This is a genomic window from Amycolatopsis sp. NPDC102389 (assembly GCF_044765885.1).
Taxonomy (GTDB): Bacteria; Actinomycetota; Actinomycetes; order Mycobacteriales; family Pseudonocardiaceae; genus Amycolatopsis.
Genome location: NZ_JBIWKX010000017.1, coordinates 24,164 through 79,151 on the forward strand (window position 1 = coordinate 24,164; position 54,988 = coordinate 79,151).

Annotated in this window: 57 protein-coding genes (1 of these 57 only partly in view); 25 read left to right on the forward strand and 32 right to left on the reverse strand. The window is 67.9% G+C overall.

Going from position 1 to position 54,988, the window contains the following annotated elements; all coding sequences use genetic code 11:
- Positions 1–104: 104 nt before the first annotated feature.
- From ACIRGA_RS17050 to ACIRGA_RS17065, 4 genes are read right to left on the reverse strand one after another with little or no spacing between them, the layout of a single operon-like run.
- Positions 105–920 carry a carbohydrate ABC transporter permease gene (locus ACIRGA_RS17050; RefSeq protein WP_400942080.1) on the reverse strand — a complete coding sequence of 272 codons (816 nt, stop codon included), beginning with the start codon at positions 918–920 and terminating at the stop codon, positions 105–107.
- Positions 917–1,855, reverse strand: a complete 939-nt coding sequence (locus tag ACIRGA_RS17055; RefSeq protein ID WP_400942082.1) for a carbohydrate ABC transporter permease — start codon at positions 1,853–1,855, stop codon at positions 917–919. The genes ACIRGA_RS17050 and ACIRGA_RS17055 overlap by 4 nt, the downstream gene beginning before the upstream one ends.
- Positions 1,855–3,195 (reverse strand): ABC transporter substrate-binding protein, encoded by a 1,341-nt coding sequence (locus ACIRGA_RS17060; RefSeq protein ID WP_400942084.1) that lies wholly within the window; start codon positions 3,193–3,195, stop codon positions 1,855–1,857. The genes ACIRGA_RS17055 and ACIRGA_RS17060 overlap by 1 nt, the downstream gene beginning before the upstream one ends.
- The gene (locus ACIRGA_RS17065; protein WP_400942086.1) at positions 3,188–4,192 is read right to left on the reverse strand and encodes a zinc-dependent alcohol dehydrogenase family protein; all 1,005 of its coding nucleotides are present in this window, start codon (positions 4,190–4,192) and stop codon (positions 3,188–3,190) included. Before ACIRGA_RS17065 ends, ACIRGA_RS17060 begins: the two co-directional genes overlap by 8 nt.
- Positions 4,193–4,319: 127 nt before the next feature.
- Between ACIRGA_RS17065 and ACIRGA_RS17070 the strand changes: the two genes are divergently transcribed.
- The gene (locus tag ACIRGA_RS17070) at positions 4,320–5,300 is read left to right on the forward strand and encodes a sugar-binding transcriptional regulator (protein ID WP_400942088.1); all 981 of its coding nucleotides are present in this window, start codon (positions 4,320–4,322) and stop codon (positions 5,298–5,300) included.
- Between the two features lie 79 nt (positions 5,301–5,379).
- On the opposite strand, the gene ACIRGA_RS17075 is transcribed toward ACIRGA_RS17070, so the two are convergent.
- Positions 5,380–5,724, reverse strand: coding sequence for a winged helix-turn-helix transcriptional regulator (locus ACIRGA_RS17075; RefSeq protein WP_400942090.1), 345 nt, complete (start codon positions 5,722–5,724; stop codon positions 5,380–5,382).
- Between the two features lie 46 nt (positions 5,725–5,770).
- On the opposite strand from ACIRGA_RS17075, the gene ACIRGA_RS17080 reads away from it, so the two are divergent.
- Entirely contained in the window at positions 5,771–6,391 is a 621-nt protein-coding gene (locus tag ACIRGA_RS17080; RefSeq protein ID WP_400942091.1) for an NADPH-dependent F420 reductase, read from the forward strand.
- Between the two features lie 54 nt (positions 6,392–6,445).
- Complete coding sequence (locus ACIRGA_RS17085) at positions 6,446–7,084, forward strand: hypothetical protein (protein ID WP_400942092.1); 639 nt, start codon at positions 6,446–6,448, stop codon at positions 7,082–7,084.
- Here the strand turns inward: ACIRGA_RS17085 and ACIRGA_RS17090 are convergent.
- Positions 7,047–9,566: a DEAD/DEAH box helicase gene (locus ACIRGA_RS17090; RefSeq protein ID WP_400942094.1), complete on the reverse strand. Its 2,520-nt coding sequence runs from the start codon at positions 9,564–9,566 to the stop codon at positions 7,047–7,049. The two genes, ACIRGA_RS17085 and ACIRGA_RS17090, sit on opposite strands and share 38 nt — an antisense overlap.
- Positions 9,567–9,717: 151 nt before the next feature.
- Here ACIRGA_RS17090 and ACIRGA_RS17095 point away from each other — a divergent pair, with 151 nt between their 5' ends.
- The gene (locus tag ACIRGA_RS17095; RefSeq protein ID WP_400942095.1) at positions 9,718–10,962 is read left to right on the forward strand and encodes a primosomal protein; all 1,245 of its coding nucleotides are present in this window, start codon (positions 9,718–9,720) and stop codon (positions 10,960–10,962) included.
- 20 nt (positions 10,963–10,982) lie between these two features.
- Here ACIRGA_RS17095 and ACIRGA_RS17100 read toward each other — a convergent pair whose 3' ends face one another.
- Together ACIRGA_RS17100 and ACIRGA_RS17105 are read right to left on the reverse strand one after the other, a co-directional pair.
- Positions 10,983–12,191, reverse strand: coding sequence for an MFS transporter (locus tag ACIRGA_RS17100; protein ID WP_400942255.1), 1,209 nt, complete (start codon positions 12,189–12,191; stop codon positions 10,983–10,985).
- Positions 12,192–12,256: 65 nt separating this feature from the next.
- Positions 12,257–13,357: an adenosine deaminase gene (locus tag ACIRGA_RS17105; protein WP_400942097.1), complete on the reverse strand. Its 1,101-nt coding sequence runs from the start codon at positions 13,355–13,357 to the stop codon at positions 12,257–12,259.
- A 210-nt stretch (positions 13,358–13,567) separates the two neighbouring features.
- On the opposite strand from ACIRGA_RS17105, the gene ACIRGA_RS17110 reads away from it, so the two are divergent.
- Positions 13,568–14,656, forward strand: coding sequence for a PA containing protein (locus ACIRGA_RS17110; protein WP_400942099.1), 1,089 nt, complete (start codon positions 13,568–13,570; stop codon positions 14,654–14,656).
- A 454-nt stretch (positions 14,657–15,110) separates the two neighbouring features.
- On the opposite strand, the gene ACIRGA_RS17115 is transcribed toward ACIRGA_RS17110, so the two are convergent.
- The 6 genes from ACIRGA_RS17115 to ACIRGA_RS17140 all read right to left on the reverse strand — a co-directional run bounded on the left by ACIRGA_RS17115 (position 15,111) and on the right by ACIRGA_RS17140 (position 21,935).
- The gene (locus ACIRGA_RS17115; protein WP_400942101.1) at positions 15,111–16,391 is read right to left on the reverse strand and encodes a thymidine phosphorylase; all 1,281 of its coding nucleotides are present in this window, start codon (positions 16,389–16,391) and stop codon (positions 15,111–15,113) included.
- Positions 16,388–16,777 (reverse strand): cytidine deaminase, encoded by a 390-nt coding sequence (locus ACIRGA_RS17120; protein WP_400942102.1) that lies wholly within the window; start codon positions 16,775–16,777, stop codon positions 16,388–16,390. The genes ACIRGA_RS17115 and ACIRGA_RS17120 overlap by 4 nt, the downstream gene beginning before the upstream one ends.
- Position 16,778: 1 nt before the next feature.
- Positions 16,779–18,053, reverse strand: coding sequence for an ABC transporter permease (locus ACIRGA_RS17125; protein WP_400942104.1), 1,275 nt, complete (start codon positions 18,051–18,053; stop codon positions 16,779–16,781).
- Positions 18,050–19,138 (reverse strand): ABC transporter permease, encoded by a 1,089-nt coding sequence (locus ACIRGA_RS17130; protein ID WP_400942106.1) that lies wholly within the window; start codon positions 19,136–19,138, stop codon positions 18,050–18,052. The genes ACIRGA_RS17125 and ACIRGA_RS17130 overlap by 4 nt, the downstream gene beginning before the upstream one ends.
- Positions 19,135–20,718, reverse strand: coding sequence for an ABC transporter ATP-binding protein (locus ACIRGA_RS17135; protein ID WP_400942108.1), 1,584 nt, complete (start codon positions 20,716–20,718; stop codon positions 19,135–19,137). Before ACIRGA_RS17135 ends, ACIRGA_RS17130 begins: the two co-directional genes overlap by 4 nt.
- Before the next feature lie 77 nt (positions 20,719–20,795).
- Positions 20,796–21,935, reverse strand: coding sequence for a BMP family protein (locus ACIRGA_RS17140; protein ID WP_400942110.1), 1,140 nt, complete (start codon positions 21,933–21,935; stop codon positions 20,796–20,798).
- Between the two features lie 544 nt (positions 21,936–22,479).
- Here ACIRGA_RS17140 and sdhC point away from each other — a divergent pair.
- From sdhC to ACIRGA_RS17165, 5 genes are all read left to right on the forward strand, one after another.
- Positions 22,480–22,923, forward strand: coding sequence for a succinate dehydrogenase, cytochrome b556 subunit (gene sdhC / locus ACIRGA_RS17145; protein ID WP_073847418.1), 444 nt, complete (start codon positions 22,480–22,482; stop codon positions 22,921–22,923).
- A gap of 2 nt (positions 22,924–22,925) precedes the next feature.
- On the forward strand, positions 22,926–23,345 hold the full coding sequence (locus ACIRGA_RS17150; protein WP_007032045.1) for a succinate dehydrogenase hydrophobic membrane anchor subunit: 420 nt from the start codon (positions 22,926–22,928) through the stop codon (positions 23,343–23,345).
- Between the two features lie 28 nt (positions 23,346–23,373).
- Positions 23,374–25,128, forward strand: a complete 1,755-nt coding sequence (sdhA, locus tag ACIRGA_RS17155; protein ID WP_400942113.1) for a succinate dehydrogenase flavoprotein subunit — start codon at positions 23,374–23,376, stop codon at positions 25,126–25,128.
- On the forward strand, positions 25,128–25,898 hold the full coding sequence (locus ACIRGA_RS17160) for a succinate dehydrogenase iron-sulfur subunit (RefSeq protein WP_125691319.1): 771 nt from the start codon (positions 25,128–25,130) through the stop codon (positions 25,896–25,898). Before sdhA ends, ACIRGA_RS17160 begins: the two co-directional genes overlap by 1 nt.
- A gap of 158 nt (positions 25,899–26,056) precedes the next feature.
- Positions 26,057–27,025, forward strand: a complete 969-nt coding sequence (locus tag ACIRGA_RS17165) for a hypothetical protein (RefSeq protein WP_400942116.1) — start codon at positions 26,057–26,059, stop codon at positions 27,023–27,025.
- Between the two features lie 63 nt (positions 27,026–27,088).
- Here ACIRGA_RS17165 and ACIRGA_RS17170 read toward each other — a convergent pair whose 3' ends face one another.
- Positions 27,089–28,303 (reverse strand): M14 family zinc carboxypeptidase, encoded by a 1,215-nt coding sequence (locus tag ACIRGA_RS17170; protein ID WP_400942118.1) that lies wholly within the window; start codon positions 28,301–28,303, stop codon positions 27,089–27,091.
- A gap of 162 nt (positions 28,304–28,465) precedes the next feature.
- Here ACIRGA_RS17170 and ACIRGA_RS17175 point away from each other — a divergent pair, with 162 nt between their 5' ends.
- Positions 28,466–29,383 carry a hypothetical protein gene (locus ACIRGA_RS17175; RefSeq protein ID WP_400942120.1) on the forward strand — a complete coding sequence of 306 codons (918 nt, stop codon included), beginning with the start codon at positions 28,466–28,468 and terminating at the stop codon, positions 29,381–29,383.
- A gap of 350 nt (positions 29,384–29,733) precedes the next feature.
- Here ACIRGA_RS17175 and ACIRGA_RS17180 read toward each other — a convergent pair whose 3' ends face one another.
- Positions 29,734–31,149: a S8 family peptidase gene (locus ACIRGA_RS17180; protein WP_400942122.1), complete on the reverse strand. Its 1,416-nt coding sequence runs from the start codon at positions 31,147–31,149 to the stop codon at positions 29,734–29,736.
- Positions 31,150–31,227: 78 nt separating this feature from the next.
- Complete coding sequence (locus ACIRGA_RS17185) at positions 31,228–31,482, reverse strand: SCO4848 family membrane protein (RefSeq protein WP_125732324.1); 255 nt, start codon at positions 31,480–31,482, stop codon at positions 31,228–31,230.
- A gap of 43 nt (positions 31,483–31,525) precedes the next feature.
- Here ACIRGA_RS17185 and ACIRGA_RS17190 point away from each other — a divergent pair, with 43 nt between their 5' ends.
- Complete coding sequence (locus tag ACIRGA_RS17190; protein WP_400942125.1) at positions 31,526–32,764, forward strand: D-alanyl-D-alanine carboxypeptidase family protein; 1,239 nt, start codon at positions 31,526–31,528, stop codon at positions 32,762–32,764.
- Between the two features lie 25 nt (positions 32,765–32,789).
- Here ACIRGA_RS17190 and ACIRGA_RS17195 read toward each other — a convergent pair whose 3' ends face one another.
- Both ACIRGA_RS17195 and trpS read right to left on the reverse strand, forming a co-directional pair.
- Positions 32,790–33,812, reverse strand: a complete 1,023-nt coding sequence (locus tag ACIRGA_RS17195) for a YhjD/YihY/BrkB family envelope integrity protein (protein ID WP_400942127.1) — start codon at positions 33,810–33,812, stop codon at positions 32,790–32,792.
- Between the two features lie 41 nt (positions 33,813–33,853).
- On the reverse strand, positions 33,854–34,873 hold the full coding sequence (trpS, locus tag ACIRGA_RS17200; protein ID WP_400942129.1) for a tryptophan--tRNA ligase: 1,020 nt from the start codon (positions 34,871–34,873) through the stop codon (positions 33,854–33,856).
- A 163-nt stretch (positions 34,874–35,036) separates the two neighbouring features.
- Here trpS and ACIRGA_RS17205 point away from each other — a divergent pair, with 163 nt between their 5' ends.
- Positions 35,037–35,783 carry a S1 family peptidase gene (locus ACIRGA_RS17205; protein WP_400942131.1) on the forward strand — a complete coding sequence of 249 codons (747 nt, stop codon included), beginning with the start codon at positions 35,037–35,039 and terminating at the stop codon, positions 35,781–35,783.
- A 460-nt stretch (positions 35,784–36,243) separates the two neighbouring features.
- Here ACIRGA_RS17205 and ACIRGA_RS17210 read toward each other — a convergent pair whose 3' ends face one another.
- Positions 36,244–36,561, reverse strand: a complete 318-nt coding sequence (locus ACIRGA_RS17210; protein WP_400942133.1) for a hypothetical protein — start codon at positions 36,559–36,561, stop codon at positions 36,244–36,246.
- 400 nt (positions 36,562–36,961) lie between these two features.
- Here ACIRGA_RS17210 and ACIRGA_RS17215 point away from each other — a divergent pair, with 400 nt between their 5' ends.
- Complete coding sequence (locus ACIRGA_RS17215) at positions 36,962–37,849, forward strand: glycoside hydrolase family 19 protein (protein ID WP_400942135.1); 888 nt, start codon at positions 36,962–36,964, stop codon at positions 37,847–37,849.
- A 56-nt stretch (positions 37,850–37,905) separates the two neighbouring features.
- On the opposite strand, the gene ACIRGA_RS17220 is transcribed toward ACIRGA_RS17215, so the two are convergent.
- On the reverse strand, positions 37,906–38,409 hold the full coding sequence (locus tag ACIRGA_RS17220; protein WP_400942137.1) for a MarR family winged helix-turn-helix transcriptional regulator: 504 nt from the start codon (positions 38,407–38,409) through the stop codon (positions 37,906–37,908).
- A gap of 65 nt (positions 38,410–38,474) precedes the next feature.
- Between ACIRGA_RS17220 and ACIRGA_RS17225 the strand changes: the two genes are divergently transcribed.
- A complete protein-coding gene (locus tag ACIRGA_RS17225) occupies positions 38,475–38,975 on the forward strand; it encodes a cupin domain-containing protein (protein WP_400942139.1) in 501 nt (166 codons plus the stop codon).
- Here the strand turns inward: ACIRGA_RS17225 and ACIRGA_RS17230 are convergent.
- Together ACIRGA_RS17230 and ACIRGA_RS17235 are read right to left on the reverse strand one after the other, a co-directional pair.
- Positions 38,969–39,817, reverse strand: coding sequence for a hypothetical protein (locus ACIRGA_RS17230; RefSeq protein ID WP_400942141.1), 849 nt, complete (start codon positions 39,815–39,817; stop codon positions 38,969–38,971). The genes ACIRGA_RS17225 and ACIRGA_RS17230 overlap by 7 nt on opposite strands.
- 31 nt (positions 39,818–39,848) lie before the next feature.
- Positions 39,849–40,655, reverse strand: a complete 807-nt coding sequence (locus ACIRGA_RS17235; RefSeq protein WP_400942143.1) for an exodeoxyribonuclease III — start codon at positions 40,653–40,655, stop codon at positions 39,849–39,851.
- A gap of 45 nt (positions 40,656–40,700) precedes the next feature.
- Here ACIRGA_RS17235 and ACIRGA_RS17240 point away from each other — a divergent pair, with 45 nt between their 5' ends.
- On the forward strand, positions 40,701–41,444 hold the full coding sequence (locus ACIRGA_RS17240; protein ID WP_400942145.1) for an MBL fold metallo-hydrolase: 744 nt from the start codon (positions 40,701–40,703) through the stop codon (positions 41,442–41,444).
- 105 nt (positions 41,445–41,549) lie between these two features.
- Here ACIRGA_RS17240 and ACIRGA_RS17245 read toward each other — a convergent pair whose 3' ends face one another.
- Both ACIRGA_RS17245 and ACIRGA_RS17250 read right to left on the reverse strand, forming a co-directional pair.
- Positions 41,550–41,855, reverse strand: coding sequence for a hypothetical protein (locus tag ACIRGA_RS17245; protein ID WP_007032064.1), 306 nt, complete (start codon positions 41,853–41,855; stop codon positions 41,550–41,552).
- A gap of 190 nt (positions 41,856–42,045) precedes the next feature.
- The gene (locus tag ACIRGA_RS17250; RefSeq protein WP_400942148.1) at positions 42,046–43,269 is read right to left on the reverse strand and encodes an NADP-dependent isocitrate dehydrogenase; all 1,224 of its coding nucleotides are present in this window, start codon (positions 43,267–43,269) and stop codon (positions 42,046–42,048) included.
- Between the two features lie 246 nt (positions 43,270–43,515).
- On the opposite strand from ACIRGA_RS17250, the gene ACIRGA_RS17255 reads away from it, so the two are divergent.
- The 3 genes from ACIRGA_RS17255 to ACIRGA_RS17265 all read left to right on the forward strand — a co-directional run bounded on the left by ACIRGA_RS17255 (position 43,516) and on the right by ACIRGA_RS17265 (position 45,709).
- A complete protein-coding gene (locus ACIRGA_RS17255) occupies positions 43,516–44,025 on the forward strand; it encodes a hypothetical protein (protein WP_400942150.1) in 510 nt (169 codons plus the stop codon).
- Between the two features lie 82 nt (positions 44,026–44,107).
- Positions 44,108–44,692, forward strand: coding sequence for a hypothetical protein (locus tag ACIRGA_RS17260; protein ID WP_400942152.1), 585 nt, complete (start codon positions 44,108–44,110; stop codon positions 44,690–44,692).
- 21 nt (positions 44,693–44,713) lie between these two features.
- A complete protein-coding gene (locus ACIRGA_RS17265) occupies positions 44,714–45,709 on the forward strand; it encodes a DUF2203 family protein (protein ID WP_400942154.1) in 996 nt (331 codons plus the stop codon).
- Positions 45,710–45,712: 3 nt separating this feature from the next.
- Here the strand turns inward: ACIRGA_RS17265 and ACIRGA_RS17270 are convergent, their stop codons facing one another.
- Together ACIRGA_RS17270 and ACIRGA_RS17275 are read right to left on the reverse strand one after the other, a co-directional pair.
- The gene (locus ACIRGA_RS17270) at positions 45,713–46,567 is read right to left on the reverse strand and encodes an esterase/lipase family protein (protein ID WP_400942156.1); all 855 of its coding nucleotides are present in this window, start codon (positions 46,565–46,567) and stop codon (positions 45,713–45,715) included.
- Positions 46,568–46,688: 121 nt separating this feature from the next.
- The gene (locus ACIRGA_RS17275; RefSeq protein ID WP_400942158.1) at positions 46,689–47,303 is read right to left on the reverse strand and encodes a LysE/ArgO family amino acid transporter; all 615 of its coding nucleotides are present in this window, start codon (positions 47,301–47,303) and stop codon (positions 46,689–46,691) included.
- A gap of 66 nt (positions 47,304–47,369) precedes the next feature.
- Here ACIRGA_RS17275 and ACIRGA_RS17280 point away from each other — a divergent pair, with 66 nt between their 5' ends.
- Positions 47,370–48,245, forward strand: a complete 876-nt coding sequence (locus tag ACIRGA_RS17280) for a LysR family transcriptional regulator ArgP (RefSeq protein WP_400942160.1) — start codon at positions 47,370–47,372, stop codon at positions 48,243–48,245.
- 38 nt (positions 48,246–48,283) lie between these two features.
- Entirely contained in the window at positions 48,284–48,871 is a 588-nt protein-coding gene (locus ACIRGA_RS17285; protein ID WP_400942162.1) for an HhH-GPD-type base excision DNA repair protein, read from the forward strand.
- Here ACIRGA_RS17285 and ACIRGA_RS17290 read toward each other — a convergent pair whose 3' ends face one another.
- The 3 genes from ACIRGA_RS17290 to ACIRGA_RS17300 form a co-directional block, all read right to left on the reverse strand.
- Positions 48,872–49,438 (reverse strand): GNAT family N-acetyltransferase, encoded by a 567-nt coding sequence (locus tag ACIRGA_RS17290; protein ID WP_400942164.1) that lies wholly within the window; start codon positions 49,436–49,438, stop codon positions 48,872–48,874.
- A 104-nt stretch (positions 49,439–49,542) separates the two neighbouring features.
- Complete coding sequence (locus tag ACIRGA_RS17295) at positions 49,543–50,187, reverse strand: spermidine synthase (protein ID WP_400942166.1); 645 nt, start codon at positions 50,185–50,187, stop codon at positions 49,543–49,545.
- 22 nt (positions 50,188–50,209) lie between these two features.
- Positions 50,210–50,623, reverse strand: coding sequence for a TrmH family RNA methyltransferase (locus tag ACIRGA_RS17300; RefSeq protein ID WP_400942168.1), 414 nt, complete (start codon positions 50,621–50,623; stop codon positions 50,210–50,212).
- A gap of 207 nt (positions 50,624–50,830) precedes the next feature.
- Between ACIRGA_RS17300 and ACIRGA_RS17305 the strand changes: the two genes are divergently transcribed.
- A complete protein-coding gene (locus tag ACIRGA_RS17305; RefSeq protein WP_037332488.1) occupies positions 50,831–51,019 on the forward strand; it encodes a DUF1918 domain-containing protein in 189 nt (62 codons plus the stop codon).
- 3 nt (positions 51,020–51,022) lie between these two features.
- Here ACIRGA_RS17305 and ACIRGA_RS17310 read toward each other — a convergent pair whose 3' ends face one another.
- Positions 51,023–52,192 carry an MFS transporter gene (locus ACIRGA_RS17310; RefSeq protein ID WP_400942171.1) on the reverse strand — a complete coding sequence of 390 codons (1,170 nt, stop codon included), beginning with the start codon at positions 52,190–52,192 and terminating at the stop codon, positions 51,023–51,025.
- A gap of 177 nt (positions 52,193–52,369) precedes the next feature.
- On the opposite strand from ACIRGA_RS17310, the gene ACIRGA_RS17315 reads away from it, so the two are divergent.
- Both ACIRGA_RS17315 and ACIRGA_RS17320 read left to right on the forward strand, forming a co-directional pair.
- A complete protein-coding gene (locus tag ACIRGA_RS17315) occupies positions 52,370–52,684 on the forward strand; it encodes an ArsR/SmtB family transcription factor (RefSeq protein WP_400942173.1) in 315 nt (104 codons plus the stop codon).
- Between the two features lie 193 nt (positions 52,685–52,877).
- Positions 52,878–54,050 (forward strand): MFS transporter, encoded by a 1,173-nt coding sequence (locus tag ACIRGA_RS17320; protein WP_400942175.1) that lies wholly within the window; start codon positions 52,878–52,880, stop codon positions 54,048–54,050.
- Between the two features lie 4 nt (positions 54,051–54,054).
- On the opposite strand, the gene ACIRGA_RS17325 is transcribed toward ACIRGA_RS17320, so the two are convergent.
- The gene (locus tag ACIRGA_RS17325; RefSeq protein WP_005166510.1) at positions 54,055–54,354 is read right to left on the reverse strand and encodes a DUF3017 domain-containing protein; all 300 of its coding nucleotides are present in this window, start codon (positions 54,352–54,354) and stop codon (positions 54,055–54,057) included.
- Between the two features lie 118 nt (positions 54,355–54,472).
- Here ACIRGA_RS17325 and ACIRGA_RS17330 point away from each other — a divergent pair, with 118 nt between their 5' ends.
- Positions 54,473–54,988, forward strand: the 5' end (the start) of a protein-coding gene (locus tag ACIRGA_RS17330) for a glycohydrolase toxin TNT-related protein (protein ID WP_400942177.1). The gene runs 2,124 nt beyond the window's last position; 516 of the gene's 2,640 nt are visible here — the first part of the coding sequence; its start codon is at positions 54,473–54,475; its stop codon lies off the right edge, out of view.

The window sequence follows — 54,988 nt, forward strand, 5'->3', positions numbered from 1 at the left end:
CTCGGGGTGTGTCTGTATTGTGGGCGTTTTTGGGGGGGGGGGGTGTTGGGGGGGGTTTTTTTACACCCCCCCCCCCCCCCCCCCCCACCACCTGGACCCAGGCGTTACTTGACCGCGCCCATCGAAAGGCCGCGGACGAGGTGGTTCTGCGCGATCCAGCCGACGATCATCACCGGCAGGGACGCGAGCAGGGCGGCCGCGGAAAGCTGCGCCCAGTACAGGCCCTCGCTGGTGATGAACCCGACCAGGAACACCGGCACCGTCCCGGCCCGCGCGGCCGTGAGGTTGACCGAGTAGAAGAACTCGGTCCACGAGAAGATCACGCAGATCAGCGCGGTCGCGGCCACCCCGGGTGCGACCACCGGCATGATGATCTTCCGGAGCAGGATCGGCAGGGTCGCCCCGTCGATCCGGCCCGCCTCGATCATCTCGTGCGGCACCTCCAGGAAGAACGACCGCATCATCCAGATGGCCAGCGGCAGGTTCATCGACGTGTACAGGATGATCAGCGCCCACACGTTGTCCAGCAGCTGGGTGTTCTGCGAGATCACGTACAGCGGGATGATCGCCGCCACGATCGGCAGCATCTTCGTCGACAGGAAGAAGCCGAGCGCGTTGCTCGTCCCCTTCACCGGCGCCAGCGAGAGCGCGTACGCCGCCGGGATTCCCAGCAGCAGCACGAAAAGCGTCGAAACGACGGTCACGAACGCCGAATTCGACAGGTACGGCAGGAAGCCGCGGTCGAGTACGCCCGCGAACTGGTCGAGCGTCGGGGCGAAGAACAGTCGCGGCGGATCGGTGTAGGCGTCGGCCTCCTGTTTGAAGGCCGTGAGGATCATCCACAGCAGCGGGAACACGAACAGGATCGCGATCACCCAGGTCGCGACCGTCAGCGCGCCGGGGCCGAAACGGCTTTTCATTTCGCGCCTCCCTGTACCGAGAACGTGCGGAACATCAGCCGCAGCGCGAAGGTCGCGACGATCATCGTCAGGATCACGACGATCACGCCCATCGCGGACGACTGCCCGATGTCGAAACCCTGGAACGCCCGCTGGTAGATGTAGAACGGCAGGTTCGTGCTGGCCGTCCCCGGACCTCCTTGCGTCATCAGGAAGATCGCGTCGAAGCTGTTGACGATGTAGATCGCGCCCAGCAGCGTCGCCAGCTGCAGGAACCGGCTCAGATGCGGCAACGTGATCGCGGTGAACGTCCGCCAGCGGCCGGCGCCGTCGACCGACGCGGCCTCCAGCACGTCCTTCGGCTGGCTCTGCAGCCCGGCCAGGATCAGCAGCATCATGAACGGCGTCCACTGCCAGACGACCTGGGCCATCACCGCGGCCAGCGGGAATTCCGAGAGCCAGTCGACGTCGGTGCCGAACACGAAGTGCAGCAACCCGTACGTCGGGTCGAACATCGTGGTCTTCCACAGCAGCGCACCCGCCGCGGGCAGGATGAGGAACGGCGTGATCAGCAGGGTCCGGACCACGCCGCGGCCGAGGAACTTGCGGTCCAGCAGGATCGCCAGCCCCAGGCCGAGCAGCAGCGAGACGAACACGCACACCACGGTGAGCACGACGGTGTTCAGCAGCGCGCCGAGGAACGTCGAGTCGGCGAAGACGTCGATGTAGTTCCGCAGCCCGACGAAATGCCGCGAGCCCGGCCGCACCAGGTTCCACGACTGGAACGAGTAGAAGACCGTCAGCAGGAACGGCAACTGCGTCACGGCGACGACGAACAGCAGGGCGGGCAGGAGCGGCAGCCGTCGTTTGAACGGGGTGTCGGTGCCACGCTTCGAAGCCGCCGTCTTCTTGGCGTGGGCGGGCTCGGGGCGGGCAGGAGCGGAGATCGTGGACATCACTGCGCCTCCTGATACGACTTGCCGACGGTCTGCGCGTACTCCTGTGACTGCTCGAGTGCTTCGTCCACGGTGATCTGGCCCGCGATCGCCGCCGAAAGCTGCTGGCTCACGCGAGTGCCGAGATCCTGGAACTCGGGGATGCCGACGAACTGGATCCCGGGATAGGGCACCGGATTCGCCATCGCCTTGCGCTGGTCGGCGTCCGCGATGCCGTCCAGCGTCGGCTGCGCGTAGGCCTTGGCGGCCTCGCGGTACTGAGGGATGTCATAAGTCGATTTCCGCACGCCCGGCGGGACGCGGTTCCAGTCGCCGAATTCCTTGGCGACCCGCTGCACATACGCCTTGTCGGTCATCCAGGACATGAACTTGAAGGCGGCTTCCTTGTCTTTGGCCACCTTCGGGATCGCCAAAGCCCAGGTGTACAGCCAACCGCTCGCCTGTGTCTTCTCCACCGGCGCCGGGGCGTAACCGGACTTCCCGACGACCTTGCTGGCCGACGGATCCTCGTTCGTGCCGGCCATGACCGTGGCGTCGTACCACATCGCGGCCTGGCCTTGGGTGTACCGCGTTCCGCATTCGGAGAAGCCCGCGCTCGACGCGCCGACCTCGCCGTGGTTCCGTACGAGGTTCACGTAGAACTCGGCAGCCGCCTTGAACTCGGGGCTGGTCAGCTTCGCGTTCCAGTCCTTGTCGAACCATTGCGCGCCGAAGGTGTTGGCGACCGTGGTGAACGGCGCGAGGCTCTCGCCCCAGCCGGGCTTGCCGCGCAGGCAGATCCCGGCGACGCCCTTGGCCTTGTCGTCGAGTTTCGCGGCGTACTCGGCGATCTGGGTCCACGTCGGCTTGGCGGGCATGGTGATCCCGGCCCGCTCGAACAGATCCTTCCGGTAGGCCAGGAACGAAGACTCGCCGTAGAACGGCACCGCGTAGAGCGATCCGTTGTGCGACAAGGACTCCCTGATACTCGGGATGAAGTCGTCCGCGTCGTACGAGGGATTCGCCGCGATATGCGGACCGAGGTTTTCGAGCCAGCCGTTCGCCGCCCACTGCGGCGCCTCGTAGTTGCTGATCATGACGACGTCGAATTCGCCGCCCTCGGTGGCCGTCGACGCGGTGATCTTCGCGCGGGCCTGGTTCTCCGGCAGCGACACGAATTTGAGGCGGACGCCGGGATTCGCCTTCTCGAACTCGCCGGAAAGCTCGATGGCGTCCTTCATCTGCGGGTTCGCGACTATCGCGACGACGAGCGTCCGGTCGCCGGTCCCGAGCGCGCCCGCGCCGGCGCAACCGGTGAGGGTCAGCAGGAGAACGCCGAGCAGAGCGGCTGCTTTACGCACCTTCGCCTCCCGGTATGACCTGCACCTTCAGGCCGGCGCCGCTGCGCATGAGGGCGAGCGCGTCGGGGTACTGCTCCAGCGGCAGCGTGTCGGTGAGCAGGGCGCCGGTGTCGATGGCGCCGTCGGCGACCAGGTCGAGTGCGGCGCCGTAGCTGTTCATGACGGCCATCGAGCCGACGACGGTGATCTCGTCGTTGTAGATCCGGAACGGCGAAAGCGCGACGCGTGCTTCGGCGGGCGCGACCCCGAAGACCAACAGGCGGCCTCCGCGCTGAAGCGAGTCGAAAGCGGCCTCGATGGCGGGCGCGGCGCCGGTGCAGTCCGCGGCGGCGTCGAACTTCTCGTCGTCCAGGTCCTTCACGTCACCCGCGACCGCGACCGCGCCGAGGTCCATGGCCCGGCCGAGCCGTGCGGTGTTGCGGTCGACCACCGTGACGTGGGCGCCCGCGCGCTGCAGCAACTGCTGCATGATCAGCCCCATCGTGCCCGCGCCGACGACGAGGAACCGCTCCCCCGCCTCGACGCCGATCCGGCGCACGCCGTGGACCGCGCAGGAGACCGGTTCGACGAGGGCGCCCTGTTCCCAGGTCATCGTGTCCGGCATGCGGTAGCAGTTCGCGGATGGCACGGCGACATACTCGGCGAAAGCGCCGTTCACGGTGTCGCCGGTCGCGTTCCAGTTCTCGCAAAGATTGCCGCGACCGGACCGGCAAGGCTTGCAGTAGCCGCAGAACAGCGACGGGTCGACGGCCACCCGGTCGCCGATCTTCCAGCCGCCCGGCACGTCCGCGCCGAGTTCGACGATCTCGCCGGCGAACTCGTGGCCGGGGACGATCGGATAGGGCGTCGGCGGGAAATGCCCGTCGGCGATGTGGAGGTCGGTGCCGCAGATCCCGCAGGCACCCACCTTGACGACGACCTGGCGATCCCCCGGTTTGGGGTCGGGCACCTCGCCGACCCTGATCTCCCCGGGCTTGTCCACGATCGCGGCACGCATGCCAGCTCCTCTTCTCCGCTCAAATGAGCGGGACAGGCCTATGCTTCAGTCTGCATGTCCAGGCATGGTGAACTTTTTGCTGTTGTTACGTCAACCTTTCGGCAGGATTTCGCGGTATAGTGCTCATATGAGCGCGCATAAGCAGACTCCCGGCCTGGTGGAGTCGCTACGCCTGGCCGCGGTGGCCCGGCGGTTCTACGAACAGGGCGCCTCGAAGCTCGAGATCGCGGACGAGTTCGGGATCAGCCGGTTCAAAGTGGCGCGGATGCTGGACACAGCCAGGGAAAGCGGCATCGTCAAGGTCGAGTTCCACCTGCCCGCGCCGGTCGATCTCGCCCTGTCCGAAGAGATCCGCGCCGCGTACCGGCTGGATCGCGTCCTCGTGCTCGAACGAGCGCCAGAGCCGGAATCCCGCGAAGTGGCCCGGCGCAAGATCGGGACGCTCGCCGCCCGGCTCCTGGCCGAAATCGTCACATCCGGCGATGTTCTCGGCCTCTCGTGGGCACGTTCCGTGAACGCGATGACCGACGCGATCCAGTCGTTGCCGAAATGCCCGGTCGTGCAACTGTGCGGCGTGCAGGCGGGGATGGACATGCGCGACCGGTCGGTGGAGACGGTCAGCCGGGTCGCCTCGGTCTCCGGCGGGCAGGCGTACCCGATCTTCGGCCCGCTCGTCCTCCCCGACCGCCGCACCACCGAAACGCTGCGGAGGCAGCCAGGCATCGCGGAGACCTTCGGGCAGTTCAAGAATCTGACCAAGGCCGTCGTCAGCATCGGCGCGTGGAAACCCGAAGAGTCGACGGTGTACGACGCGCTCGACGAGGCCGAACGAAGCGCCATAGCGAAACGCGGTGCCAAAGCCGAAGTCTCCGCGCGCCTGTTCGACGCCGACGGGACCCCGATGTCCACCGGGCTTGCTCACCACGTGCTGGCCATCAGCGCCGAAGAGCTGCTGGCGGTCCCGGAGGTGATCGCGCTGGGCTACACGGAACCGAAGGCCGAAGCGATCGACGCCGTTCTGCGCTCCGGCATGGTCTCGACGCTGATCACCGACGCCGCCGCGGCCGTCCCGCTGCTCAGACTGGCCGAAGCCCGCCCGCCGATCTAGGTGTTGCTGAAGGACGCTTTCACCGCGTCTCATGCGGTGAAGGGCGCTTTCGTCTCATCGCATGCGGTGAAAGCGTCCTTCAGCTCCTCGCCTCGTCCTGAGCCGCCATCACCTCGTCGCCGTGCCGATGCGCCCACTCCCCGAAGGCTTCGATGGGCGCCAGCAGCGTGGTCCCGAGATCCGTCAGCGAGTACTCGACCTTCGCCGTCCTCCCGCAGTCGCGCCGGTGGACGAGCCCGTTGAACTCCAGCCGCCGGACCGTCTCCGTGAGCACCTTCGTGCTGATCCCGCCCAGCCGTCGCCGCAGTTCGGCGGGCCGCAGCGGTCCTTCGCGCAGGGCCCACAGCACGACCGGGTTCCACGTGTTCGCCATCAGGTCGAAGGCCAGCCGGGCACGGCAATCGGCGAGGAAGACGTCGTTCATCGGACCTCCGGTAACCATTCGGTACCCACGCGGCTTTCTACGGTCGGTGTCGTCACTCGATCTTAGGGAGCAGCACATGCGTATCGGTATCTTCGGCGCGGGCGGGATGGCGGAGGCGCTCGGCGGCCAGTGGGCCGAGGCCGGGCACGAGGTGATGGTCGCCGCCCGCGACCGGGCCAAAGCCGCCAGGATCTCCCCGCGGGTCGGGACCTGGGAGGAGACCGCCCGCGCCAGCGACGTGATCCTGCTCGCCGTTCCCGCCGCGTCGGTGACGGAAATCCTTGCCGCCGCTGGGAATCTCGCCGGCAAGGTGCTGATCGACTGCACCAACGCGGTCGGCCCCGGCGCCGTGCTCACGGTGCCCGATCAGGCGGAACGGATCGCCGCCGCCGCACCGGACGCGCACGTCGTCAAGGCGTTCAACCTGTGCCACGTGGACGTCTGGCGGATGACCCCGCCGGTGTTCGGCGGCCGTCCGCTCGCGGTGCCGATCTGCGGCGACAAGGTCGATGAAGTGAGCGAACTGGTCCGCGCCATCGGCTGCGTTCCGCTGGTCGCGGGCGGCCTCGACCGGGCCGCGCTCATGGAGGCGACCATGGCGTTCATGGTCGGGCTCTGGTTCGACGGCCACGACGCCCAGGCCTGCTTCCCGCCCCTTCCGGTGTGATTTCAGGGTCGTCCCCGATGCGCCGGGCCGGGCGGTCACGCGAGCCTGTCCGGCATGCGGATGAAGACCTGGCGACAGCTGACCGTGTGGCTGCATGTCATCACTTCGGTGGGCTGGATGGGGCAGGCCCTGGCGCTGTTCACCCTCCTGGCGATCGGCCGCGCGAGCGAGGACGGCGAGATCCGCCTCGCCGCGACGTCGATGGCGCACGAGATCGACACGTTCCTGCTGGCGCCGCTCGCCAACGCGTCGGCCTTCACCGGTTTCATGCTCGCCGCGGGGACGGCCTGGGGGTTCGCCCGGCATTGGTGGGTGCTGGCGAAGTTCGCGATCACGCTCGTCCAGCTCTACGCCGGGATCTTCCTGCTGTCCGGTGCTTTGCGGGATTCCGTGGGCAGTGATCAACCGCCCGTGGCGCTGGTCGCCGGGACCGCGCTGATGGCGAGCGCTTTGGCTTTCCAGGCCTGGCTTTCGGTGGCGAAACCGTGGGGCAAGGTCCGCTCCGGCGCGAGGCTGCCGACGGCGCCGACGTGGGTGTTCGTCGCCGCGGTCCTCGCGCCGCTCACCGACATCACCGTGGGCCTGCTCCTGGGCTACCCGCTGCCCGCGCTGTCGCTGATCTTGCTGGTCGTTCAGCTGGTCCGCCGCCGCGCCGTCACCCAGCAGACAGTCCCAGCTGGTCCACCGCCGTGATCCGGATGACCGCCGAGCCCGCCTCGTCCGAAGCCGCCAGGTCGACCTCCGCGCTGATGCCCCAGTCGTGATCGCCCGCCGGATCGTCGAAGATCTGCCGCACCCGCCAGATCTCCGCCTCCTGCTCGATGATCAGCAGCTTGGGTCCGCGCGCGTCCGGCCCGATGCCCAGGGTTTCGTGCTCGTCGAAGTAGTCCTCGATGGCGTCTTCCCACGCGTCCGCGTCCCAGCCCGACGCGGCGTCCAGTTCGCCGAGCGTCCCGTAAGCACGACGCGACGCCAGCTCCACCCGGCGGAACAGCTCGTTGCGCACGAGTACCCGGAACGCCCGCTCGTTCCGCGTGACCGCGGGCGGCTCGGACGGCGGCCGCGTCGAAACCGGGCCTTCTTCTTCGGGATGCCGCAAGGCTTCCCACTCGTCGAGGAGACTGGAGTCGACCTGGCGCACCAGTTCGCCGAGCCATTCGATGAGGTCCTGCAACCCCTCGTTCTTGGCCTCGTCGGGAACGGTGTGGCGCAGCGAGTCGTAGGTGTCGGTGAGGTACCGCAGCACCAGCCCTTCCGAGCGCGCCAGCTGGTAGAAACCGATGTACTCCACGAAGTTCATCGCGCGCTCGTACATGTCGCGCACGACGGACTTCGGCTTGAGCTCGTAGTCCTCGACCCACGGATGTCCTTGCCGGTAGCGGGAATACGCCGCCTCCAGCAGTTCCTCGAGCGGCTTCGGGTACGTGACGTTCTCGAGCAGCTCCATCCGCTCGTCGTACTCGATGCCCTCGGCCTTCATCGCCTGCACGGCCTCGCCGCGAGCCTTGAACTGCTGCTGCGACAGCACCGGACGCGGATTGTCCACAGTGGATTCCACAATGGACACGACGTCGAGCGGGTACGACGGCGACTCGATGTCGAGGAGTTCGATCGCGGCCAGCGCGAACGGCGAAAGCGGCTGGTTCAGCGCGAAGTCGAACTGCAGGTCGACGGTGAGCCGGACGATGCGGCCCTGCTCGTCGGGTTCGTCGAGGCGCTCCACGACACCGGCCGCGAGCAGCGCGCGGTAGATCGCGATCGCGCGCAGGATCAGTTTCCGCTGGGCGGGACGGTCGGAATGGTTGTCCTCCAGCAGATGCCGCATCGAGTCGAACGCGTTCCCCGGCCGGGAGACGACGTTCAGCAGCATCGAGTGGCTGACCTGGAAACTCGACGTCAGCGGCTCCGGCTCGGCCGCGATCAGCCGGTCGAAGGTGCTCTCCGTCCAGTTGACGAACCCTTCGGGCGCCTTCTTGCGGACGATCTTCTTTTTCTTCTTGGGATCGTCGCCCGCCTTCTCCAGCGCCTTGGCGTTTTCGACGACGTGGTCCGGCGCCTGCACGACGACGTAGCCGTCGGTGTCGTACCCGGCGCGGCCCGCGCGGCCGGCGATCTGATGGAACTCGCGCGCCTTGAGATGCCGTTGCCGCACACCGTCGTACTTCGTCAGCGCTGAAAAGACCACTGTGCGAATAGGGACGTTGATGCCGACGCCGAGCGTGTCGGTCCCGCAGATCACCTTCAGCAGCCCGGCTTGCGCCAGCTGCTCGACGAGGCGCCGGTACTTCGGCAGCATGCCGGCGTGGTGCACGCCGATCCCGTGCCGGACCAGGCGCGACAGCGTCTTCCCGAACCCGGCCGAGAAGCGGAAGTCGCCGAGCATCTCGGCGATGGCCTCCTTCTCCGCCTTCGAAGTGACGTTGATGCTCATCAGCGTCTGCGCGCGCTCGATCGCCGCGGCCTGCGAGAAGTGCACGACGTACACCGGCGACTGCCCGCCGTTGAGCAGCTCGGACATCGTCTCGTGCAACGGCGTCAGCGCGTAGCGGAAGGTCAGCGGCACCGGCCGCTCCGCCGAGGTGACCACCGCCGTCGGGCGGCCGGTCCGGCGGGTGAGGTCCTTCTCGAAGAACGAGACGTCGCCCAGGGTCGCCGACATCAGCACGAACTGTGCGTTCGGCAGCTCCAGCAGCGGCACCTGCCAGGCCCAGCCGCGATCCGGCTCCGAATAGAAATGGAACTCGTCCGCGATGACCTGGCCGACCGGCGCGTCGGCACCGAAGCGCAACGCCATGTTCGCCAGGATCTCCGCCGTGCAGCAGATGATCGGCGCGTCGGCGTTCACCGCCGAGTCACCGGTCATCATCCCGACGTTCTCGGCGCCGAAGATCTCGATGAGCTGGAAGAACTTCTCCGAGACGAGCGCCTTGATGGGGGCCGTGTAGTAGCTGCGGCGGCCGTGCGCGAGCGCGGTGAAGTGCGCCCCGACGGCGACCAGGCTCTTCCCCGAGCCCGTCGGCGTCGACAGGATCAGGTTCGCTCCGGAGACCACCTCGATGATGGCCTCTTCCTGCGCGGGGTACAGCTCCAACCCGCGCTCGGCCGTCCAGGTGGAGAAGGCTTCGAACAGCGAGTCGGGGTCGGGATCCGCAGGCAGGAGGTCTGTAAGTGTCATCAGAGGACCTATCGTGCCATCCGTTGGTCGCTTCTTGCCCAGGGGTGATCGCGCCCATCGGCGGAAACCCGTAGGCTTCGCGGTACCGCGCACCTTCCGGGCACCATCACCCGGCCGCGCACACAGGCGGTAATCCGAGAGGGCTAAAGGAATGGCACAGGACATCATCCCGATCGAACTCGGCCTGCCACAGGGTGACGTCGTCACCCTCTGGGCGCCGCGCTGGCGGGAAGACGGCGAGGAATGGGAAGCCTTCCTCGGCGACGAGGAAGACCTGTACGCCTTCCCGGACGCCGCGCATCTCGCCGCCTTCGTGCGGACCTCCGAGCAGCACGACCTGCTCGACCACCCCGCGTGGGAGGTCGTCCCGGCGCTGAACGTGCCCGAGCTCATCCCCGACGACGACCACACCTACGACCTGGTGGGCGTCCCCGAGCTGGTCGCCGAGAAGCCGGACCAGTGGACGCTCGGCGAGCTGGCCGAGATCATCGGCATCGTGCGTTCGCTCGCGGACGTGTGCGAGCTCGACGAGGTCCACGAAGTCCTCGACGCGCACGAGAGCTTCTCGCTGCTGGACCAGGGCACGCTGCCCTTCTCCGGTCGCGACGGCGAGCGCCTCTGGGCGGACCTGTCGCAGGCGGTCTCCGAGAAGTGGGACACCGTCCTCGACGCGATCGACGGCCTGGTGACCGTCCCCGACGTCGACGAGAAGGTGCTGGAGCAGACGGCGGAGGAGCTCGCGACCTTCCTCGCGGAGTCCGCCGAAGCCGAAGCGGCCGCCGTCGACGCGGACCTCGTGGACGACGACTCGGACGACGAAGACGAAGACGACGAGCCCGTCGGTTTCTGGGGCGAGGTCGGCATCGACCCGATCAAGATCATCACCTCCGGCGCCGAGTACTACACGCTGCGCTGCTACCTCGACGACAAGCCGATCTTCCTCGGCAGCGAAGGCGAGATCGACGTCTTCTCCTCCGAGAAGGCCCTCATCCGCGCGATCGCGGACGGCAAGGAGCTGGCGGACAACGACCTCGCCCAAGTGTCCACTTGGGACGAGGTGACCACGAAGGCCACCGCGGGCGAGCTCGAGATCGAGGTCGACTCCGAGAACACCTACGTGCTCAACGGGATCGCCGAGGACATCGCCGAAGGCCCCGAGTCGATCGACCCGACCCAGCTGGAGCTGGCCGTCGAGCTGATCACCGACGCCGCCGAGTGGGCCGAAGACGACAGCGTCGAAACCGCGCTGGCCGCCAACGAAAGCCTCGGCTGGCTGGTGTCGTTCGTGCTGCGGCCGGACCCCTCGCGGCTCGAGCCGAGCGCTCCGTTCGACGCCGAGCAGTCGGAGTGGCGCAAGCTCGTCGAGACCTTCGAGAACCGCCTCACGGTTCTCTGATCCACGCTGGAAAGGGCCCCTCAGGTTCGTCCTGAGGGGCTCTTTTCGTGTCTGACGGGCACTACCGCCACAGCGAGCATCGGGAAGACCGCGGCCACGCAGAACGCCAGCGCGTACCGGGAATCACCGATCACGAGACCCAGCATCGGCGGCGTCAGGGCGGCGGCGATGTTCTGGCCGGTGTTCTGCGTGCCCATCGCCCGTCCGGCCCACGCGAGCCCGGCCATCTCCGCCGACGCGGTGAACCCGAGCCCGTTGTCGGACACGGTGATCACCGCGGCCATGACGAGCGCGAGCAGCACCAGCCACGGCCACGTCGCGTCCCCGAGCGCGACCAGGAGCATCACCGCGGCGCTCGCGATCGCCAGCTGCCGCATCGGCCGCAGCCTGCTGCCGGCGCGGTCGGACCAGTAGCCCGACGCGATCCTGCCCAGCGCGCCCAGGATCTGGACGGCGCCGACGAACCAGCCCGCGGACGCCGCCGTCCAGCCGTGCATCGTCACCAGGTACACGGGGGTGAACGCGGAGACCGTGAACTGCGGGACGACGAGCAGCGCGCTCGCGCCGTGGACCCGCCACAACGCCGGCTTCCGGTACGGCGACGGAGGTTTCTCCCTCTTGCCCGCTTCGGCCTCCGGACGCGGCGGATCGATCAGGAGCCAGGCGACCAGGAGCGCGACGCCGATCGCGGTCAGCGCGGGCAGCATGAGCGAGACCTGGAAACCCCAGCGGTCCGCGAGCGGCGGGAGACCGAAGGCGGCGACGCCCACCCCGAGCGGCTGGGCCATCTGGCGGATACCCATCGCGAAGCCGCGTTCGGCCGGGCCGAACCAGCCGAGGACGGCCCGGCCGCTCGCGGCGTTCACTGACGCGGTGCTCGCGCCGGCGAGCAGGAACACCCCAAAGAGGGTCCCGAGCGAGTGGTCACCGGCGGCCGCGTACACGAGGAGTAACCCCGAGACGCCGAGCCCGATGGCCATTACCAAACGCTCTCCGTAACGGTCCGCCGCCGCACCCCACAAGATCAAGGTGAACAACAGGCCAAGGCTCGGCGCCGCGACCACGGTTCCCGCCTCGGCGAGCGAGAGACCCTCCGCACGCTGCATGGACGGCACCAGGAACGGGAGCCCGTAGAGGAACGAACAGCTCGCGGTCTGCGCGGCGAGACCGAGCGCGAGGATGAGCCAGCGTCGTCTGCCGCCGATCCCCACGTCCACGACCTGCGCCATCTTCGTCACCGTTTCACTATTTGGGAAAGTACTCCTACATAGTGAACAATAGTTGTCACTGCTAACTAACGCAAGGCCGCGTACCCGGGCTTGATGACCGTGTTGATGATGTCGAGCCGCTGGTCGAAATCGAGGAAGGCGGATTTCATCGCATTGATCGTGAACCACTCGAGATCGGCCAGGCCGAAGCCGAACGCCTCGCTCAGGGCCGCGAATTCGCTGGTCATCGAGCAGCCGCTCATCAGCCGGTTGTCGGTGTTGACGGTGACCCGGAACCGCAGCCTGGCGAGCAGGCCGATGGGATGCTCGCCGATCGAGCGCGCCGCTCCCGTCTGGACATTGGACGTGGGACAGATCTCGAGCGGGATCCGCCGGTCGCGGACGTAGGCGGCCAACCGTCCCAAATGGACCGTGCCGTCGCTGTCGGTCTTGATGTCGTCGACGATGCGCACGCCGTGGCCCAGCCGCTCCGCGCCGCAATGCTGAATCGCCTCCCAAATGGACGCGAGCCCGAACGCCTCACCGGCATGAATGGTGAAATGCGCATTATTCGTCCGCAGAAACTCGAATGCGTCCAGATTTCTGGTAGGCGGAAATCCGTCTTCCGGTCCGGCGATGTCGAACCCGACCACGCCGGCGTCGCGGTAGCGGACGGCGAGCCCGGCGATCTCCAGCGCCCTGGCGTGCTGGCGCATCGCGCAGAGCAACGTCCCGACGCGGATCCGGCCGCCGTCGGCCGCCACTCTCCGTTCACCTTCGGCGAACCCGGCCTGAATCGCCTCGACCACCGCATCGAGTGACAGTCCGCGTTCGACGAAGAGTTCGGGGGCATAACGCACCTCGGCGTAGACGACGCCGTCGGCAGCGAGGTCTTCCACCGCTTCGGCGGCCACTCTGACCAGCGCTTCCTCGGTCTGCATGACGCCGCAGGTATGCGCGAACGTCTCAAGGTACGAGACGAGGGAGCCGGAATCGGCGGCGTCGCGGAACCAGCGGCCGAGTGCGACGGGATCGCTGGTCGGCAAGGCCTGGTACCCGGTCTGTTCGGCGAGTTCGGCGACCGTGGCGGGACGCAATCCGCCGTCCAGGTGGTCGTGGAGGAGAACCTTGGGAGCGCGGGCCAGTACCGCCCCCGGGATGCGGGATCTGCTGCTTTCAGAGGACATACGTAACGGTAACGAGCCTGTCATTCCCCTACATGGTGGTAACTCCTACGCTGTGGTTAACCCTCGGCTTTGTCGATCACGGGCTGAATCGGCCATCAGGGGCAGAGCTCGGCATTGTCCGATACCCGGGGGCCATACGCAGAGCAATTTCGCAATGGATAAGCTTCACGGCACGTCCCTCCCATTTCCCCGCCCACGAAGGACACCGCAGTGACCACTGACAACCACATTGCAGCCCCGTCCTTCGACCGGATGCGCAACATGCTGGTGCGCGCGGCCGAAGTGCGTGAGAGCGAACAGCAGCAGATCTTCGACGCGCTCGACGACATCTACGCACGTCTGGCCCCGGTCGACTCGCTCGGCGCGGTGCGCAAGCGGCTCTCGGAGATGCCCGACCGCACCGAGACCAGCGTGCTCGCCGAGCGTCTCGACGAGACCATGTCGCGGCTCGAAGCGCAGGACACCGCGATCGCCGCGCTGACCCGCGCCGTCGAAAGCATCGTCGACAAGCTGGCCAAGCCGTTCGCTCAGCTCGACGGCCGCCTCGACGGCATGGCCGCGCGCCTGGAAGGCGTCGGGGGCCGGATGGACGGGCTCGAGGACAAGCTCCAGAACATCCACCGCCGTCTCGACGAGCTCGGCGCGCACCTCGACAAGCAGGACGTGAAGACCGACGCGCTGCCGCAGTCGGTGATCGGCCCGGTGCGCGAGCGCGTCGAGCAGGCCGAGTCCACCCTGCGGGACCGCGTCGACACCGTCGACCGCGAGCTGCGCACCCGCGTCGAGAACCTCGACAAGGCCACCAAGGACAGCCTCACCGCGAACACCGAGGCGCTGAAGACCGCGCTGACCGAGACCGGCGAGATGATCGACGCCTCGGAGCGCCTCGACGGCCTCGGCGACCGCCTCGAGAAGGTCACCTCGCGGCTCGACGACCTGGCGGAGCGGCTCGACAAGGTCGAAGACGGCTTCACCGGACGCCTCGGCGACCTCGACGGCTCGATCCGCTCCGGCCTGTCCAAGGTCGAGAGCACGCTGCAGAAGCAGCCGGACACCGACTCGGTCGACACGCTGGTGCGCAAGAGCAACGACGAGTCCGTGCGCCGTATCGGCGGCCAGCTGGACGAGGCCATGGCGACCTTCGCGGAGCTGATGCTCGGCGGCGGACCGGCCATGCAGCAGATCTCCCCGCCGCCGCCCGCCCCGCGTCAGCCGCGGCGCAGCTCGCGCAACGGCCGGGCGCCCAAGGCGGCCGACGCCAAGGCGAAGGCCGACGGCGCCGACGAGACCTCGGACTGACGCTCTCTTTTAGCGCGTGAAGGCCCCCTTCCCTCGGCTTCGCCTGGGACGGGGGCCTTCACGCTTCTCCGGCCCGCGCTCGGTGCCGACCTGCGTTTAGCCCCCTAATCGCGATCCGCCGCCGACCTGCGTTTAGCCCCCTAATCGCGATCCGCCGGGGCCCCGGCGCATTTCGTCCTCTGGTTGCGGCAGGGCCGCCCCGGCGAGGGAGCGCGTGCCGGGACCGGGCGTGGACAGCCGGCCTCCGATGTCCCCAATGTGGCATTGGAGACGCTCAGCGTCTCCAATGCCACATTGGGGACACGTCGCTCCTGGCAAGACCCAAGCCGCCCGACCCGCCCGGCCCGCGCCTACGCGGTTAGTCCTCTGGGTGCGGTACTTGCGCGTGCAAGTACCGCACCCAGAGGACGAAATGCGGGCGACCACGGATCGCGATTAGCCCGCTAAACGCAGGTCAGGGCCGCACGGTCTCCAGGACGAGCGGAGCGGAGGCCGGCGCCTCCGAGGAGACGGCGTAGGCGTCTTCGAGCGCAGCGAGAGCCGAAGGAACAGCATCCGGAGTATCGGTGTGCAGCTCCAGCAGCGGCTGCCCGGCCGAAACCTTGTCACCCGGCTTCGCCAGGCACAGCACGCCGGCCGCGGCCTGCACCGGATCCTCCTTGCGCGCCCGCCCGGCCCCGAGCCGCCAAGCGGCGACCCCGACCGAGTAAGCGTCCAAACGCGACAAAACCCCATCCGAAGGCGCCGAAACCACGTGGACGTGCTCAGGCCGCGGCAAAGCGGCCTCCGGATCCCCGCCCTGAGCGGCGATCATCCGGCACCAAGTCTCGTAAGCCCGACCGGATGCGAGCACCTCCGCCGGGTCCACATCGGACAATCCCGCCAGCGCCAGCATCTCTCGCGCCAAAGCCACGGTCAGCTCGACGACGTCGGCAGGGCCGCCGCCGCGCAGCACCTCGACCGACTCCGCGACCTCGATCGCGTTGCCGACGGCATGACCCAACGGCACGTTCATGTCCGTGATCAGGGCCGTCGTCGCGACGCCGTGCGCGGTGCCGATCTCCACCAGGGTCCGCGCGAGTTCGCGGGCCTGCGGAAGCGTCTTCATGAACGCGCCCGAACCGGTCTTCACATCGAGGACGAGCCCGGCCGAACCTTCCGCGATCTTCTTGCTCATGATCGAGCTCGCGATCAGCGGGATCGACTCCACCGTCGACGTCACGTCCCGCAGCGCGTACAGCTTCTTGTCCGCGGGAGCCAGCCCGGACGTCGCCGCGCAGACCACCGCGCCGACCTCGTCGAGCTGCCGGATGATCTCCGATGTCGACAAAGAGGCACGCCAGCCGGGAATCGACTCCAGCTTGTCCAGCGTCCCGCCGGTGTGCCCGAGCCCGCGCCCGGACAGCTGCGGCACGGCCGCCCCGCACGCCGCGACGAGCGGCGCCAGCGGGAGCGTGATCTTGTCGCCGACGCCGCCGGTCGAATGCTTGTCGATCGTCGGGCGGCTGACCTTCAGGTCGAGCCGCTCCCCCGACGAGATCATCGCGCCGGTCCAGCGCGCGATCTCGCCGGAGTCCATCCCCCGCAGGAAGATGGCCATCGCGAGCGCGGCCATCTGTTCCTCGGCGATGTCGCCGCGCGTGTACGCGTCGATCGTCCAGTCGATCTGTTCGTCGGTCAGCCGCTCGCCGTCCCGCTTCGCGCGGATGACGTCGACGGCGGCGAACGCGCTCATGGCAGGTCGTCCGGCCCGAAGGCGTCCGGCAGCACCGCGGACATCGGCAGGATGCCGCTGGGAGTGTCCACAAGGCACTCCGCGCCGCCGTGCTCGAACAGGATCTGACGGCAGCGCCCGCACGGCATCAGCAGATCGCCTTCACCGCTGCGGCAGGCGACGGCGACGAGTTTGCCGCCGCCGGTGAGCCGCAGCTGCCCCGCCATCGTGCATTCCGCGCACATTCCCAAGCCGTACGAAGCGTTTTCGACGTTGCAGCCGACGACGATCCGGCCGTCGTCCACCACAGCCGCGACACCGACGTGCAGGCCCGAGTACGGCGCGTACGCCGACTTCGCCGCTTCGACGGCCTGAGCCCGCAGGGCTTCCCAGTCGTACTCCGCCATGTCAGTCCTCCCCGCGCCGGTACAGCGCGCCATCCGCCTTGGGCGGCCGCAGCCGCTGCGAAGCCACCGCCAGCACGATCAGCGTCACGAAGTGCGCCGTGTACGGGATGAGGTCGCTGGGCAGGTCGTCGTTGGTCCAGTAGATCGCGTACAGCGCACCCGCGCCGACGACACCGAGCGCGGCGGCGATCCACTGGCGGCGGAACAGCTGCACGGCCACGATCACGGCCAGCAGGATCACCGCGCCGTACAGCAGCGCGAGCACCGCGGTACCGCCGCCGGCGAGCTGGAGACCGTCCGCGTACCCGAACAGCGCCGCGCCACCGAGCAGGCCGCCCGGCCGCCAGTTGCCGAAGATCATCGCCGCGAGGCCGATGTACCCGCGGTTGTTGGTCTGGTTCTCCAGATAGTCCGCGCCGCCGGCGAGCAGCACGAGCGACGCGCCACCCATTCCGGCGAGCCCGCCGGAGATGATCATCGCGACGTACTTGTGCAGATAGACGTTCACGCCGAGGGACTCGGCCGCGACCGGGTTTTCACCGCAGGACCGCAGCCGCAGGCCGAACCGCGTGCGCCACAGCACCAGATAGCTGATCGGGACCAGCGCGATCGCGATCATCGTCAGCGGCGCGACCTCGGTGACCAGGCCGTTGAGGATCCCGGCGAGGTCGGAGATGAAGACGCGCTGCATCTTTTCCAGGTCAGCCAACCAGTCCGAGAGGAAGGTCGCCGAGTAGGTGTCGAACTTCGGCACCGGCGGCGACTGGCGCGGGTTCCCCGAAAGCGGGGTGAACACCAGGTTCGCCAGGTACTTCGCGACGCCGAGACCCAGGAGGTTGATCGCCACACCGGAGACGATGTGGTTCACGTTGAAGGTCACCGTCGCGACGGCGTGCAGCAGCCCGCCGAGCGCGCCGAACACGACCGCCGAGATCAGCCCGGCCCAGACACCGCCGTGGTACGCGCCCCACGCCGCACCCCAGGTGCCGAGGATCATCATGCCTTCGAGGCCGATGTTGATCACGCCCGCGCGTTCGGCCCAGAGGCCGCCGAGCGCGCACAGCAGGATCGGCAACGCCAGCCGCAGCGCGGTATGCGCGGTGTTGGTCGAGGTCAGCGTGTTGACGCCGGTGGCGTACGACGCGATCGCGAGCACGCCGACCGCCAGCAGACCCCAGATGGCGCCCTTGAGCCAGCCGGGAATGCGCCGCTTCGGCGGCTTCACCGGCATGGTGGTCCCGCCCGTGTTGGGCGACAGAACGTCCGCGGTGGTCACACCGCACCTCCCTCGGACACGCTGGAACCCTTACCCGCCAGCGCGCGGCCCACGCGACGCTGTTCGGCGGCCAGGTCCGCGCGGCGCACGATCTCGTACGCGATGACGACCGACAGCACGATCACACCCTGCATGATCGTGGCGATCTCTTTGGACACGTTGATCTGCTCCAGCGACACCGCGGACCGGTCGAGGAACGCCCACAGCAGGGCGCCCAGCGCGATCCCGGCCGGGTGGTTGCGGCCGAGCAGAGCGACCGCGATACCGGTGAAGCCGTACATCTGGGTCGAGGTGATGCCGTAGCTGAAGTCGCGGCCGAGCAGTTCCGGCATCGCGACCAGACCGGCGACGCCACCGGAAAGCAGCATCGCGATCAGCGTCATCTTCTTGGCGTTGACGCCACCCGCCGCGGCGGCCGTCGTCGATTCGCCGGAGGCCTTGAGCTCGAAGCCGAACCGGGTCCGGTTGAGCATGAACCAGTAGGCCGCACCGATCAGCGCCGCGATGATCACGAAGCCGAACAGCTCACCGGACCCGATCGGGATGCCGGGGATCCGGCCGGTTTCGGCGATCTCGCGGGTGGCGATGTTGTTGCCGGTCTGCACGCCGAACTGGTCCGCGTTGACCAGGAACGCCACGATGCCGCCGACGATCGCGTTCAGCATGATCGTCGAGATGACCTCGGAAACGCCTCGGGTCACCTTCAGCACGGCGGGGATCGCCGCGTAGAGCATGCCGCTGGCGACCGCGACGATCAGGATCGCGATCACGTGGATCACCGGCGGCAGCCGCAGGGCCCCGCCGATGATGGCGGTGACGATGGCGGCGAACCGGTATTGGCCCTCGACACCGATGTTGAAGAGGTTCATCTGGAAGCCGATGGCCACCGCGAGCCCGGACAGGTAGTAGACCGTCGCGAGGTTCACCGTGTCGACGGCGGTCGAGCCCTTGAAGAGCTGGCCGATCATCGTTCCGTAGGCCTGGAGCGGATCCGCGCCCGAGATGATCAGCGCGATGGCCGTCAGGATGACCGCGAAAACGATCGCGAGCAGAGGCGGCAGCAGCCTCGTACGCCAGGAACTCACGCTGTGCCCCCATTTTCTTCAGAGTCTTCGGAAGCACCCGTCATCGCGGAGCCCAGTTGCTGCGGGGTCACGGTCGCGGGGTCGGCCTCGCCGACCAGCCGTCCGCGAAGCATGACCTGAATGGTGTCGGAAAGCCCGATCAGCTCGTCGAGGTCGGCCGAAACCAGGAGGACGGCCAGCCCGGCGGCGCGCGCCTGGCGGATCTGTTCCCAGATCAGCGCCTGCGCGCCGACGTCGACACCGCGCGTCGGATGCGACGCGATCAGCAGCACCGGGTTGCCGGAAAGCTCACGCCCGACGATCAGCTTCTGCTGGTTACCACCCGAAAGAGCGGCGGCCGGGACGTCGATGCCCGGCGTGCGGACGTCGTACTCCTCGACGATGCGGCGGGTGTCCTCCCGTGCGCCGTTGATGTCGAGCAACTGTCCTTTCGCGACCGGCTCGCGGGTCTGGTAGCCGAGAATCCGGTTGACCCACAAGGGTTGCGTGAGCAGGAGGCTGTGCCGCGTGCGGTCTTCGGCGATGTAGCCGATCCCGGCCTCGCGGCGGGCGAGCGTCCCTAGTTTGTGTAGTTCGACGACCCTGCCGTCGGCCTCGGTCAGCTCGATCCGGCCGCCGCCCTTGCGCATGCCCATGATCGTCTCGACGAGTTCGGTCTGGCCGTTGCCTTCGACGCCGGCGATCCCGAGCACCTCACCCGCGTGCACGGTGAAGGAGATGTGGTCGAGCACGTTGCGCTCGGAACCCTCGACGCTCAGGCACACGTCGTCCAGACGGAGGACGTCCCGATCGGTGACGGTGGACTCGCGGGTCTCGGGTGTGGGCAGTTCCGAACCGACCATCATCTCGGCCAGCTGCCGCGAGGTGATCGTCTTCGGATCGGCCATGCCGACGGTGGTGCCGCGCCGGATCACGGTGACCGTGTCGGCGATCGCGCGCACCTCGTCGAGCTTGTGCGAGATGAAGATGAAGGTGAAGCCGTCCTTCTGCATGGCTCGCACGGTCTCGAACAGCGCGTCGACCTCCTGCGGCACGAGCACCGCGGTGGGCTCGTCGAGGATGATGATCCGCGCGCCGCGGTAGAGCACCTTCACAATCTCCACGCGCTGACGGTCGGCGACGCCGAGCTCTTCCAGCAGCGCGTCCGGGCGGGCGCGCAGGCCGACGCGTTCGGCGAGTTCCGCCAGCTTCGCCCTCGCCGCGCGGCCGATGCCGTGCAGGTTCTCCGCGCCGAGGAAGACGTTCTCCCCGACGGTCAGATTGTCGGCCAGCATGAAGTGCTGGTGGACCATCCCGATCCCGGCCTTGATGGCGTCCTGCGGGTTGCGCAGTTTCACCGGTTCGCCGTTGATCGCGATGTCGCCCTCGTCCGGCTGCTGCATGCCGTAGAGGATCTTCATCAGGGTCGATTTGCCCGCGCCGTTCTCGCCGCAGACGGCGTGCACCTCGCCCTTGGTGACGGTGAGGTTGACGTCGGAGTTGGCCACGACACCGGGGAATCGCTTCGTGATCCCGGTCAGCTGCACGGCCGGTTCACCCCGGTCGGGGGCGTCGGTGACCTCGGCCTGGGGAGCGCTCATGAAAAGCCATCCAGTTCTGGGTAAACAGGTTGGGGCTCGGAAGGGGTTACCCTCCCGAGCCCCGTACCTGGCGAAGCTTACTTCTGCGGCTTGTCCGAGACGGTGATCGCCCCGGAGACGATCTGCGCCTTGTAGCCCTCGAGGACGTCCTTGATGTCGTCGACCTTGCCACCGGAGGTGGCGTAGCCGACACCGTCGACCTTGAGGTCGAAGCGCTTCGGCAGCGACGACAGGTCACCCTTCGCCAGCGCGCGCAGGTAGTCGAACACCGCCACGTCGACGCGCTTCAGCATCGAGGTGATAATGACGTCCTTCGACGCCTCGACCGTCTTCTGGTTGTACTGGTCGGAGTCGACGCCGATGGCGAGCGCGTTGTTCGACTTCGCGGCCTCGAACACGCCCTTACCGGAGGCACCGGCGGCGTGGTAGAGGACGTCCGCGCCCTTGGCGATCTGCGCGTTGGCCTTGGCGTTGCCCTTCGGCGGGTCCTGGAACCCGGAGAAGTCACCGGCCGGAGTGAGGTACTCGTCCTCGATGACGGCCTTGGAAGAGGCGGCCTTCACACCCTGGAGGAAGCCGGCCTCGAACTTCTGGATCAGCGGCGTGTTCACACCACCGACGAAGCCGACGTGGCACTTCTTCGACTTGTAGGCGGCGGCGACACCGGCCAGGAACGAGCCCTGCTCCTCGGCGAACACCAGCGGGGTGACGTTCGGCGCCTTGACGGAGTCGTCGTCGATGATCGCGAACTGGGTGTTCGGGTACTTCGGCGCGATGGCGCCGACGGCCTTGGCGTAGGCGAAGCCGACCGCGATGACCGGGTTGAAGCCCTGCGCGGCGAGCTGGTCGAGACGCTGCGACTTCGCGGCCTCGTCCTCGGTCGACGCGGCAGTGCTCTCGCTGACCGTGGTGATACCGAGTTCGGTCTTCGCCTTGTCGGTACCGGCGGCGGCGGAGTCGTTGAACGACGCGTCGCCACGGCCGCCGACGTCGAAGGCCAGCGCGACCTTGAGCTTGCTGCCGTCGACCTTCTCACCGGCCTGGCTGGAGCTGGTCGAGGCGGCCGCCGCGGCGGGCGGCTTCGGCGCCGTCACGCAGCTGGAGGACTGGTCCCCGGAGCTGGCGTTGTTGTTGTTCCCCCCACCCGAATCCTTCGCGCACCCAGCCAGTACCAGAGCACCGGCCAAGGTCGCGGCGGCCAGCGCGGTTCCACGCATGCGACGCAACGTGTGTCTCCCTCCCCGCTGATCCAGCGGATGGTCCGAAGAAAGCGACCCGGCGACAGTGCCGGGTTCGACCGAGGAACGGTACCTAACGGCCGCTTTGCTGCCATAGGAAAGGCACGCTACGTAACACAAACGTTTACTCATGAGTCGTAAGCGCGACGAACGGAGTACTCACGGTGATCGGAATGGAGTAATCGCAGGCAGTGCCCGGCCCTCGAGCCGCGTGACGCGCCGAAGATCGTCACACACCGTTCAGAGGTTCCGGCGGGCCCGCCCGCGCGTCCACAGTGGACGAACCGGTGAGTTACCGGCCCGCGTCACTCGATCGTGCGAGGGCCCCGATGTCTGGTCCATCACACAGAGGAACCCGGAGGTGAGCCCACCGTGAGGTGCGGGTCTAGCATCCTTTTCATCCACGCTCGATGACCATGATCTCGGCACCGTCGCCGGAGCCGTCCCAGGTGGACGTCCCGGCGGCAGGCGCGGAAACCAGCGGTCAGCGGGCCCAAGCCATGACGTTGGAGGCCGTTCACCGATGTCCACCACGGCTAGCACCGCCACCGAGGCGGCCGCGAGCGATCGGGCGGGTGCCTCACGCCGGCAAGGGACCTTCTACCGGGGCGACCCCGGTATGTGGTCCTGGGTGCTGCACCGCATCACCGGCGTGCTGACATTCTTCTTCCTCTTCGTGCACGTGCTCGACACCGCGCTCGTGCGCGTGTCGCCCGACACGTACAACGAGGTCATCGAGACCTACAAGACCCCGCTGGTCAACCTCCTCGAGGTCGGCCTCGTCGGCGCGGTGCTGTTCCACGCGCTCAACGGCATCCGGGTCATGCTGGTCGACTTCTGGGAGAAGGGACCGAAGTTCCAGAAGCCGATGCTCTGGACCATCCTGGCCATCTGGGTCGTGGTGATGATTCCCGGTGCCTTCTTCATGATGAAGCGCACCGTCGAGACGCTCTTCGGGGGTAACTGACCATGGCATCCGAAGTCCTCACCCTCGACAAGCCGCGCTCCCCGAAGCGCCCCGCCGCCCGCCGGAGCAACTTCGAGCTCTACAGCTGGCTGTTCATGCGCATCTCGGGCCTCGCCCTGATCGTGCTGGTGCTCGGCCACCTGTTCATCATGAACATCCTCGACGGCGGCGTGCACCGCATCAACTGGGGCTTCGTCGCCGGCCGCTGGGCCTCGCCGTTCTGGCAGTTCTGGGACCTGTCGATGCTCTGGCTCGCCGAGATCCACGGCGGCAACGGGCTGCGCACGATCATCGACGACTACGCCCGCAAGGACAGCACCCGGTTCTGGCTGAAGATCGTGCTCTACGTCTCGATGGTGCTGATCCTCGCCGTCGGCACGATGGTGATCTTCACCTTCGATCCCGGTATCTCGGCCAACTGACGCCCCACCACAGGTAAGCGGAGTCCTCATGCAGTTCCACAAGTACGACGTGGTGATCGTCGGCGCCGGTGGCGCCGGGATGCGCGCGGCCATCGAATCCGGCCAGCGTGCCCGCACCGCGGTCCTCACCAAGCTCTACCCGACGCGTTCGCACACCGGTGCCGCGCAGGGCGGCATGTGCGCCGCGCTGGCGAACGTCGAAGAGGACAACTGGGAGTGGCACACCTTCGACACGATCAAGGGCGGCGACTACCTGGTCGACCAGGACGCCGCCGAGATCATGGCGAAGGAAGCCATCGACGCGGTCCTCGACCTCGAGAAGATGGGCCTGCCGTTCAACCGGACGCCCGAAGGCAAGATCGACCAGCGCCGCTTCGGCGGGCACACACGTGACCACGGCAAGGCCGCGGTGCGCCGCGCCTGCTACGCCGCGGACCGCACCGGACACATGATCCTGCAGACGCTGTACCAAAACTGCGTCAAGCACGGCACCGAGTTCTTCAACGAGTTCTACGTGCTCGACCTGGTGCTGACCCCGGACGAGGACGGCAACCCGGCCGCTTCCGGCGTCGTCGCCTACGAGCTGGCGACCGGCGAGCTGCACGTCTTCCAGGCGAAGTCGATCGTGTTCGCCACCGGCGGCGCGGGCAAGATCTTCAAGACGACGTCGAACGCGCACACCCTCACCGGTGACGGCCTCGGCATCATCTTCCGCAAGGGCCTGCCGCTGGAGGACATGGAGTTCTTCCAGTTCCACCCGACAGGTCTCGCCGGGCTCGGCATCCTCATCTCCGAGGCCGTGCGCGGTGAGGGCGGCATCCTCCGCAACGCCGACGGCGAGCGGTTCATGGAGCGCTACGCCCCCACCATCAAGGACCTCGCGCCGCGTGACATCGTCGCCCGCTCGATGGTGCAGGAAGTGCTGCAGGGCCGCGGTTGCGGGCCGAACAAGGACTACGTCGTCCTCGACGTCACGCACATCCCGGAAGAGACGCTGAACGCGAAGCTACCGGACATCATGGAATTCTCGCGCACGTACCTGGGCGTCGACCCGGTCACCGAGCCGGTGCCCGTGTTCCCGACCTGCCACTACGTGATGGGCGGCATCCCGACCAACGTCCACGGTGAGGCGTTGCGGGACAACGAGAACGTCATCCCCGGCCTGTACGCCGCGGGTGAGGTCGCGTGCGTGTCCGTGCACGGCTCGAACCGGCTCGGCACCAACTCGCTGCTGGACATCAACGTCTTCGGCCGTCGCGCCGGCATCGCCGCCGCCGAGTACGCGCTGGCGCACGAGCACATCGAGCTGCCCGAGAACCCGACTCGCGTGGTGGAAGACCAGCTCGCGCTGCTGCTTTCGGAGCACGGTGACGAGCGCGTCGCCGACATCCGCACCGAGCTGCAGAAGACGATGGACTCGCACGCTTCGGTGTACCGCACCGAGGACACGCTCAAGCAGGCGCTGACCGACGTGCAGGCGCTGAAGGAGCGGTACAGCCGGATCACCGTGTCGGACAAGGGGAAGCGGTACAACACCGACGTCCTCGAGGCCGTCGAGCTGGGCTTCCTGCTCGAACTCGCCGAAGTCCTGGTCGTCGGCGCCCTGGCGCGCAAGGAATCCCGCGGCGGGCACGCGCGCGAGGACTACCCGAACCGCGACGACACGAACTTCATGCGGCACACCATGGCCTACAAGCAGGGCGAAGGCCTGTCGGCGGACGTCCGCCTCGACTACAAGCCGGTGACCTTCACCCGCTACGAACCGATGGAGCGGAAGTACTGATGACCACGGCCACCCCCGAGAAGTCGGAGGCCGTGTCCTCCGACCACACGCCGATCACCGTCACGCTGAAGATCCTCCGGTTCAACCCCGAGATCGACACCGAGCCGCACTGGGAGTCCTACGACGTCCCGGCGCAGCGCACCGACCGGCTGCTGAACCTGCTCTTCTACGTGAAGGACTACATCGACGGGACGTTCTCGTTCCGGCGCTCGTGCGCGCACGGCGTCTGCGGTTCCGACGCGATGCAGATCAATGGCATCAACCGGCTGGCGTGCAAGGTCCTGATGAAGGACCTGCTGTCGCAGGACGGTAAGAAGACGACCATCACGATCGCGCCGATCAAGGGCCTGACGACGCTCAAGGACCTTTACGTCGACATGGACCCGTTCTTCGAGGCGTACAAGGCCGTGAAGCCGTACCTGATCGCCTACGGGAACGAGCCCACGCGCGAGCGGATCCAGTCGCAGGCCGACCGCGACCGGTTCGACGACACGACCAAGTGCATCCTGTGCGCCTGCTGCACGTCGTCGTGCCCGGTGTACTGGAACGACGGCTCGTACTTCGGCCCGGCCGCGATCGTCAACGCGCACCGGTTCATCTTCGACTCGCGTGACGAAGGCGCCGAAGAGCGTCTCGACATCCTCAACGACTCCGAGGGTGTCTGGCGCTGCCGGACGACGTTCAACTGCACCGACGCCTGCCCGCGCGGCATCCAGGTCACGAAGGCCATTCAGGAAGTGAAGCGCGCTTTGCTCTTCAAGCGCGTCTAACGCTTTCTGCTCTGTCCGTGAAGGCCTCCTTGAGGGACTCTGGGTCCCTCAAGGAGGCCTTCACGGACTTCTGGGCAGTTATCCACAAGGGGTCGGTTATCCACAGGTCGAAGAAGTGTGTCTGGTGATCGCGATGCCGCCGGGCCCACTCTGTGATCATGAACAAGCGCGGCAGATGGGCTGAGCACCCCGAACTGCTCCAGCAGCGAAGCCGGCACGGCGTCATCAAGGCGACGACCTTGGAATCGCTCGAGATGAGCAGCAAGGTCATCTACCGAAGATGCCTGCCCGGCGGCCCATGGCAACGGTTGCTACCAGGAGTCATCCTGCTGCACCAGGCGCCCCCGACAATCGAAGAACGGGTGATCGGCGCGCTACTGCATGCGGGTCCTCGCGCGCTCGTGACCGGCGTGGAAGCCTGCCGACGGCACGGGCTTCGCCCCCGCGAGCTACCTCCGGACAACGACATTCACGTTCTCATTCCCCATGAACACAAAGTCCGCAGCGCTGAATTCGTGACCGTCGAGCGAACCCATCGTCTGCCCGAAGCACGAATCCACGAAGGCGTTCCCCTCGCTCCGCTCGTTCGCGCGACCACGGACGCTTGCCGACGTCTTCGAACGGTCGAACCCGTCGGACGCCTTCTCGTCGAAGCCATCCAGCGCGGCCGGTGTTCGCCTGAAGCACTGGCCCACGAACTGAACGAGGGTTCCAAACGAGGCACTGCGATCCCACGCAGAATTCTCGGCGAATGGAAGGATCTCCACTCGGTCGCGGAAGCACGGGCCAAAATTTTGAGTCGCAGCCTCATGGTTCAGCCAAGCCACTGGAATCCGGAGATCTGCGACGGTCATGGTCGCTACATCGGTCGCCCTGATGCTTGGTGGGACGACATCGCGCTCGCGTGGGAGATCGACTCGTTCGACTTCCATTTCTATCGCGAGGACTACAAGCGCACGGTCATGCGCAATACGCGCTACGCGACCGCTGGCATAATCGTCGTGCAGACCTTGCCTTCCCGCCTGCTGACTGATCCCGCCGGAGTGCTGGCCGAATTGGAAGCGGCTCGTCTCGCAGCGTCCACACGTCCGCGCCCACCTGTCAGTCTGATCTCTCGTGCGGCTTGATCGTCCGTGAAGGCCTCCTTGAGGGACCCTGGGTCCCTCAAGGAGGCCTTCACGGACAGCGCGCTACTCCAGCACCCGAGCGAGAGCAGCCGAGTCCGCGGTTCCGGGCAGCTGGTCGAAAGCGTCCGGATCGATGCGATCCACAGCGCCCGTGCTCACATCCCGCAGCATGTTGTACAGCCCGGCCATCACCGCGCGCGTGAAGTGCTCCCGGTGCTGTTGCCCGAGCGTCTGCGTCTGACCTCGCACCTCGAACAGCACCGTCCCCGTCCCGTTCAAGGCGAACGAACACCGCGCCTGCCCCGGCAGGTCACGATCGGCCCCGTGCGGATACCGCGCCCCGACGAACCCACGCGACGTCATCCCGTTGAACCCGCTGATCGCCAGCTGCCTTGATTCGTCCTTTGTGTACACGTCGCGGTACTTCGCGTACTTCTGGCCGGGCTCGAAGAACTTGTCGGGCAGCGGTGGGTAGTCGATCCCGACGTCGAGCAGCCGGTCGCTGCCTTCCTGCCGGACGCACGCGCCTTGATGGTGCAGATCGACGTAGACGTCGGGCACCTTCCCGCGCCGGGCGGTCAGCTCCACGTACACCGAACGCAGTGCCCGCGCCTCAGGCGTGATGAACCAGCCCGGCTGATCCGGCGCGCCCGGGAAGTCCTCCGCGCGCGGGACGTAGTTCAGGTCCGGATTGAAGTCGCGGTTGACGTCGAAGCCGGGCCGTTTCCGGTAGTCGTCGCCCTGGAGGACGTCGCTGAGGTAGTTCCAGGCGGGTGGCCGATCCTTCAGTTGAGGGAACTTCCGCTGTACCTCGGCCCAGGACAGATCGTTGCCGCGCCGGTCGAGTTCGGCACCGTCCGGGTTCAGTTTCGGCACCGCGACGAAGGTGATGGTCTTCCGCAGACGCTCGGCGTCCCGCGACTCGGATGTGCCGAGGTAGTCCAGGATGCGCAGCAGGGCGTCGGTGCCGGTCTTCTCATTCCCGTGGATCTCGCTGGAGACCACGAAGACCTTCGGGCCGGTCCCGACGGTCGCCTGGTGGATCACCCGGCCGCGGTTCGACCGCCCGACCTCTTCGACCGTTACCCGCCCTTTGCTCACGCGCTCAAGCCTGCCGAGCTCCCGCACCATCTCGCGATAGTCGGTGAACTCGTTGATGGGCAGCTCCCGCGGTTCCTCACTGCAGGGTGCCACCGGAGCCGCCGCCGCGGGCGTGCTGACAAGCGGGAGCATCGCCAGCCCTACCACCACGGGAACCAACCGACCGAACACCGACATCGTGAACTCCCCACTGTCGAAGGTGTTCACAACGTAGCGAGAAGGACAGTGCTCGCGAATCCGGCGAAAGGTGCTTCGCCGCCAAGAAGACCGTTGGAAACAGTGTGTGACTGAGATAGCCTGGAGAGTCACCAAGCCGGGTGATCGAGGGGCGGCGAGGCGATGGGTGCTGGTTCGGAGCTGCGCGCGATCCTTTCGCAGCGACTCGTCCCTCTGATCGCGGAAATCGAAGAACTGGTTTACAAACACGGCTACATTCGCGTCTTCGGAAGTACGATCACCATGCTGGGCACGGTCGGCCTCCTCGGCCAGATCTTCGGTATCGCGTGGCTCAGAACGGCTTTCGCCACCGCCGCCGGCACCTTGTTCGTCACGGCCGCGCTGGTTTCGTTCGCCGGAACGCAACGTCAACGCAACAAACTCGTCAACGTGGAGAACATTCTTCACGACTACGCCGACAGTATGCACACGGATTCACCGATCGTCCTCCGTGAGTGGCGGCAAGAAACCATCGTCGAGAGCAACGGCGACGTCTACTGCAAACGCAACATGATCCTCAACGCCGCCGCTGACGGTAAGCCGAGATACGTTTCGCTCAAGATGACCTACTACGGAATAACGCCCTTGACCGCCAGGGCGAAACGGCGAATCTCGTGCAAGGCGTACCACGCGAGACCGGAAAGCGCGTCCGAGCGCACGCGTGCGAAGGCCACGTCGGTCTGGAAGAACTCGAAGACCGGCAAACCCCGCCTCGACATCTACGTGCACTTGGGAAACCGGGTCGCGGACGGCGACCTCGTGACGGTCGAGTGGTGGTGGCCGAAGATGTCGGCGGACCTGATGAGCGGCGCGGAGCCGGAAGACTTCGACGTGGTCTTCGACAAGCAGGTCTGCAAGTTCACCCACCGAGTGATCTTCCGCGACGTACCGAACCCCGCGACTCTGACCGTGCGCAATCAGGGGGCGCGCAATTTCAAGAAGAAGGTGCGGAACAACGACGTGATCGTCGAGTTCTCCGCCAGGGAGCCACAGATGAGCCAGCGGATGGGCTTCGTCGCGGACTACACGCGTAACGGCTGACGCTCCGGCACGGGTTTCATGCCGGAGCCAGGCGATGGCTAGTTGCCACCCGTCTCAGAACCGCCGGTCATCATGTGCATCCATTCGCGAGGTTGATTGGTCGCCCCCATCGGTGCCGATGTGGTGGACGGCACACTAACCGAAGTCGCTCGACCTTCACTCGGCACCTACCCCATTGGGGCTTCACCCACACGAGCTTACCTCGCCCGCGGGCCGCCGAGACCGAAAAATCCGGCACGTGATCGGGTGGTCACCGAAAGAATCTTGCTTTTCGGCAAGCGCCACTTTTCGGCCGGAACGCATTCGGGGCCGGCCCACCAGGTGGACCGGCCCCGAATAACCGAAAAGAACTACTTCACCGCGTCCAGGGCGTTGACGCGGCCGTGCCCGTAGTACGAGTTGTCCTTCGCCGGGCCCTCGCAGACCGGCGCGGCGGTGCCGCACTCGACCGCGTCGGCCTGGTGCTCCAGCAGCCAGGTCAGCAGCCGCGGCGGAGCGTGGCGGTAGCGGGACGCCAGCAGCGCGGCGACACCGGCGGCGTGCGGGGACGCCATCGAGGTGCCGCACTTCGTGCCGTAGGCGCCGTTGAAGATGGTCGACAGCGGGCAACCGGCACCCTGGCCGGCGGGCGGCAGCTGGGCGCGGTCACCGCCGGGGGCGGTCACCTCGACCTGGCCGGCGCCGAAGTTGCTGTAGGACGACTTCGTGCCCGCGTAGCCGATGGCCGAGACGGTCACGACGCCTTCGATCGCCTTCGGCAGGATGCCGCAGGTCGAGTCGACGGGGTGCGGGCGGTTCGGGTCGGTAGTCTGCTTGGTGACGTCGAAGCCGCTGTTGCCGGCGGCGGCGACGTTCAGCACGCCACGGCCGGTCGAGTAGACCACCGCGCGGCGGACGGCCTCGTACGCGGCCGCGTCGCCCGGCTCCTTCGAGCAGTAGAACATGCCCGGGTCGATGTAGTAGCTGTTGTTCGTGACCGGGAAGCGGTGCTTCGCCGCCCACATGAACCCGCACACCGCGGCCTCGGGGAGGATCAGGCCGTCGTCGTTCACGACCTTCACCGACGCCAGCTTGACGCCGGGCGCGACACCGGTGAAGCCGCGCTCGGTGTCCTTGCCCGCGATCGTGCCGGCGACGTGCGTGCCGTGGTCGGAGGTCGTGGGCGCCCAGGCGGCGGGCGTGGTGTCGGGCGCGCCGCTGTTGCAGCCTGCCGACACGTTCGGGTCGAGGGCGGCCTTCAGCGCCGGGTGGGTGGGCTCGATGCCCGAGTCCAGCACGCCGACGGTCACCGAGCGGCTGCCACCGGAGACCTTGTTCGCCTCGGGAGCCTGGATCGCCCGCATGTCCCACTGCTGGGCCGAAAGGTCCTCTTCGACCGCGACGCTGGTGGTCTCTTCGCTTTCCTTGGTGTCGACCACGGCGGAGCGGGTCGAGCGGGCGGTGGCCGCCGGCGGGAACGCGACGTCACGACCGCCCGAGTAGGCGCGGAAGACGCCGATCTTCGCCTGGAAGTCGGCGTTGCGCGAGGTCGCCACCGCGACCCCGATCTCCGGGTAGTACGCGACCTTCTCGCCGCACTTCGCGCGCAGCTCGCTGTCGACCTTGCGTTCCGGGGTGCGCGGGTTGTAGAGCACCACGTAGTTGAACGGCGCGCTCGCGGTGTCGCACTGCGGCGCGGGCGCGGCGCTCGCCGACGGGGCCGCGAACACGCTTCCCGCCGCCGCCGCGACGAGCGCGGGGACGAGCAGGCGTCTGATCCGGGACATTCCACCTCCATGATTCGGTGGAGTGAACCTAAGCGAGCCGAAGACCGGCCACCACCGTCAAAAGGACGACAAACCGGATCAGGCGTCAGCCTTTTCCGCGTCCCGTGACTTGGCGCCACGAAGCGTGCGCAGACCGATGACGCCGATGATGGTGCCGAGCACGAACGAGACGACGGTCAGCACCGCGTGCACGATGAAGTAGGCGGTGGGTGAGCCGTCAGCGGCCCAGGCGCGGTCACTGTCCCAGAGGTTCTTGGCGAACGTGATCCAGATGATCCACGACCACACGCCGAAACCCAGCAGGAACATCGAAGTACCTCGCGAAATGCGCATGCCCCTGAGTATGCAGCGGGGCAGGCGACGCTACATTGCTCGGGTGCACAGCGCTATCTCCCGGTCGCTCCTGGTCCTCGTTTCCGGTGTGCTCGCCCTCGCGGTGACGCCGGTGGCCACAGCCGCCCCGAAGCCACCAGCCCAGGCGCAGCCGTGCGCGAACAAGACGACGCCTCCCGCGCCGATCGACACCTCCGAGAAGCCGCGCCCCGGCGAGGCCGTGCCGGCGCCGTTGCCGGTCCCGCCGGTTCCGGTGGGCGGCGACCGGATGGCCGAATGCGGCTTCGTGCTGCCGGCGCGCGCGCTCAACCCGCCCGAGGGGAACACCTCCGCGGCGTGGGTGCTGCAGGACCTCGAAAGCGGCGACATCATCGCGGCGAAGGATCCGCACGCCCGTCAGCGGCCGGCGTCGCTGATCAAGGTCCTGCTCGGGCTGGTCGTGGTCACCGAGCTCCCGCCGAACAGGATGGTCGTGCCGACCAAGGAGGACGCCGAGCAGGAGTGCACCTGCATGGGCATCGCCGCGGGCGGTCAGTACACAGTGGACCAGCTGCTGCACGGGCTGCTGATGCACTCCGGGAACGACGCGGCGCACGCGCTCTCCACCGTGCTCGGCGGCGTGGACGCGACGGTCGTGAAGATGAACGCGTTGGCCGCCCGCATCGGCGCCACGGACACCCGGGCCGCGACCCCGTCCGGGCTCGACGGCCCCGGCATGTCGACCTCGGCCTACGACATGAGCCTGATCTTCCACTACGCGATGAAGAAGCCCGAATTCGCGCAGGTGGTGAAGACCAAGAGCTTCGAAGTCCCGCCCACCGCGGGAAAGCCGGTCATCACGATCTACAACGACAACAAACTCCTCGGGACGTACCCCGGTTTTATCGGCGGTAAGACCGGCTTCACCGACGACGCGCGGCACACCTACGTCGGCGGCGCGCTCCAGAACGGGCACCGGATCGCGGTCGTGATGCTTCGCGCCGAGCAGCGCCCGACGCGAGTCACCGAACAGGCCGCGAAGCTCCTCGATTACGGCTTCGCGCTGCGCGAGGCCAAGGCCGAATCGGTGGGGCGCATCGAATACCGGTCACCGGAGACGATGAACGCGGACCCGGCCAACGCCGCGCCGAACGCCGACGGCGCGGCGAACAGCGGCGCCGCGGCCGCGGCCGAAGACCCGTTCGGAGTGACGGGCTGGATCATCACGCTGGCCGTCTTCCTGATCATCGTGGCGTCGTTCGTCGTCGGTCACCAGCGCAAGAAGGCCATGGCGGGCGAGTAGGCGCAGCAGGGTCCCGGCCGGTCGGTCAGGACTTTCGGCGGCCGAACCAGCCGAGAAGCGCGCCGGTCGCGAAAGCCCCGCCGACGGCGCCCAGCCCCGGCCCCTGCTGAACGGTCACCCTCGGGTGGATCAGCACCGGGGCCGGCGGCTCGACGACCGTCTGCATGTTCTCCTTCGCCGTCGCCGTCCACGCGGTGACGAACAGCAGGAACCGCGAAACGAGGTTCGCGAACACGAGCAGACCGATCACCGGGCCGAACAGGGTGAACGCCGGTGATTTCGTGACGCTGCCGAGGTAGACGGTCGCGGCCTGCTGAAGCACGATGAACCCGACCGCGGCGAAGATCGCGCCCTTGACCGCGCTGCGCAACGCGACGTGCTCACGGGGCAGCCTCGCGATGACCCACAGGAACACCAGGGTGTTCGCGAGCAGGCCGAGCAGGATCGTCGCGACCTTCAGCAGGAACACGGCCCAGCCCTGGTTTTCGAGGCCGACCAGTTCGAGCAGGAACCGCCCGACACCGCTGCCCGCCGCGGTGAGGCCGAACGAGACCACCAGCGCGAGACCGAGCCCGACGAGGGACAGCAGGTCCTTGATGGTGGTCGAAACCAGCGGCAGCTTCTGCTTTTCCTGCCCCCACTGGGCGGTCAGCGCGTCACGCAGGTTCGACATCCAGCCGATGCCCGAATACAGGGCGAGCAGCAGACCGAAGACCCCGATGCCGCCGCCGGAGTCCAGTGCCGCCTTGATGATGCTGCCGACGAGATCGCTCAGGCCTTCCGGGACCGACTTCTTGATGCCGTCGACGAGTTGGTTCGTCACCACCTGGTCGCCGGCGAGCACGATCTTGATGATCGCGAAGGCGACCATCAAGATCGGGATCACCGAAAGCACGCTGAAGTAGGTGATGGCGGCCGCGTAGTGGTTGCCATAGCGCTCGGTGAAGGCGTCGTTGGCCCGGATGAGGTGATCGAGCCAGCCATACTTCCGCCTCAGGCGCGGTAACAGCTTGTCCTCGTCCGGCCTCGCGCCGTCATCTTTCGCCACCTTGAAACGCTAACCACGCGGCCGCGACCGCGCAGCGCGAATCAGCCTGCCGGGGGAAGGAACCCGATGTTCTCGTAGACGTTCCGCAAGGTCACCGAAGCGACCTCCCGGGCCCGTTCCGCACCGAGCGCCAACGCCTTGTCGAGCTCGGCGACGTCGTCCAGATACGACTGGACGCGCTCCTGCACCGGCGTGACCCACTCGACGAACGCCTCCGCGACGCCCTTCTTCAGATCGCCGTAACCCTTGCCCTCGTAGGAGTTCTCGAGTTCGGCGACCGGCTGGCCGGTCAGGGCGGAAAGGATCGTCAGCAGGTTCGAGACCCCCGGCTTGTTCTCGGCGTCGAAGACGATCTCGCGGCCGGTGTCGGTGACCGCCGAGCGCACCTTCTTCGCAGACTTCTTCGGGTCTTCGAGCAGCTCGATGAGACCGTTGCCGGTCGACGAGGACTTGCTCATCTTCGCGGTCGGGTCCTGCAGGTCGTAGATCTTCGCCGTGTCCTTGACGATATGCGGCTCCGGCACGGTGAACGTCTTGCCGTAGCGGTTGTTGAACCGCTGCGCGAGGTTGCGCGTCAGCTCCAGGTGCTGGCGCTGGTCCTCGCCGACGGGGACCTCGTTCGCCTGGTACAGCAGGATGTCCGCGGCCTGCAGGACCGGGTACGTGAACAGGCCGACACTGGCGCGATCCGTGCCCTGCTTCGCGGCCTTGTCCTTGAACTGCGTCATCCGGCTCGCCTCGCCGAACCCGGTCTGGCACTCCAGCACCCAGCTCAGCTGGGCGTGCTCGGGCACCTGGCTCTGGACGAACAGCGCGCTGCGGGCCGGGTCGACCCCGAGCGCGAGCAACTGCGCGGCCGAGCGGCGCGTGCGATCGCGCAGCACCTTCGGGTCCTGCTCGACGGTGATCGCGTGCAGGTCGACGACCATGTAGAAGGTGTCGTGGGTGTCCTGGAGCCGCACCCACTGCCGCAGCGCACCCAGGTAGTTGCCCAGGTGGAACGAGTCGGCGGTCGGCTGGATCCCGGAGAGCACGCGCGGGCGCTTCTGTTCGTCGGACACGCCCGGATTCTGTCAGGCCACGCCGCGGCGGGTCATCCGAGGTCGGCCCGACCGAACAGGCTAAACGGTTAAACGCCACATACTTCCGACGGTTCTGGGCGCGGTGTCCGATTCCTAGCGTTCATGGCACCGGATCTTCCGGCCACACCGAAGGAGAACCCAGATGAAGGCACGATCCCTGCTGATGGGCTTGGCCATGGCGGCCGCGGCCGTCTTCTCGCTTTCCGGCGTCGCGGCGGCGGCCGAGCCCACCGGAGGCGTCCAGCCGAACATCGTCGGCGGCGGCAACGCGACCCAGGTGTACTCGTTCATGGTGTCCCAGCAGTCCAGCTCCGGTGGCCACCAGTGCGGCGGCTCACTGATCAGCTCGACCTGGGTGGTCACCGCGAAGCACTGCGGTACGCCGTATCAGGTGCGCGTCGGCACCACGAACCGCACCAGCGGCGGCTCCGTCGCCCGCGTGGCCCAGCGCATCGCCCACCCGAGCGCCGACCTGGCGCTGCTGCGCCTCTCGACGGCGGTGTCGCAGGCGCCGGTCACGATCGCCGACGCGTCCGGGGCCGTCGGCACCGCGACGCGGATCATCGGCTGGGGCCAGACCTGCGCCCCGCAGGGCGCCTGTGGTGCCCCGATCACCCTGCAGGAACTGAACACCTCGATCGTCGCCGACAGCCGCTGCCTCGGGATCAGCGGCGCGAGCGAGATCTGCACCAACAACCCCGGCGGGAACAAGGGCGCCTGCTACGGCGACTCGGGCGGCCCGCAGGTGAAGCAGGTCAACGGTGTCTGGCAGCTGGTCGGCGCCACCAGCCGCGCCGGGAACAACAGCAGCACCTGCGCGACCGGGCCGTCGATCTACGTGGACGTCCCCTACTTCCGCAGCTGGATCCGCACCAACGCCGGCGTCTGAGCCGGTCCCCGCGTCGCCCCACCGTCCCCGGGGGCGACGCGGGCCCAGCCGGTTCAGCAAGGAGCCGTGCGGCAGTTCGAAGAGCCGCTCCAGCAGCGCGACCGCCTTCAGGGAGTCGCACCGCTCGGGGCGGCTTCTTCCGGTCCGCCAGTAGCTCAAGGTCGCGACACTGATCCGGACGCCCTGCTGGGCGAGGCGATGCCGGATCCGGTCGAGCCCGAGGCCGCTTTCCGTGATCGCCAGGTCCAAGGCACGGGGGAAGGGGTCACCGGGCCGGCTGCGACGCCGCGTCACCGTCATGGACCCGAGCGTGGCGATCAGCGAGCGGCTAAACAATCCGGGCCGGACTAGGTGTACCTACCCAAGAAATCGGCCGCGTCGCCTTTAGCGGGCTAAACGCGATCCGGGAGGCGTGTCGCCTTTAGCGGGCTAAACGCGATCCGACGCGGGAAAGCGCAGGTCAGGGACGCTGCTGGGAAGTGAGGACGTCGGCCTCGGCCATCGCGGCGACAGGCGGGGCGGCGGGCTGGACCGGGGCGGCGGGAGCGGGGGCGACGGCGGCCGCGCGGGCCTTCCGGCGCTGACGGAACACACCGAGGGCCATGCCGACGATGCCGAGCGCGACGGCGATCAGGCCGACCGGGCCCAGCAGCCCGAACGCCATCTCCGAGCGCGACGTCGACTCCGCGGCCGACGCCGGAACGGCGCCCGCGACGAGCAACGCGACCGGGATCGCGATGACCGCCGCGACCCTGGCGACGGGCACGGACGATCGCATCAGGAGATGAACTGGGTTCCGCACCGGAGTGCCTCCCGTGACGTGACTTTGCCGAACCGGAACGCTAACCCGAACGAGTGAGCATTTCCAGGTTGCTGGTCAAAAAACTACCGAGCGTGTCAAGACCTGTGGGTTCTGATCAACTCGGGGCACGAGAGTAGCCCCTCACAGGGGGGATCTTTCGAGCACCCCTCTTCTCAGAGTTGTCGTGCGCGCGATCGTTTTCTGACAAAACCGGACATGGTTGGGCCATTCGGCTGTCGCACGCGGCCGAACAGGCACGATCCGGCTTTCCGCGGTTGGTTTCTTGTCCGCAATGGTCTATACCTGTTGGCCATACCCTTCAAAAGGTATAGACCAATATCTCCCTGCATGGTCCCCTCGTACGAAGGAGCCACCGATGTCTCTTCGACGTATTCTCGCGGCGGTCGCCGCCACCTTCGCCGCCACCACGGTCGCCGTGGTGATCCCGACCCAGTCCGCCTCCGCCGCGGACTGCGTGGCGCCGTGGAACGCGAGTTCGGTCTACTGGGGCGGCGACACCGCCTCCTACAACGGGCACAACTGGTCCGCGAAGTGGTGGACGCAGAACGAAACCCCCGGCACGGCGCAGGTCTGGGCCGATCAGGGCGCCTGCGGCGGCGGCACGACCAATCCGCCGAACCCCTCCGGCTTCGTGGTCAGCGAGGCGCAGTTCAACCAGATGTTCCCGAGCCGGAACCCGTTCTACACCTACAACGGCCTGGTCACCGCCCTCAGCGCGTACCCGGCCTTCGCGGGCACAGGCAGCGACACCGTGAAGAAGCAGGAGGCGGCCGCCTTCCTGGCGAACGTCAGCCACGAAACCGGCGGCCTCGTCCACATCGTCGAGCAGAACGAGGCGAACTACCCGCACTACTGCGACACGAGCCAGTCCTACGGGTGCCCGGCGGGCAACGCCGCGTACTACGGCCGCGGCCCGATCCAGCTCAGCTGGAACTTCAACTACAAGGCCGCCGGCGACGCGCTGGGCCTGCCGCTGCTGACCAACCCGTGGCTGGTGCAGAACGACGCGGCGGTCGCCTGGAAGACCGGCATCTGGTACTGGATGACCCAGAACGGTCCCGGCACGATGACCCCGCACGACGCGATGGTCAACGGCCGCGGCTTCGGCGAGACCATCCGCAGCATCAACGGCAGCATCGAGTGCAACGGCGGCAACCCCGCGCAGGTGCAGAGCCGCGTGAGCAAGTACCAGCAGTTCACGGGCATCCTCGGCGTCGACCCCGGCGGCAACCTGTACTGCTGATCCATCCAGGGAACCGAAGGGGCCCTTCGCCGCATGTGACGCGGTGAAGGGCCCCTTCAGTTTCCGTCGAGGGACGCCAGCAGCCGACGCAGCGAAGCGTCGAGGACGCCGAGGTCCTCCCCCAGCGGCGAGAGCAGCTTCGCGACGTTCGCCGTGTGCTCGGTCATCGCGGCGTCGACGACCTCGAATCCGCGCTCGGTCAACGTGACCCGGAAGCTGCGCCGGTCTTCGGGATCCAGCGCCCGCTCGACCAGCCCCGCCGACTCGAGCCGGTCGATCCGGCTGGTCATCCCGGCCCTGGACATCATCAGCGTCGCGGACAGCTCCGACGGGATCAGCGTGTACGGCTTCCCGGATCGCCTGAGCGCCGCGAGCACGTCGAACTCCCCTTGTTTCAAGCCGTGTTTCGCGAACACGGCCTCGACCATCGGCGTGGTCAGCATCGTCACGCGGCCGAGGCGTCCGGCGACCCCGATCGCGGTCAAGTCCAGTTCCGGCCGCTCGCGGTGCCAGGCGTCGACGACGGCGTCGATCGCGTCCGCGCTTCGTTGTTCACTCACGAACGCAGTCTATTCGACAGGAGATAGTTTGACAGCGAACTATCAGCAGTGGAACTATCGTCGACATGACTCAGCGCATCGAAACCCGTGAACCCGTCCTCGTCCGCGCCGCCGAAGCCGAAACCGTCGGCGCGGCGCCTTCGCTCGTCACGCTGCTCGCCGACGTCTCGACCACAGGCGGAGTCATGAGCAGCGCGAGAACACAGCTGGGCGTCGGCGCCGACGGCGCGACGCCGCACTACCACACCGGCTCCTCCGAGATGTTCTTCATGCTCGGTGGGCAGCTGGAAGTCCTTGTGGGAGAAGAGATCCTGACCGTTTCCGAAGGGGACATGCTCGTCGTGCCGCCACTGACCACGCACGCGTTCCGGGCGGCGGTGGACTCGCCGGCGGACGTCCTGATCGTCTTCATCCCCGGCGTGGAACGGTTCGACTACTTCCGCCTACTGGAGAAGGTCGGGCACGGCGAGGCGACCGTCCAGGATCTCTTGGACAGTCAGGAAAAGTTCGACAACCACTTCGTCGAAAGTCCAGTGTGGACGGAGAGCGCGAAGCTCCGTCAGTAACCGCGCGGCGGGTACCCCGGTGGCGGATACCCGGGCTGCGGGTACTGCTGTGGCGGATACTGCGGTGGCGGGTATCCCGGATGTTGTGGCGGATACGGCGGCTGACCGTACTGCGGCGGGGGCGGATATCCGGGGCTCTGCGGCGGATACGGCTGGTGCGGATAGTGGGGCTGCGGCGGCGGAGGTGGCGCGGCGGGCTGCCCGCCGCCGAGGTGGAACGGCAACAGCGACACCAGTTGGGCGAGCCGGCCGAGCGTGGAGAGCACGTCGTCCGGCTTGGTCCGGCCGAAGGTCGGATTCTCGACGTAGACCAGTTCCGCGCCCACCAGCGACCAGGTGTGCAGCTTCGACGACCGCATCGTGGCGGCGACCTGCGGCGTGAGCACGCCGACCGCGACGTTCGGGTCGGTGTCGATCAGCTTGTACCAGCGGTTGAACTTCCGGTCCGCGGTGGCGGGCTCCGGGTACTGATCGACGTCCCAGGCGGACTCGATGCTCGACACGATCTGGAAGTTCGGCATCGGCGCGGGCAGGGTGACGACCCAGACCGTGTCGATCGAGATCGTGTCGAGCTCGTTGACCTTCTTGTTGGTCCACCGCGTGTGGACGCTCGTGACCGTCGGGCGGCGGTGATAATCGAAGACGCTGAACCGAAGCCCGTTGTACGCGCCGCTCAGCGCGCCGAACGCCATCCGCTTGTCCCCGCGCTGGTTGAACGGCAGGACCGTCCACCGCTCCAGCAGGTTCGGCGCGTCCGGGCTGAACTCCCACCCGTACTGGCCGGACATCGCGTAGCGCTCGGCGTTCGTCGCCTCGATACGCCTGGCTTCGTTCGTCTCCATCGCACCCCCTCGGATTTCTCCTGTGCGCAGGTTATCCGGAGTACGTCGCCGTCACCGGCGCGTGGTCGGACCAGCGCTGGTCGTAGGTCTCGGCCCGCTCGACCACGACGGAGGTGCACCGCTCGGCCAGGCCGGGAGTGGCGATCTGGCAGTCGATGCGCCAGCCCGTGTCGTTGTCGAACGCCTTCCCGCGGTACGACCACCATGTGTACGGGCCGGGGCCTTCCGGATCGAGCTTGCGCTGCACGTCGACGTAGCCGGCCTCGCTGAACACGCGGCCGAGCCACTCCCGCTCCTCCGGCAGGAAGCCCGAGCTCTTCTGGTTCCCGCGCCAGTTCTTCAGGTCGATCTTGTCGTGGGCGATGTTCCAGTCGCCCACGACGACGACCTCACGTCCGGCGGCCTCGGCCTTGGCGCGCAGGTCGACGAGGTATGGCAGGAACGCCGCCATGAAGCGCTCCTTCTCGTCCTGACGCGGTGTCCCGACATCGCCGCTGGGCAGGTACAGGCTCGCGACCACGACGTTCGGCAGGTGGATCTCGGCGTAGCGGCCGCTGTCCTCGAATTCGGGCTCGCCGAAACCGATGCGGACCTCTTCCGGTTCCGCGCGGCTGAACAGCATGACGCCGTTGCGCCCCTTCTGCACCGACGGCGCGTGCACCACGTGCCAGCCTTCGGGCGCGGCGGCACCGGCCGGGAGCTCCTTGAGCTCGGCCCGGACCTCCTGGCAAGCGACGACATCGGCCTTCGTCGAGCCCAGCCACTCGACGAAGCCCTTTTTCGCGGCGGCACGGAGGCCGTTGACATTCACAGTGGAGACGGTCAGCACCCTTCGCACGCTACCCGGGGGGTCCGACAGAATCGGCACTGGGAGACTGCGCGCATGAGCGAGCTGACCGTGCTGGGCAGCTGCGGCGCCTGGCCGGAACCGGGCCGCGCCTGCGCCGGCTTCCTCCTGGTCCACGACGGCTTCAAGGTGGTGCTCGACCTCGGTTACGGCGCCGCGTCGCGGCTGTTCGAACACTGCCCCGGCGGCCGGGTCGACGCGGTGGTGGTGACGCACGAGCATCCCGATCACTGCGCCGACGTGAGCGCGCTCGGCCGGGCCCGCGCCTACGGACTGCCGGACGAGCCGAGGATCCCGCTGCACTGCACGCCCGGCACCGTGCGACGGCTCGAAGCGATGGAGCCCCGGCCGCATCCGACGACGATCTTCGACGTGCACGAACTCGGCCCGCCGCGCGAGGTCGGGCCGTTCCGGATGACCACGTTCCTGCTTCCGCACCACGTGCCGAACTACGGAGTCCGGCTGACCGCGCCCGGGCTCACCGTCGCCTACACCGGCGACAGCGGGCCCAGCCCGATCCTCGCGGAACTGGCGCGCGACGCCGATCTGCTCATCGCCGACGCCACGCTGCAAGGCCCGTCCCCCGACGAGACACCACGCCTGGTGTCGACGGCGAGCGAGGCCGGGTACTGGGCCGAGCGCGGACGCGCGCGGCGGCTGCTGCTCACCCACTTCTGGCCCGGTTCCGACCGCGAGATCTCGGTGGCCGAAGCGCGGAAGGAGTTCAGCGGCGAGGTGCTGGCGGCCGAGGAAGGTGCCCACTTGCGTTTCGCGGGCTAATCGCGATCCCGCAGGTCAGGGCACCCACTTGCGTTTCGCGGGCTAAACGCGAAGCCGCAGGTCAGAGCCCACCTGCGTTTCGCGGGCTAAACGCGAAGCCGCAGGTCACGGGCCGCATTTCGCGCCTTGGACCGGGGGCGCGAACTCGGCCGACACCCATTTGCCCTCGGCGATCTTGCGGAAGCCGTTCTCGACCACCGGCTGCGCGTCGATCTTCGCGTCCTTGACGTACTTGCCGACGATCTTCTGCCCACCGGGGGCGTCGCGCGCGTTGAGCACGTCCGCCGTCACCACGACCTGGCAACCGGTCGGGCTCGACGCGCTCGACTCCCTGTCCTGTCCCGAGATGGCGACGACGACGATCAGCGCCAGTCCACCGCCGATGAACAAGACCGGTTTCGAGATGGCCATGATGGTCACTCCTCGAACAAGGGAATCGTTTTCTGTCCGGTCCAGAGTGGCAGAAGCCGGGGCGGTCGCCCAGATCCCGGATGGCCAACCACCCGGAGGCGCCAACCCCGATCGGCCACGGGCACCCACCGTCACGACGCGAAAAGGCCCCCTTCCGCGAGGGAAGGGGGCCTTCAAGCGCTTACGCGGCTCAGCCCTGGGCGATCTTCTTGGCCAGGTTGGCGTCCAGCGTCGCGAGGAACTCCTCGGTGGTCTGGAACGGCTGCTCCTTGCTGATCAGCAGCGCGAGGTCCTTGGTCATCTTGCCGCTCTCGACGGTCTCGACGACGACCTGCTCCAGCTTGTTCGCGAAGCCGATCAGCTCCGGGTTCGAGTCCAGCTTGCCGCGGTGCTCGAGACCGCGGGTCCACGCGAAGATGGACGCGATCGGGTTGGTCGAGGTCGGCTTGCCCTGCTGGTGCTGGCGGTAGTGCCGGGTCACCGTGCCGTGCGCGGCCTCGGCCTCGACGGTCTTGCCGTCCGGGGTGCGCAGCACCGAGGTCATCAGGCCCAGCGAGCCGAAGCCCTGCGCGACCGTGTCGGACTGGACGTCACCGTCGTAGTTCTTGCAGGCCCAGACGTAGCCGCCCTCCCACTTCATCGCCGCGGCGACCATGTCGTCGATCAGGCGGTGCTCGTAGGAGATGCCCTTGGCGTCGAAGTCGGCCTTGAACTCGGCCTGGTAGATCTCCTCGAACACGTCCTTGAACATGCCGTCGTAGGCCTTCAGGATGGTGTTCTTGGTCGACATGTAGACCGGGTACTCACGGTCGAGGCCGTACTGCAGCGAGGCGCGCGCGAAGTCCTCGATGGACTTGCGGAAGTTGTACATGCCCATGGCGACGCCGCCGCCCTCGGGATACTGCGCGACCTGGAACTCCATCGGCTCGGATCCGTCGGCCGGGGTGTAGGTCATCGTCAGCGTGCCGGGGCCGGGGACCTTGAAGTTGGTCGCCTTGTACTGGTCACCGTGCGCGTGACGGCCGATGATGATCGGCTTGGTCCAGCCCGGCACCAGGCGCGGGATGTTCTGGATGACGATCGGCTCGCGGAAGATCACGCCGCCGAGGATGTTGCGGATCGTCCCGTTGGGCGAGAGCCACATCTTCTTCAGGCCGAATTCTTCGACGCGCGCCTCGTCCGGCGTGATCGTGGCGCACTTGACGCCGACGCCGTGCTTCTTGATCGCGTTGGCGGAGTCGATGGTGATCTGGTCGTCGGTGCGGTCCCGCTCCTCGATGCCCAGGTCGTAGTACTCCAGGTTCACGTCCAGGTACGGGTGGATCAGCCTGTCCTTGATGAACTGCCAAATGATGCGGGTCATCTCATCACCGTCGAGCTCGACGACGGTGCCCTGGACCTTGATCTTGGCCATGAGCAGCGGTGCTCCTTCCGCGGATCTTCGCGTTCTTCTTCAGTCTCCGGTAGCGGTACAAGCGTACTGCTTAACGGTCCTGGATGGTTCCAGTAGTGGTCGGTATCAAGTCTCCACGAGGCGGATGTGTCCGACGTCACCCGGTCACACGACGGCCATCCGGCCGTCACGGGAACGGCGCCGACCACGTCATCATCGAACCGCACCCGACGATCGGCACGTCGGCCACCGGAAAGGCAGGACCTCATGACCACCGACCCCTACGCCGTGCCGCCGCACGAGCAGCCGGCGGCACCGCAGCCTTATTTCCAGCCTAGGCAAAGCAGCCGTGCGGTGCCCCGGGTGATCAGTGGACTCGGCGGCATCCTGCTCACGCCGGTCGCGCTCGGCCTGGTGATCTACGGCGGCTCGCGGTTGCAACGGATGTACGCGCAGGCCTACACCGTCGGCGACGACCCGCTCGGCTTGATCCTGCTGCTCGTCGGCGGCCTTCTCCTGCTCGGCGTCGCACTCCTCGGCGCGCTGTCCGGTCTGGGGCCGGTCCTCGGCGGGCTGATCTGGGGTGTGGTGCCGGGGCTCACGTCGCTCCTGAGCTCGCAAAGCATGGTGAGCTTCCTTTACGACCTCGGTGGCCGCGAGCTCGGCGTCGGCCTGGTGACCTGGCTGGTGATGGGCGCGCTGGTCGGAAGCGGTTTCCTGTTGATCGGGGCGGGCCTGGTCGGCACCCTCTCGCGCCGCCGCTCAAATCGCGTTTAGCGGGCTAAACGCGCTCCGCGAAGATCGAAGTGAACCGAAGGGGACCTGCGTCCGTAGTCCGGTTAAGGGAGGTGACCCGCCCATGTCATCGCACCGGTACGTCGCGGAGTACGACGACGAGGACTACCAGGAGTACGAAGAGCACGAGCGCCCCAAGGATCCCCGGAGACCGTACGAGGACGTCGAGTCCTACGAACCGTATGAGCCTTTCGACGACGACCTGGGCGCCGAAGACCCGCGCGCCGGCCGAGGCGTGCGGCGCGTCCTCAGCGGCGCGGGCGGCCTGATCCTGACGCCGGTCGCCCTCGGCCTGCTGGCGTGGGGCGGCCTGCGGCAGCAGATGCTCGTCCAGGCGACGCTCAGCACCCAGCGTGACGTCCTCAGCATCGGGCTGCTCGTGGGCGGCGGGATCCTCCTGCTGGCGGTCGGGCTGCTCGGCGCGCTCTCGGCGACCGGCCCGATCCTCGGCGGTCTCGTCTGGGGCGTCGCGCCGGGCGTGGCCACCATCGCCGTCCCGGAGTGGGGCTTCCGGCTGGTGAAATACCTGCCGCAGAACGATGTCACCTACGGCGTCACGAGCTGGCTGTTCATCGGCGGGCTGCTCGCGACCGGTTTCCTCTTGATCGGCGCGGGCCTCGCGTCGAGACTCGCCCGGCGCCGCCGCTAGGCGGGCTGGGACCATCGGCGCATGGGTCTGTTCACCGTTCCCGAAGCCCGCGCCGAGCTCGCCCGGCTACGCCCGGTGCTCGACGAGCTCGTCCGTCTCCGCGCCGACGCGGCCGAGCTCGCCGCCTCCCTGCGCCCGGGCGGCCGGGAGACGTCGCTCGGCGGGATGCCGGAGTGGAAGGCCGCGCAGGCCCGGTTGGACGATCTGATGACCACGGTCCAGCGGACGGGTGCGGAGCTGAAGGGGTTCGCCCCGCTCCTGATCGACTTCCCCGCCGAGCTCGACGGCGTCGACGTCCTGCTGTGCTGGCTCGAAGGCGACCCCGAGCTGGCCTGGTATCACCGCGTCGACCTGGGTTTCGCCGGACGCCGCCGTCTCCCGGTCAAGGTCGCCGTCGTGAGTGAGGAGATCGCGGCCGGGCTGTTCGACGGCCTCGCCGCGCACTACGACGAAGACACCTTCCACGGCCTCGTCGCCGACGCGCTCGTCGACGGTCTCGGCCGCACGGCGCCCGAACGTGTTCTCGACGTCGCGACCGGGACCGGGGCGGCCGCGTTCGCCGCGCTGCGCCTGGAGCCGGGCGAAGTGCTGGCGATCGACATCTCGCCGGGCATGATCGCCCAGGCCGAGGCGAAGGCGGCGACCCACGATCCCGGCAAGCGCATCACCTGGCAGGTCGCCTCCGCGGTCCCGTCGCCGGTGGAAGACGAAGGCGCGGACGCCGTGCTGTGCGCCTCTTCGCTGCACTTCCTCGGCGCCGCCGCGCTCCGTGACTGGCTGCGGGCGCTGCGCCCGGGCGGCCGGGTCGGTTTCAGCCTGCCGATCGCGTCGGCGTTCCGGCCGTCGGAGGCGTTCGCCGCGATCGTCCCCGCCGACCTGAAGCTGCCGGAAACCGAGGACGACGCGGCGGAACTGGCCTCCGAAGCGGGCTTCACCGAGGTGACCGTGAAGCGCCTCGACGTCGAATCCGAGGATCGGGTCCGGTCGGTGTTCGTGGTGCACGCGACCCGGCCCTGACACCTACAGCGGCGCGAAGAACGGCACGCACTTCGGCGCGGGAGCGCCTTCCGGGTCGAGCGCCTTGAGGATCAGGCTCGTCACGTTCGGGTCGATCGCCTGGCTGAGGTGCCCGGAAACGTCCGCGCCACAACGGTCCTGCAGCACGATGTCGGTCGCGCCCGGCTCGTCCAGCACACCGCTGGTGTACGGCGTGACCACTCGATCGTGCCGACTCACGATGCTCGTGTACGTCGGCCCCGGCACTGTCACGCCGCCGCGGGCGAGGTCGTCGAGGAAGTCCGACGGCGCGAGGTATTCGCGGCACGCCCCGCACACGCCGTCGGCGAGCAGGTCGATCCCCGGCAACGAAAGCACGGCCCTCGCGAGCTCGGAGAAGCCGTTGAGCGACGTGCCCTTGAAGTTCGAGCCGAAGCCGACGAAATGCTTCACCTTCTCCGCGCCTCCCTCGAATTTGAGGTAGTACGCGGGCATCGTCGTCCCCTCGGAATGCCCGACGATGTCGACCTTATCCGCGCCCGTGCTCGTCCGCACGCGGTCCACGAACGCGCCGAGCTCGGCCGCGCTCTTCCGCATGGAGGCGAGCCCGCCGAACAACTGTCCACCCAGGACGGTGGCGCCATAGGTCAGCGAATAGACGCAGTAACCGGCGTCCTTGAGCTTCGGCGCGTGGTAGAACCAGTTGGTCGTCGCGTTGCCGCCGAGGCCGTGCACCAGCACCACAGGCTCCGGATGGCTCGCGCTCGGCTCGCACGACCAGTCGTTCCAACCGCTCGACGGCGCCGCGCTCGCCGCCGCCGGGACGGCGATCGTGAACGTCAAGGCCGCGACAAGCGTGGTGAGGATCCGAGCCCGCATCCCTGCCTCCGGTTACTCGTCAGTATGTGATGCGAGTCATCATGCGTCACAAACCGACGACCGGAACCAGGAGACCGACCAGACTTACCCGCCACTTCTTGTGACAGATCACAAGGACAGATCAGGCGCTGGCCACGAGTGTCACACCGAGCGCGATCATCGTCGCCGCGACCAGACCGTCCAGCACTCGCCACGACGACGGCTTGCGGAAGAACCCGCTGAGCAGCCGCGCGCCGAAACCGAGCGCGAGGAACCACAGCACGCTGGCCGACACCGCGCCCACGCCGAACGCCCATCGGTCGCTGCCGTGCCCGGCCGCGACCGCGCCGAGCAGGAGGAGCGTGTCGAGGTACACGTGCGGGTTCAGCCAGGTGATCGCCAGCGTGGTCAGCACGATGCGGCGCAGCGATCCGCCGGTCTCCGGGCCGCCGGTCTCCAGCGCGGCCGGTTTGAACGCGCGACGGGCCGCGAGTGCGCCGTAGCAGAGCAGGAAGGCGCCGCCGATCAGGGCGACGATGGTCAGCGCTTCGGGTGACGTCCCCACCAGTGCGCCGACCCCGCCGACGCCGAGACTGACCAGGATGGCGTCCGAGAAGATGCAGATCAGCACCACCACGAGTACCGCCTCGCGGCGGATGCCCTGGCGCAGCACGAACGCGTTCTGCGCGCCGATCGCGACGATGAGGGCCATGGTGGCGCCGAATCCGGCACCCAGGCTGAACAGAACGTCTCCCATGTGCAGAACACTAGGAAGCGGATCGTCAACAGTACAGCTAAAGATTCTTACGTAAGATTAGCGTTCGTGATGACAGATCTGCCGCTCGACCTGGTCCGCACGCTGCTGGTGGTCGCCGACGAAGGCACCTTCGACGCGGCGGCTTCGGCGCTGCACGTGACCCCGTCGGCGATCAGCCAGCGCGTCAAGGCGCTCGAACAGCGCACCGGCCTTGTCCTGCTGATCCGCACGAAACCGGTGCGCCTGACCGAATCCGGGCAGGCGGTGGTGCGGTTCGGCCGCCAGATGGCCCTGCTGGAGGCCGACACCCGGGCCGAACTCGGCCTGACCGCCGGCGACGAGCCGGTCCGGCTGCCGATCGCGGTCAACGCGGATTCGCTGGCGACCTGGTTCCTTCCCGCCCTCACGCGGGTGCCGCCCGAGCAGAAGATCTGCTTCGAACTGCATCGCGAGGATCAGGACCACACCACGACCCTGCTGAGGGAGGGCCTGGTGATGGCCGCCGTGACATCGTCACCCGATCCGGTCGCGGGGTGTTCGGTGCACCGGCTCGGGCACATGCGGTACCTGGCCGTCGTGAGCCCGGCGCTCGGCACGGACCTCGACCTCGCCCACGCACCCGTCGTCATCTTCGACCGCCGAGACGACCTTCAAGACCGCTTCGCGCGCGAGCGCGGCACGATCGCGAGCCCGCTGCGGCACTACGTCCCGTCGTCCGAAGGGTTCTTCGACGCCGTCGCGGCCGGGATGGGCTGGGGCATGGTGCCGCTCGCGCAGATCGGCGACCGCCTGCGCGACGGCACCTTCGTCTGCCTCGACCCGGCTCACCCGATCGACGTACCGCTGTTCTGGCAGCAGTGGAAACTCGACTCCCCCGCGCTGGCCGCGGTCTCGGCGGCCGTCACCAGCGCGGCGGCGGACCTGCTAGGCGCAGTCGGATGAGGACGCGCATACTGGCCCCGTCGTGAGATCCTGAGCGCATGACGCGCGCATTGCACCTGGTCGGAGACGAGGAAGCGGACCGGCTGCTCACCGAAGACCCGTTCGCGCTGCTCGTCGGGATGCTCCTCGACCAGCAGTTCCCGATGGAACACGCGTTCCGCGGCCCGCAGAAGATCGCGGACCGGATGGACGGTTTCGACATCAAGAAGATCCACGCGATGGACACCGAGACCTTCGTCGAGCTCTGCGTGGTCCCGCCCGCGATCCACCGCTACGGCGGCTCGATGGCCCGGCGGGTGAAGGACCTCGCGGACCACGTCGTCGAACACTACGACGGCGACGCCGCCGGGATCTGGACCGCCGGACGCCCCAAGCCGGACGGCCCCGAAGTCCTCAAGCGGCTCAAGGCGCTGCCCGGCTACGGCGACCAGAAGGCCGCGATCTTCCTCGCGTTGCTCGGCAAGCAGCTCGGCGTGCAGCCCAAGGGCTGGCGCGCCGCCGCGGGCTCGTACGGCGACCGCGGCTCACGGCGTTCGATCGCCGACGTCGTCGACGCGAAGACCCTCGGCGAGGTGCGGGCGTTCAAGAAGGCGGCGAAGGCCGCTGCCAAGGCGTCGGCGAAGTAGCTACTTCTTCCCGGCTCCCGGCCACGGCCCCGGCGTCTCGGCGGGCAGTTCGGCCTGCTCGACCTCGGTGCGGAACAAGCGGAAACCGCGGGCCTGGTAGTTCTTGAGCGCGGCGGGGCCATCGGTGGTGCAGGTGTGGACCGTGAGGCGGCGCGTCGGCGTCTTGCCCGGCCAGCGCTCTGCGAGCGCCCACGCCTCCCGCAGCGCGATGGTCAGCAGATGCCCTCCGAGGCCCTTGCCGACGAAGGAGGACATCAGGCCGAAGTACGCGAGTTCAACCTCGCCATCCCTGCTGCCGTCGAGCTCGAAGTACCCGCACGGCGTCCCCTGCGCGTACGCCACCCAGGTCTCGACGCCCGGCCTGTCCAGCCACTCGATCCACTGCGCCCACGTCCAGCCGAGCCGGTCGATCCAGAACCAGTCGCCGCCGACGGCGGTGTAGAGGTAGCGGTTCAGCTCCGGGCTGACCAGCTCGGAGCGGGTGACCGTCACCGGGACGGCCGGCGGTTTCGCCGCGCTCAGGTCGTCCGGCGAGGTCTGTTCGAGGTGCCAGGTCGTGATCTCCATGCGGCGATCATTTCAGCCGGCCCCGCAGCAGCCCGTGCCAGGCCGCCCTGAGTGTCCAAATTGGACAGTACGGCGAAGCCACGCCACAGGACGCGCGGCGTCCGCTACACCCGCGCGAACCACAGCACGTCCGGTTCGCCTTGCGGCACCGGGATCTTCAGCTCCCGCACCTCACCGAACCGCGCCCGCAGCCGTTTCGCGAACGACGGCACCGACTCGGCGCTCCACACCGCGAGCACCCCGCCCGGACGCAACCGTGCGGTGAGCATGTCGAGACCGTCGTCGGAATACAGCTTCGCGTTGCCGTCGGTGACCGTCCATTCAGGACCGTTGTCGATGTCGAGGCACAGCGCGTCGAACCGCTCTTCCGTCCGGCGCAACCACTTCACCAGATCGGCCTCCACGACGGTGACCCGTTCGTCGGACAGGGCGTCGTCGTGGACGTCCCTGAGCGGGCCCTCGCGGTTCCAGCCGATCACGGCGGGCTCACGCTCGACGACCACGACCTCGCCGACTCCGGGGTGGTCCAGCGCGGCCCGCAGCGAATAGCCGACACCGAGGCCGCCGATCAGCATCCGCGCCTTGCCCGGCACCAGATCGGCCGCCACCGAGACGAGCAACCGTTCGGATTCACCGTTGCGGGTGTCCATCAGGAAGACGCCGTTGGCGATGACCTCGAAATCGCCGCCCGCCCGGCGGAGTACCAATTCGCCGCTCTTCCCGGCCACCTTGTCGAGTACGTCGGTCATCCGGGCAGCCTATCGGCGACGGTCACAGCAGGCCCGCCAATTTGTACAACACCAGGCTGCCCGCGACGGCGACGTTGAGGCTCGCGCCGGTGCCCACCATCGGGATTTCGACGACGGTGTCGAGAAGGTCGAGCGCTTCCGGCGGAATCCCCTGCTGTTCGTGGCCGAGCACGGCGATCGTCCGTCCTCGCGCGGGCGGGAGATCGGCGAGGCGCACGGATTCGTCGGCGAGTTCGACGCCGACGATCGCCGTGCCCGCCGCGTTCTCCCGCGTCAGCCAGCCGGGTGGATCGTGCACCCAGTGCACACAAGCCGGACGCCGCAACGTGTTCCCCCGGCGCAGCGCCTCCGGCACCCAGGGAAACCTCGGCACGGCAAGGCAAGCACCCACGGCGTCGCAGGTCCTCAGCAGGGTGCCGAGATTCGCGCCGTGCAATGGCCATAGCGGTGCCGCGACGAGATGACCCCAGCAGGAATGGGATTTCCTTCTTCTGGCCGCACGCAGCTCCGAGGGCGTACGGACCCGGATCGACGGGCTCACCGGACGTGAGGCGTCGCGCCTCCAAGGATTTCGAGGATCATGCCGACACTGTAGCGGGATCACCCCGACGCTCCTAACCTTGGAACGTCGGAGGTGATTCTCATGCAGGCGACCGTCGGAGACGAGATCCACGTACACGGACGCACGGTGGGCTCGGCCGAACAACGCGGCGAAATCCTCGAGGTACGCGGCGAACACGGTGCCCCGCCGTATCTCGTCCGGTTCGCGGACGGACACGAAGGGCTCGTGTTCCCCGGCCCCGACTGCGAAGTCCAGACGCGCGCCGAGTAGCCGTCAATCGGCCATGGCGGGTTGCTTCACGCGGCTCCGCCAGCCCACCACGACCACGGCCGCGCCGAGCGCGGTCAGCACCGCCGCGATCTCGGGCAGCAGGAGCGGGCCACCGCCGCTGAGCACCGCTCCCCCGACCAGGCCGGAGAGGCCGACGCCGAGGTAGATCGCGGACGCGTTGAGCGAGAGGACGAGCCCGGCGTTCTGCTTGGACAGCTCGATCAGCCGGTGCTGGATCGGCGGGTTGATCGACCAGGTGGCCAAGCCCCAGAGGAACAGGATGACGGCCGCGCCGCCGACGCTGGTCGCGACCAGCGGCAGCATCGCGAGCACCACGGTGATCCCGCCGAAGACGATCAGCAGCGGTCCCTTGGCGCCCCAGCGGTCGGTCGCGCGGCCGCCGAGGATGTTGCCGAGCGCGCCGCCCGCGCCGTAGACGAACAGCAGCAGGCTGACCGTCGTGCCGTGGACGCCCGCGGTGGCCGACAGGACAGGCGAGATGAAGGTGTACACCGAGAACGCGGCGAGGCAGCCGAGCACGGTCGCGCCGAGCATGGCGAGGACGCGCGGGTCCTTGGCGACGGTGAACCGTTCGGCCAGCCGGACCGGAGGTGGCGCCGGGACGGCGGGCAAGACCATCCGGACGGCGAAGGCGCCGAGAAGCGAGAAGGCCGCGACGAGCGCGAAGACGGCCTGGTAGCCGACGCTCTGCGAAAGGACGCTGCCGAGCGGGACACCCAAGATCGTCGCGATGGTGAGCCCGCCGAAGACGAGCGCGACCGCGCGGCCCCGGCGTTCCGGCGAGGTGAGTTCGGCGGCGACGGCGCTCGCGGCCGGGGTGAAGACCGCCGCGCCGATCGCGGTGACGACCCGCGCGAGGAGCAGGGTCACGTAGCCGGGCGCGAGGGCGGCGAGGGCGTTGCCGACGGCGGTGACGACGAGCGCGGCGACCAGGAGCGTGCGGCGTTCCCAGCGGCCCGTGACCGCGGCGAACAGGGGTGAGCCGACCGCGTACGCGATGGCGAAAGCGGTGACCAGCTGGGCGGCGGCGGTCTCGGAGACGGCGAGCTCGCCGGTCAGCGCGGGCAGCAGCCCGGCGACGACGTAGCCGCTGGTGCCGACCGCGAAGGTGCCGAGCGCCAGCACCGCGGTCCTGGGTGGTGCGAAAGTCATGAGTCCCCAGCTCCAGACCCACCGGATCGCGTTTAGCCCGCGAAACGCAGGTCGGGGCCGGAGCGCGTTTAGCCCGCTAAAGGCGACTTGGGGGTCGTTGTTGGATGGTTGTCGTAGTTCGATGCAGACCGTACTACGAACTCGCGCAAAGTTCGAGGGGCGTCGTACTATGGACGGATGACCGCGACGCAGCAGTACGTCTATCCCGATCAGGACGAGATCCGGATCGAGGCGGTCCTCGCCGCGCTCGCGGACCCGGTCCGGCTCGACATGGTCCGCCAGCTGGCGGAATCCGAAACCGAGATCTCGTGCAGCGGTTTCGACGTCGCCGTGACCAAGTCCACACTCACCCATCACCTGCGCACACTGCGCGAAGCGGGCATCATCATGGGCCGCCAGCAGGGCACCGCCCGCTACAACTCCTTGCGCCGCAACGATCTCGACGAGCTGTTCCCCGGCCTGCTCCAGGGGGTGCTCGCCGCCCGCCGCTGAGGGTGGCCAGCCTCACCCGAAACCGGGATGACAAACGCCCCCTTGATCCGTTGAACTGGACGCAGGACAGCTCGTCGACGCTGGGGCCGCACGCGCTGTCTTTTTTGTGTCCGAGACCTAAATCGATTCAGCTCCCCATCCGCGACGCTGGGCGAGTAATCGTTTACTCACGTACGACCCCGGAAGGAGAGCCGTGCCCGTCGCGCTGCTCGCGCTCGCCATCGGTGCCTTCGGCATCGGGACCACCGAATTCGTCATGATGGGCGTGCTGCCCGAAGCCGCCGCCGACTTCGGCGTGTCGATCCCGTCCGCCGGCTACCTCATCTCCGGCTACGCCCTCGGCGTGGTGGTCGGCGCCCCGCTGCTCACCGCGGCCGCCGTCCGGCTGCCCCGCAAGACGATGCTGCTGGCGATGATGGGGCTGTTCACGCTCGGCAACACTCTCTTCGCGCTCTCGCCGAACCAGGAGTTCGGTGTCGCCTTCCGCTTCCTCGCCGGCCTGCCGCACGGAGCGTTCTTCGGCGCCGGCGCGGTCGTCGCGTCCAGCCTGGCCAAGCCGGGCGAACGCGCGAAGGCCGTCTCGATGATGTTCTTGGGCCTGACGCTGGCCAACGTCGTCGGCGTGCCGCTGGGGACGCTGCTCGGCCAGAAGGTCGGCTGGCGCGCGACCTTCGGCGTCGTCGCGGTGATCGGCCTGCTCGCCATGGCCGCGATCGCGAAACTGGTCCCCCACCAGGGCAAACCGGCCGAGCCGTCGCTGCGCGGCGAACTCGGCGCCTTCCGCCGTCCGCAGGTGTGGCTCGCGCTCGCGATCGTCACGTTCGGTCTCGGCGGCGTGTTCGCCTGCCTGTCCTACATCGCGCCGATGCTGACCGACGTCACCGGCTACTCGCCGTCGAACGTCACACTGCTGCTCTCGCTGGCCGGTGTCGGCATGACGATCGGCAACATCCTCGGCGGCAGGCTCGCCGACAAGGCGCTGATGCCGAGCCTCTACGTCTCCCTGTTCGGCCTGGCCACGGTGCTGGCGATCTTCACCTTCACCGCGAACGGCAAGGTCGGCGCGGCGGTGACGATCTTCTTCGTCGGCCTGGCCGGGTTCATGATCGGCCCGATGATGCAGGCCAGGATCATGGAGAAGGCGGGCGGAACGCCGTCGCTGGTCTCGGCGGCCGTGCAGTCGGCGTTCAACATCGCGAACTCGATCGGCGCCTACCTGGGCGGGCTGGTCATCGCGGGCGGCTTCGGCCTGGTCGCGCCGAACTGGGTCGGTGCGTCGCTGGCCGTCCTGGGACTCTCGCTTGCCGTGGTGTCCGGCGGCATGGACCGCCGCGAAGCACGCCTGGCCCCCGCCATGGCGTCCTGACTCTCTAGGACAGGGGCCCGCCGGTGATCGTGAACGCGATGAACAGGATCAACACCGACAGCGCGCCGTAGGTCAGGACGTCGACCGGCTTGCCCCGGATCGCCAGCAACCCGGCCTTCGCTTCGGGCAGCGCCGCCCGGAGCAGGCCGGCGAGCAGCAGCGCGCCACCGATCAGCACGGCGCCCTGCCGCCAGTGGTACTGGCCGATCCGCAGGGCGGCGACGGCCACCACCAGCATCACCAGCAGGAACGGCAGGTGATGGAGCAGTGCCCCACGGTCACGCCGCTGTCCGGCCACCGCCATCAGTCCTCGTCCTTCGGGGTCTCGCGGGCAAGTCGGTTCACTCCGTCAGTATCCCGGGTGAGTGACCCGGCACCAGGTCAGGGCGCCTTCCGCGCGAGTCAATAGCGGCAAAACCCACATGCGGGGTGCACACGAGCGCGGATACGGTCAAAATGTGACCGTGGCACAACCGACGACTCAGTTGAACGCGACCGAGCAGGACACCCTGGTCAAACAGATCGGCCTCGCCCTGCTGCGAGCCGCTCCGCGTGATTGGCGGAAGGTGACCGCCGAGTACCGAGCCGTCGGCAGGTACCACGAGATGACCGGCGAGATCATCACCGAGGACGGCACCTCGCACGAGTGGGTCGCGACGCACGACATCGCGACGCTGTTCGGCAGGCTCCGTGCCGGGATGTACCGCGACGGCCGCGGCACCTGGTTCAACGCCCGTTACCAGCTCGATCACCCGTCCAGCTACAACCTCGAATACAACCGCGACGAGCCGCAGTGGCGTCTCGCGCCGCCTCCGCAGGCGCTCTCCGACGAACTGCGCATGTTCCCCCGCTCCGAGGAGAACGTGCCCGAATGGCTGATCCGGCGGATGTCCGGCCTCGGCCCCGAGCAGCCCGGACCGCATTTCCGCATCGCCCGC

Bases quoted from the DNA above. Each gene is read 5' to 3' on its own strand.
- ACIRGA_RS17115 (WP_400942101.1), bottom strand. From the start codon at position 16,391: ATGAGCGCGTTCGCCGCCGTCGACGTCATCCGCGCGAAGCGGGACGGC.
- ACIRGA_RS17210 (WP_400942133.1), bottom strand. From the start codon at position 36,561: ATGCGATCGTCCGTGCCCGTCGCCAGGGTCGCGGCGGTCATCGCGATC.
- ACIRGA_RS17160 (WP_125691319.1), top strand. From the start codon at position 25,128: ATGACCACGGCCACCCCCGAGAAGTCGGAGGCCGTGTCCTCCGACCAC.
- ACIRGA_RS17105 (WP_400942097.1), bottom strand. From the start codon at position 13,357: ATGTCCTCTGAAAGCAGCAGATCCCGCATCCCGGGGGCGGTACTGGCC.
- ACIRGA_RS17225 (WP_400942139.1), top strand. From the start codon at position 38,475: ATGACTCAGCGCATCGAAACCCGTGAACCCGTCCTCGTCCGCGCCGCC.
- ACIRGA_RS17270 (WP_400942156.1), bottom strand. From the start codon at position 46,567: ATGCGGGCTCGGATCCTCACCACGCTTGTCGCGGCCTTGACGTTCACG.
- ACIRGA_RS17170 (WP_400942118.1), bottom strand. From the start codon at position 28,303: ATGTCGGTGTTCGGTCGGTTGGTTCCCGTGGTGGTAGGGCTGGCGATG.
- ACIRGA_RS17275 (WP_400942158.1), bottom strand. From the start codon at position 47,303: ATGGGAGACGTTCTGTTCAGCCTGGGTGCCGGATTCGGCGCCACCATG.
- ACIRGA_RS17140 (WP_400942110.1), bottom strand. From the start codon at position 21,935: ATGCGTGGAACCGCGCTGGCCGCCGCGACCTTGGCCGGTGCTCTGGTA.
- ACIRGA_RS17075 (WP_400942090.1), bottom strand. From the start codon at position 5,724: ATGAACGACGTCTTCCTCGCCGATTGCCGTGCCCGGCTGGCCTTCGAC.
- ACIRGA_RS17265 (WP_400942154.1), top strand. From the start codon at position 44,714: ATGGGTCTGTTCACCGTTCCCGAAGCCCGCGCCGAGCTCGCCCGGCTA.
- ACIRGA_RS17290 (WP_400942164.1), bottom strand. From the start codon at position 49,438: ATGGAGATCACGACCTGGCACCTCGAACAGACCTCGCCGGACGACCTG.
- ACIRGA_RS17205 (WP_400942131.1), top strand. From the start codon at position 35,037: ATGAAGGCACGATCCCTGCTGATGGGCTTGGCCATGGCGGCCGCGGCC.
- ACIRGA_RS17295 (WP_400942166.1), bottom strand. From the start codon at position 50,187: ATGACCGACGTACTCGACAAGGTGGCCGGGAAGAGCGGCGAATTGGTA.
- ACIRGA_RS17150 (WP_007032045.1), top strand. From the start codon at position 22,926: ATGGCATCCGAAGTCCTCACCCTCGACAAGCCGCGCTCCCCGAAGCGC.
- ACIRGA_RS17090 (WP_400942094.1), bottom strand. From the start codon at position 9,566: ATGACACTTACAGACCTCCTGCCTGCGGATCCCGACCCCGACTCGCTG.
- ACIRGA_RS17055 (WP_400942082.1), bottom strand. From the start codon at position 1,855: ATGTCCACGATCTCCGCTCCTGCCCGCCCCGAGCCCGCCCACGCCAAG.
- ACIRGA_RS17165 (WP_400942116.1), top strand. From the start codon at position 26,057: ATGAACAAGCGCGGCAGATGGGCTGAGCACCCCGAACTGCTCCAGCAG.
- ACIRGA_RS17185 (WP_125732324.1), bottom strand. From the start codon at position 31,482: ATGCGCATTTCGCGAGGTACTTCGATGTTCCTGCTGGGTTTCGGCGTG.
- sdhA (WP_400942113.1), top strand. From the start codon at position 23,374: ATGCAGTTCCACAAGTACGACGTGGTGATCGTCGGCGCCGGTGGCGCC.
- ACIRGA_RS17310 (WP_400942171.1), bottom strand. From the start codon at position 52,192: ATGACTTTCGCACCACCCAGGACCGCGGTGCTGGCGCTCGGCACCTTC.
- ACIRGA_RS17230 (WP_400942141.1), bottom strand. From the start codon at position 39,817: ATGGAGACGAACGAAGCCAGGCGTATCGAGGCGACGAACGCCGAGCGC.
- ACIRGA_RS17260 (WP_400942152.1), top strand. From the start codon at position 44,108: ATGTCATCGCACCGGTACGTCGCGGAGTACGACGACGAGGACTACCAG.
- ACIRGA_RS17070 (WP_400942088.1), top strand. From the start codon at position 4,320: ATGAGCGCGCATAAGCAGACTCCCGGCCTGGTGGAGTCGCTACGCCTG.
- ACIRGA_RS17065 (WP_400942086.1), bottom strand. From the start codon at position 4,192: ATGCGTGCCGCGATCGTGGACAAGCCCGGGGAGATCAGGGTCGGCGAG.
- ACIRGA_RS17175 (WP_400942120.1), top strand. From the start codon at position 28,466: ATGGGTGCTGGTTCGGAGCTGCGCGCGATCCTTTCGCAGCGACTCGTC.
- ACIRGA_RS17245 (WP_007032064.1), bottom strand. From the start codon at position 41,855: ATGGCCATCTCGAAACCGGTCTTGTTCATCGGCGGTGGACTGGCGCTG.
- ACIRGA_RS17215 (WP_400942135.1), top strand. From the start codon at position 36,962: ATGTCTCTTCGACGTATTCTCGCGGCGGTCGCCGCCACCTTCGCCGCC.
- ACIRGA_RS17285 (WP_400942162.1), top strand. From the start codon at position 48,284: ATGACGCGCGCATTGCACCTGGTCGGAGACGAGGAAGCGGACCGGCTG.
- ACIRGA_RS17095 (WP_400942095.1), top strand. From the start codon at position 9,718: ATGGCACAGGACATCATCCCGATCGAACTCGGCCTGCCACAGGGTGAC.
- ACIRGA_RS17180 (WP_400942122.1), bottom strand. From the start codon at position 31,149: ATGTCCCGGATCAGACGCCTGCTCGTCCCCGCGCTCGTCGCGGCGGCG.
- ACIRGA_RS17305 (WP_037332488.1), top strand. From the start codon at position 50,831: ATGCAGGCGACCGTCGGAGACGAGATCCACGTACACGGACGCACGGTG.
- ACIRGA_RS17050 (WP_400942080.1), bottom strand. From the start codon at position 920: ATGAAAAGCCGTTTCGGCCCCGGCGCGCTGACGGTCGCGACCTGGGTG.
- ACIRGA_RS17120 (WP_400942102.1), bottom strand. From the start codon at position 16,777: ATGGCGGAGTACGACTGGGAAGCCCTGCGGGCTCAGGCCGTCGAAGCG.
- sdhC (WP_073847418.1), top strand. From the start codon at position 22,480: ATGTCCACCACGGCTAGCACCGCCACCGAGGCGGCCGCGAGCGATCGG.
- ACIRGA_RS17240 (WP_400942145.1), top strand. From the start codon at position 40,701: ATGAGCGAGCTGACCGTGCTGGGCAGCTGCGGCGCCTGGCCGGAACCG.
- ACIRGA_RS17135 (WP_400942108.1), bottom strand. From the start codon at position 20,718: ATGAGCGCTCCCCAGGCCGAGGTCACCGACGCCCCCGACCGGGGTGAA.
- ACIRGA_RS17100 (WP_400942255.1), bottom strand. From the start codon at position 12,191: ATGGCGCAGGTCGTGGACGTGGGGATCGGCGGCAGACGACGCTGGCTC.
- ACIRGA_RS17315 (WP_400942173.1), top strand. From the start codon at position 52,370: ATGACCGCGACGCAGCAGTACGTCTATCCCGATCAGGACGAGATCCGG.
- ACIRGA_RS17085 (WP_400942092.1), top strand. From the start codon at position 6,446: ATGCGGATGAAGACCTGGCGACAGCTGACCGTGTGGCTGCATGTCATC.
- ACIRGA_RS17325 (WP_005166510.1), bottom strand. From the start codon at position 54,354: ATGGCGGTGGCCGGACAGCGGCGTGACCGTGGGGCACTGCTCCATCAC.
- ACIRGA_RS17250 (WP_400942148.1), bottom strand. From the start codon at position 43,269: ATGGCCAAGATCAAGGTCCAGGGCACCGTCGTCGAGCTCGACGGTGAT.
- ACIRGA_RS17255 (WP_400942150.1), top strand. From the start codon at position 43,516: ATGACCACCGACCCCTACGCCGTGCCGCCGCACGAGCAGCCGGCGGCA.